This window comes from Kingella denitrificans ATCC 33394 (assembly GCF_000190695.1).
Lineage (GTDB): Bacteria > Pseudomonadota > Gammaproteobacteria > Burkholderiales > Neisseriaceae > Kingella_A > Kingella_A denitrificans.
The window spans coordinates 2,112,184-2,168,091 of the sequence record NZ_GL870929.1; the positions used below are offsets into that span (position 1 = coordinate 2,112,184).

A 55,908-nucleotide genomic window follows, 5' to 3' on the forward strand; every position below is an offset into this window, starting at 1 on the left:
TCTCTATTTGTACGCCTTGCGGCTCGCCGCCTTGTCTCATTTTTATTTTAATCCACTATATAGTGCAGAATCAGGGCAGTGTTTTGCCGTCGAACGGGGTGCTGCGCCGCCAGAAGGCCCAGCGTTGCGGTTTGCGGGTGATGAGCCATTGCCCTTGTTCGCACACGAGCCGCCAGTGGTGCAGGCTGCCTTGGCAGAGGGCTTGCCAGATGGGGGCGAAAAAGCGTTCTTCGTAGGCGTGGATGTGCTGTTGGTAGAGCAGGACGTCGCCGGTTTGGGTGCATTGCACCAGGCCGTCCAGAAACAAATGCGTGTCTTCGGGCGCAATGCCGTGTGCGGCACATTCGTGTTGCCATGCCGGCCAGTTGTACGGTTCGGCGGCGGTGTGCAGGCTGCTTTGCTGTTGCCACGGGCTGTCGGTGCCGATGAGGGCGCACGGTTCGAAATGTTGTCCTGCCGCCGCGCGCCACAGCCAAAAGGCGTTGAACGGGGCATTTTCCTTGCCGTGTAGCCACATTTGCAGTTCGGTGGACAGTTGCAGCCAGTCGGGCGATGCAGCCTGCATCAGCGGATTGAGCCGCCCGCAGGCTTGCCAGATGCTGATGTCGGGCCAGTCCAGCGGCCGCTCGGCAGTGATTTGCCACACATCGGGGCGCAGTATTTGCCAGCGGTATTCGCCGGCGTATTCTTGGTTGAGGCGGTCGGCGTATTGCTGTGCCGTTTCGGGCGGAAGGTCGGTGCAGGCTGCTTTCAAATCGAGCATTTGCACGCTGTTCATGCCCATCTGCTGCACCACGGGGCTGGCGTATGCGCTGCATTCGTCCAATGCCAGGCGGTCGCACAGGAATTGTTGGTACAGTTGCGCGGTCGTGAGGTCGTGCGCTTGGAAGCGGGCGAAGCGGCGCAGTTGGTTCAACGCGGGGGTGTTGAGCGGCGGCAGCGGCATTTCGTCGCCGGTCATCAGGGCGGGGATAATGAGGGTGAACATGGCGGCAGGGCAAAAAAGGGGGTATTGTAGCGCGTTTTTGGGCAATGCCTGAAAAATGGCGCGGCAAAAATTTGCTATAATCGCCTGTTTTCTGGCAAGCCGCTGCGGCGTATTGTATTTAGGATTTGACGTGAAAAAGAGTTATTGGATTGCAGGCTGCTTTTTGGGCGTGCTGGCGTGCGCGGGGATTTACCGTGCCGTTCAAACGCCGAGCGCGCCCACGGCCGCCCGCCCTTTCGAGCAGAAGCTGCCCGCGCCCAAATTGCAGGCGCGCGCCGATGCAGGCAGCTATTGGCATGATGCCGAAGTGCAGTCGGGCGACACACTGCAACTGATTCTGGCGCGGCTGGGCATGGATGCCAAAAGCGTGCAGGCGTTTGAGCAGCAAAGCCCCATCGACCTGAAAGCCCTGCAACTGCGCGCGGGGCAAATCGTCAGCGTGCGGGTGAACGAGAAACAAGAAGTGAGCGACGTGCAGTTTTTCAACGACGACGACGGCGAACGCAACCTGATTGCGCTGGAATACCGCAACGGTAAATGGCAGCTGCACACGGGCGCGGTGGACACGGAAACCCTGCCGTCGCTGCGTTCCGTGGTCATCACGTCGTCCGCATCGGGCGCATTGGCCAAGGCCGGCGTGCCGATTGAAATCCGCACCGCGCTGAAAGAAATGTTCGCCGACAAATTCGACTGGAACAGCCTTCAAGCAGGCGACAGCATCCGCGTGTTATACGAAAGCCTGTATTTCCGCGGCCAAGAAGTCGCCACGGGCAACGTGCTGGCCGCCGAAGTGAGTACGCAGGGCACAACGTATTATGCGTATTACTACGAACACGGCGACGCAGGCGGCAACTTCTATGACGAAACCGGCAACGCGCTGCAAAAAGGCTTTGCCGGCCAACCCATCGAACATTACACCCGCATTTCCTCGCCCTATGGCATCCGCATCCATCCGGTTTTGAAAACCGTGCGCATGCACACCGGTATCGACTATGCCGCGCCGCAAGGCACCAAAGTCCTGGCGCCGAGCGACGGCGTGGTGCGCTTCCGCGGCTGGAAAGGCGGCTACGGCAACGCAGTGATTCTGGCGCATGGCAACGGGCTGGAAACATTGTACGGCCATTTGAGCGCGTTTATCAGCGGCGTGGAAGAAGGCACATCGGTGCAGGCGGGCGACGTGATTGGTTTGGTGGGCAGTACGGGCCGCTCCACCGGGCCGCACCTGCATTACGAAGTGCGCATTGACGGCCAGCACGTCAATCCCGCCACCATCGCACTGCCCACGCCCGTGCTTTCGGCGCAGGATTTGGCCACGCTGCAAGGCAGGCAGCGGCAGATTCAGCAGCTGATGCAGTCGGTGCGTGGATTGCCCGTGCCCGTGTCGCAGAAAAATTGACGCAATTAAATAGGCAAAAGAAGCAGCCTGCACTTTGGAGATATGTTTCCGAAAGTGCAGGCTGATTTTTAACGTTTTCTTTCAATAAGATATAGTCGATTAAAATAAAAATGAGACAAGGCGGCGAGCCGCAAGGCGTACAAATAGTACGTCAAGGCGAGCCAACGCCGTATCATTGCAATTTTAATCGACTATAAATTTCCGAGTCCGAACGGTCTGCATGACGTTGTGCCGCCATACCCACGCTTAAAGTTGCCGCCCGTGGCAAAGGCAGCCTGCACTTCGCAGTCATATTCAAGTGCAGGCCGCCCTCTGACGGCAACAGCAAACTTACCCCCTCTCCCGTGGGAGAGGGCAAACCTGCCGCCATGCAGAAATTAAAATTCGCGCCATCCGAAAAAGCTCTCACCCTAACCCTCTCCCACGGGAGAGGGGACAGATTTGCTGCAAATTTGAAAAAGCAGCCTGCATATTGGATTTGGACATTGCCCGCAAAATGCAGGCTGCCCTTTGGCGGCAACGGAAAACCCACTTCCTCTCCCGCGGGATAGGAGACAAGTTCGCTGCACACCCAAAAAAGCAGCCTGCACCCCGTTGGGGAAAGTGCAGGCTGCTTTTTGAATGGCGGATGGCGTGTCGGGATGGTCTGCATGGCGTTGCGTTGCCGCCATATCCACATTGCACGCCACCCGCCGCCCGTGGCGCAGGCAATCGCAGAAACCGCTAAGCCGATGTTTTGCCCCGCGTTTCATCCGTGCCACAAAACGCAAAAGCAGCCTGCATCTATCTGCAAGCCGAAACCCAAAATCCAAAACCCAAAATCCAAAACAAAGTGCAGGCTGCTTTCAAACCGTCGTTCAAAAGCAGCCTGCACATGATTTCATTTGCCCGATGCGTTTACAGCACCGTATTCGCCGGTTCGTAACGAATCACTTCGCGTATGCGGTTGGTTTCGTCCACCAGCACCACTTTGGGCTCGTGCGCCGAAATTTCCGGCTCGCTCAAAAGCACATACGACATAATAATCACCACGTCGCCCGGCTGCACCAAACGCGCCGCCGCACCGTTCAGGCAAATCACGCCGCTGCCGCGCTTTCCCGCAATCGTGTAGGTTTCCAAACGCGCGCCGTTGTTGTTATTGACGATTTGCACTTTTTCGTTCACCAAAATGCCGGCGGCATCCAGCAAATCTTCATCAACCGTGATGCTGCCCACATAGTTCAAATCCGCTTGGGTTACGGTGGCGCGGTGGATTTTGCCACCCAGTAAAGTCCGAAACATAATCTTGAAAACGCAATCAAAAGAAAAGGGTGGCATGATACGCCGCGCATTTTTCCTTGTCCAGTTCGCCAAGCCGAAAAGCAGCCTGCCACAATCGCCTAAATTGTGCCATAATGCCGCCAGTAGCCGCGCTTGCCGTATTCAAGGGTGCAGGCTGCTTTCAAAAGAAAAATGTTAAACCGCAATAAGGCAATAAGGAGTCCGTCATGAGTCAATCCACCATCATCTATACCCATACCGACGAAGCGCCCGCGCTGGCCACCCAATCGCTGCTGCCCATCGTCCGCGCCTTCGGCAAACACGCCGGCATCGAATTTCAAACGGCCGATATTTCATTGGCCGGCCGCATTTTGGCCGCGTTTCCCGAATATTTGCAGGAAAACCAGCGCATTGCCGACGCATTGGCACAACTGGGCGAACTGGTAACGAAGCCCGAAGCCAACGTCATCAAGCTGCCCAACATCAGCGCGTCCATGCCGCAACTGAACGCCGCCATTGCCGAATTGCAGGCCAAAGGCTTTGCCGTCCCCGCTTATCCCGCTAATCCGCAAAATGACGAAGAACGCGAAATTCAAGCGCGTTACGACCGCATCAAAGGCAGCGCGGTAAACCCCGTGCTGCGCGAAGGCAACTCCGACCGCCGCGCTCCGAAAGCCGTGAAAAATTTTGCCAAAAAATATCCGCACAGCATGGGTGCGTGGACGGCGGACAGCAAATCGCACGTCGCCACTATGCAAAGCGGCGATTTTTTCCATAACGAACAATCCGTTACCGTGCCCGAAGCGACCACCGTCAGAATCGTCCACACCGACAAAGCCGGCAAAACCACCGAATTGCGCAAACCGCTGCCGTTGAAAGCAGGCGAAATCATCGATGCCACCGTGTTGAGCAAAAAAGCCTTGGTGCAATTCCTGCAAGAGCAGGTGAAAGATGCGAAAGAACAAGGCGTGTTGTTCTCGCTGCACATGAAGGCGACCATGATGAAAGTGTCCGACCCGATTATTTTCGGGCACGCCGTGAAAGTGTTTTTCGCCCCCGTGTTCGAGCAATACGGCGAACAACTGGCAGCCGCCGGCGTGAACGTGAACAACGGCTTCGGCAACCTGTTGGCCAATTTGGATAAATTGGATGCCGCCACCCGCGCGGGCGTGGAAAAAGCGATTGCCGAAACGTATGCGCAAAATCCCGATTTGGCAATGGTGGATTCCGACAAAGGCATTACCAACCTGCATGTGCCCAGCGATGTGATTGTGGATGCGTCCATGCCCGCCATGATTCGCAATTCCGGCCGGATGTGGGACAAAAACGGCCAGGCGCGCGATACCAAAGCCGTGATTCCCGACAGCAGCTATGCGGGCATTTACCGCGCCACCATCAATTTCTGCAAAGAACACGGCGCGTTCGACCCCACCACCATGGGCACCGTGCCGAATGTGGGCCTGATGGCGCAAAAAGCGGAAGAATACGGCTCGCACGACAAAACGTTTGAAATCGCGGCCGACGGCAAAGTGGAAGTGATTGACGACAAAGGCCGTGTGCTCACATCGCACACAGTGGAAGCCGGCGACATCTGGCGCGCCTGCCAAGCCAAAGACGCACCGATAAAAGACTGGGTGCAACTGGCGGTGAACCGCGCCCGATTGAGCGGCATGCCCGCCATCTTCTGGCTGGACGAAAAACGCCCGCACGACCGCGAACTGATTAAAAAAGTGAAACAGTATTTGGCAGAAGCGGATACGCAGGGCTTGGATATTCAGATTCTGCCGCCCGAAGAAGCCTGCCTGGCCAGCCTGAAACGCATGAAGGAAGGCAAAGACACGATTTCCGTAACCGGCAATGTGTTGCGCGACTACAATACCGATTTGTTCCCGATTTTGGAATTGGGCACGTCCGCCAAAATGCTGTCCATCGTACCGCTAATGAACGGCGGCGGCCTGTTTGAAACCGGCGCGGGCGGTTCTGCGCCCAAACACGTCCAGCAGTTCAACGAAGAAAACCACCTGCGCTGGGACAGCTTGGGCGAATTCCTTGCGCTGGCCGTGTCGCTGGAACATTTGGCGCAGAAAACGGGTAATGCCAAAGCGCAGGTGCTGGCAGACGCGCTGGATGCCGCCACCGAGCAACTGCTGCTGAACGACAAATCGCCCAAACGCAAAGCAGGCGAGTTGGACAACCGCGGCAGCCATTTCTATATCGCGCTGTATTGGGCGCAGGCTTTGGCGGCGCAGGACAAAGACGCGGAATTGAAAGCCGTGTTCGCGCCCGTTGCCGAGAAACTGGCGGCGCAGGAAGCCGTGATTTTGGCGGAACTTTCCGCCGGAGCGGGTAAACCTGCGGACATCGGCGGTTACTACGCGCCCGATGCCGACAAAACCGCCCAGGCCATGCGTCCGAGCGCGGCATTGAACGCGGTGATTGACGCGCTGTAATGGCATTTAATGCTTAAAAAGCAGCCTGCACCTTGTTTTTAAAGTGCAGGCTGCTTTGGAAATATGATGAACTATCTGAAATAAAAGGATAATTATATGAAACGGAAAATTTGTTCCTGTGTTGCCGCCTTGGCTTTGTTGGCCGCCGCACCTGCTTGGGCAGAGCCTGCCAGCGCCGAATCGGTACAGAAAATGATGCGCGTGATGAAAGTGGAGAGCCAGTATGACAGTGCGCTCGGCAGCATGTTGCAGATGATGCGCGACCAAATGGTCAATTCTATTCCCAAACATGCCAATATCTCCACGGAACAGCGCGTTCAAATCGAAGCCGTGATTCGGAATGCGTGGCAGAAATATCAGGAACGGCTGACGAGCGATCCCGAATTGCGCGCCAGCGTGTTTGCACGGTTCCAACAACTGGCACAGAAGCACTACACGCAGCAAGAGGTGGATGCGCTGATTGGGTTTTACGATTCGCCCTTGGGACAGAGCATTTTGGACAAACAAGGCGTAATGCTTGGAGAATTTATGCAGTCTGTGCCAGCTATCGTAGATGTGAAATTGCAGTCCATGGCGCGGGAAACTGCGCGCGAAATGGAGGCTGAAATCCGCCGTATTGTGAACCAAGGGCGCGGCCGACGCGGCAAATAATCCGCCGAATCAACGGCAAAAAGCAGCCTGCACCCTGTTTGGGAATGTGCAGGCTGCTTTTTGAATAAAGATTGCCGTGTTTCGGCGGTGTTCATGGCGTTGCGCCGCCATACCCGCGCTTTGGGTTGCCGCCCGTGGCAAAGGCAGCCTGCACTTTGGGATGGATTTTTGAACGTGCAGGCTGCTTGCTGGCGACGACTGCCAACCAAACCCCGTGGGAAAGGGTAAACACTTCGCCATTCGGAAATTAAAATTTGTGCCGCCCGAAGAATCCCCCTAACTAATTCCCTCTTTTGGGCAAACCCGAAAAAGCAGCCTGCACTTTTTGGATATGTTTCCGAAAGTGCAGGCTGCTTTTTATAGTGGATTAAAATTGCAATGATACGGCGTTGGCTCGCCTTGACGTACTATTTGTACGCCTTGTTTCATTTTGATTTTAATCCACTATATATTGGGCGGCAGGTGGTTATTTCAGCCATTGCTGCGCCAGGCGCACCACGTCGTCCAAACCGAAGCCGTCGGCATCGGAGGCTTGGCCGTTGGGTGTCATGGTATCGATGATTTGCGGCAGGTATTGCGCCAGCAAGCCGCTGGCCTGCTGCGTGTCGATGCCGATGGCCTGCGCCGCTTGGCCGAGGTGGCCGCCCAGTGCGTTTTCAATCGCGCCCGCGCTGACCGATTCGTTGCTGTTGCTGCCAATCCAGCTTTGCAGCACGTCGCCCAAGCCGCCTTGTTGTAATTGGTGCAGCAAACCGCCGATATTGCCGCCGTTTTGCTGCACCAGGTGCATAACCAATTTCATTGCCTGGTTTTGCTGGCCGTCGCCGCCACCCAGAGATGACATTGCTGTGTCCAAAAGTGAGTCAAGAATGCCCATGTGTGTGTTTCCTTATCGTTAGGGTTGAAAAAACAAAAATGCAGGCTGCTTTTGAAGCCGCCTGCCGAGAAAAAAACAGTGCGGGTTATTCGTTGGCGGCGGCGGTCAAACGGTTGCGCAGCCAGCGCAGCATTTCTGCCAGTTCGCCTGCCAAAAGGCCGATGGGGCCGACTTGCGACTGTTCCAGCAGTTCCGCGGCCGCCCCGTGCAGCCACACGGCGGCAGGCACGGCTTCGGCGGCTTTAATGCCTTGTGCCAGCAGGCTGGTAATCATGCCGGCCAATACGTCGCCGCTGCCTGCGGTAGCCAGACCGGTGTTGCCGGTGGTGTTGGTGTGCAGGAAGCCGCGCGCGGATGAAATCACGGTGTTGTGGCCTTTGAGCACCACCCAGCAGTGGTAGCGGTTGGCCAATTCACGCGCCGCCCAGTCGCGGTGGCTTTGCACTTGTTGCACGGTGGTGTTCAGCAGGTAGGCGGCTTCGCCGGGGTGCGGGGTTAAAACCATGTCGTTGCGCGTGTTTTTCAGGAACAACTGCGGATAATCGACCAAAATATGCAGCGCGTCGGCATCCAATACCAAGCAGGGCTGCCCACTTTGCCAGACGGTGTGCACCAGTTTGGCGGCTTTTTCGTCTTTGCCCAAGCCGCAGCCTGCCAGCCAAACGTCAATATCGGTGCGATGAACGGCGCGCTCGGCCGTGTCGAGCATCAGTTCGGGATAGGGGTGGTGCACGGCGATGGGCAGTTTGTCTTGCGGAAACGCCACCACGACTTTGCCGCATCCGGTGTATAACGCTGCGGTGCCGGCGAGTAATGCGGAACCCATCATGCCTTCCGCGCCGCCCAAAACGCCGATGCTGCCGAACGTGCCTTTGTGGCTGTCGGCCGGTCTGGGTTTCAGCAGGCTGGGGAAGTGTTGTTTGGCATAATGGCGGTATGCGGTCAGGTTGATTCTGGAAAGTATCGGATTCATCATCATTTTTACCCTGTTGTTGATGAACTAAGTTTGCAGATTCTAGCATAATTTAACCTGCGGGGCGAAGGTGTCCGACTTGCCATCTTTGCCCAATCCCTGCATCATTCGCTTTTTTTCATGGTTTCTGGTTTATGGCACATTCCACTCCTTTTTGGCGGCGGCTTTTCCGTTTGGGCGCGCTGGTTTTTTGGCTGTTTCGGGCGGTGTGGCGCATTCGGCAGCTGCCTGCGGGCAACCGCGAGGCGCGGCAGCAGGCGGTGCGGCAGTTGAGTATGCACTGTTTGGATATCCTGAATGTGCGGCTGCACGGTTTAAAGCAGCCTGCACCTTTGCAGGGCACGCTGATTGTTTCCAACCATGTGTCCTGGCTGGATATTTTGGTAATTAACAGTTTGTATCCGTCGGGCTTTATTGCCATGAAGGAGCTGAAAAACTGGTGGGTCATCGGTAAAATGGTGACGAATGCCGGCACGATTTTCATCGACCGCAGCAACCGCAAAGACATCGACCCGATTAACCAGGCGATTGCCGAATCATTGCGGCAGGGCGACAACGTGTGTTTCTTCCCCGAAGCCAAAACCAGTTCGGGCACGGGCATCCTGCCGCTGAAAGCCGCGCTGTTCCAATCGGCGATTATGGCGGGCGCGCCGGTGCAGGCGCTGGCGTTGCGTTATTATGTGGCGCAGCGGCGCAGCGAGAGCGTGTCGTTTGCGGATGTGGGCTTGTTCCGCTCGGTGTGGCAGATTGTGTCGCAGCCGCAAATCGATGTGCAGGTGGATGCGGCGCCGGCCATTGCCCCGGCAACGTATGACGACCGCTTTGTGATGAAGGACGAGGTGGAGCATTATCTGCGCCAAGTGGTGGAGCAGGATGTGCCGCCCGCCCTTGGTTATCAGGCATAAACGTGGCAAAAAGCAGCCTGCACTTCGTTGGTTCGAGTGCAGGCTGCTTTTGTATGGGCGATGCGGTATCGGCACGGTTGCACGGATATAGTGGATTAAAATTGCAATGATACGGCGTTGGCTCGCCTTGACGTACTATTTGTACGCCTTGCGGCTCGCCGCCTTGTCTCATTTTTATTTTAATCCACTATAATATCCCGCATTGAAAAGCAGCCTGCACATTCGGATTTGTTGTCCCATGTGCAGGCTGCTTTTTTTGCAGGTTTAACCGTTCCGTATTATTCGGATTTCGGCGTTTCCAATTCGTGGCTGTGCGCAATGTCCGCCGCTGCGGTGAACAGCACGTCGGTCGATGAGTTCAACGCCGTTTCGCAGGAATCCTGAATCACGCCGATGATATAGCCCACTGCCACCACCTGCATGGCGATGTCGTTCGGGATGTTGAACAGGTTGCACGCCAAAGGAATCAGCAGCAGCGAACCGCCCGCCACGCCCGAAGCGCCGCACGCGCTAATGGTGGCCACCAGGCTCAGCAGCAGCGCCGTGAAAAAGTCCACTTGAATGTGCTGCGTGTGCGCGGCGGCCAATGCCAGCACGGTAATCGTAATCGCCGCGCCCGCCATGTTCACCGTCGCGCCTAAAGGAATGGACACGGAATAGGTTTCTTCGTGCAGGTTCAGGCGTTTGGCCAAAGCCATGTTCACAGGGATGTTGGCGGCGGAAGAGCGTGTGAAAAAGGCGGGGATGCCGCTTTCACGCAGGCACAGGAGCACCAGCGGATAAGGGTTTTTGCCGGTTTTCCAATACACAATCAGCGGGTTCATCACAAAAGCCACCAAGGCCATGCAGCCCACCAGCACCAGCAGCAGCTGACCGTATTCTGTAATCATCTGGCCGAAGCCGGTAGTGGCCGCAGTAACCGATACCAAACCGAAAATACCGATGGGCGCCAGGCGGATAATCCAAGTCACGATGGCGGACACGGCGTGCGACAAATCGTCAAAAAGCTGGTGGGTGGCGGGCGACGCACGGCGCAGGGCGATGCCCAGCAGGATTGCCCACATCAGGATGCCGATGTAGTTCGCGTTAATCAGCGAGGCGAACGGGTTGGCCACCAAATTCATCAGCAGCGTTTTCAGCACTTCGGCAATGCCTTGCGGCGGCTGCACTTCAATGTCGGGATTCACCACCAGCGTGAGCGTGCTGGGGAAGGCCAGGCTGGCAATCACGGCCACCAGCGCGGCGCCGAACGTGCCCAGCAGGTATAAAAACAGAATCGGGCGCATATTGGTTTTGGTTTGGCCGTTTTGCTTGGTGATGGCGGCGGTCACCAAAATGAACACCAAAAACGGTGCGATGCCTTTGAGCGCGCCCACAAACAGGCTGCCAAAAATACCGGTAATCCCGATGACGCTGTTCATGAAGCCCGATTGGGCGGAGTGGGCAATCTGCCCGATGATGCTGCCCAAAATCAATCCGGCGACAATTTGCCAAATCAGGCGGTTGTTGCCTTTCGGCGCGGCGTTGTCTGCTGACATGGTGTGCCTCCTGCACAAAGGTGATTTGTAAAAAACTGCCGGCTATTGTAAACAAAACTACGGGAAATGAACAATAGCCCCGTGTTATTTTGTTTCGTTGCAGGGGTGCAGGCTGCTTTTGCGCTGTGGAAAAGCAGCCTGCACTTGGCGGCGGCGTGGCGTTTTCAGGCATTTTTCATTAAAATGCGGCAGATTGGCCGGAAGATGCGCAACGGCATTTTCCGCCTTCATTTTGAATTTTCACACGATATTTTTATGATAAAAAAATTATTCTTCGGCGGCTTCAGCTCGGAAGACACGCGCAGCTTTATCCGCCTGACGGCCTATATCCGCCCGTATAAATGGCGCATTGCGGCGGCAGTGGTGGCCATTATCGGCGTGGCGGCGACGGAAAGCTATCTGGCGGCATTTATCGCGCCGTTGGTGAATCAGGGCTTCAGCATGCCGCAGGCCGCGCCGCAGTTTACCGATTCGGGGCATTGGTTCGATTGGCTGCTTTATTGGAAAAACCGCCTGAATTACTGGATTTGGGGCTCGGAATACAAAATCTGGGCCGTGCCGCTGTTTTTGGTGTTTTTGATTATTGTGCGCGGCATCGGGCGTTTTGCCGGCAGTTATTTGATGGCGTGGGTCGGCTTGGAGGCCATCAGCCGCCTGCGGCAGGATATGTTCCGCAAAATGCTGCTGCTGCCTTCGTATGTGCAGCAGGAAGAATCGTCCGGCATGATTGCCAACCGGATTGTGAACCAAACCAGCAACGCCATCAGCGGTGCGAGCACCATTTTTGTCACGTTGGTGCGCGATTCGTTGATTGTGGCCGGGCTTATCGGCGTGTTGCTGTATTTGAACTGGCAGCTGAGCCTGGTGGTGTTGTTCGTGTTCCCCTGCCTGACGCTGCTGACGCGCTATTACCGCAAACGCCTGAAAAACGTGCAGGTCAGCGCGCAGAAGAGCACGGGGCAGATGATTAATACGCTCAACGAGCTGCATTCCGGACACCGCATGGTGAAAATGTACGGCGGTTACGACAATGCGCGGCAGCGGTTTGACGAAGTGAACCGCATCATGTTGCAGGCGAACAAAAAAATCACGCAGGCAAATACCGCGCGTTCGCCCATCAGCGAGCTGATTGCATCGATTGCGCTGGCGATTGTGATTTTTATCGCACTGTGGCAAAGCCGTTCGGGCACGACCACCATCGGCGAATTTATGGCGTTTATCGTGGCCATGCTGCAAATGGTCACGCCGCTGAAAAACCTGTCGAACATCAGCATTCCGTTGCAGGCGATTTTGCTGGCATCGGACGATGTGTGCGCCTTTTTGGACATGCCCGACGAGGCGGACAACGGCCACCATCCCATGGAACGCGCCACCGGCGGCATCACGTTCGACCATGTCGGCCTGCGCTATCCGAACAGCAAAACCAATGCGCTGGACGGATTCACGCTGGATATTCGGGCGGGCGAAAAAGTGGCGCTGGTGGGGCGTTCGGGCAGCGGCAAAACCACGGCCGTGAACCTGCTGCCGCGCTTTCTGGAAGCGGATGCAGGCTGCATTTTGCTGGACGGCATCGACATCCACGATATTCCGCTGGCACAGTTGCGCCGCCAGTTCGCGCTGGTGTCGCAAGACGTGTTTTTGTTTGACGACACGCTGTACAACAATGTGGTGTACGGTCGGCCGGGCGCGGCGGATGACGAAGTGGAAAGCGCATTGAAAGCCGCCAACCTGTGGGACATGGTGCAGAACCATCCGCAGGGCTGGCACATGCCGCTGGGCAGCAACGGCAACCAGCTTTCGGGCGGACAGCGCCAGCGCGTTTCCATTGCCCGCGCCATTTTGAAAGACGCGCCGGTTTTGCTGCTGGACGAAGCCACCAGCGCGTTGGACAACGAATCCGAACGCCTGGTACAGGAAGCGTTGGAGCGGCTGATGCACAACCGCACCAGCATCATCATCGCCCACCGCCTGACCACCATCGAAAACGCCGACCGTATCGTGGTGATGGACGGCGGCAAAATCGTGGAGCAGGGCATGCACCAGAGCCTGCTGCGGCAGCAAGGCTTCTACGCTGCGTTGAGCCGCCTGCCGAGCGCAGACAGATGACGATAAATTGTGTAAAATAAGCGCACAAAATTTGTGCAGGCTGCTTTTGAATCGCCAAGCATCGTCCAAAAGCAGCCTGCACACCCTATATCATTGAAAGCTATCAAAATGTCTCAAACCTTACTCATCGAACTGTTTACCGAAGAACTCCCGCCGAAAGCCTTGAACCAGTTGGGCAACCACTTGGCGCAATCCATTGCCGAAGGGCTAGAAAAAGCGCAACTGATTGACGGCGCCACCGAATACACCGCTTATGCTTCGCCGCGCCGTTTGGCCGTGCAGGTGGCGCGCGTCAAATCCGAGCAGGCCGACCAACACATCGTGAAAAAAGGCCCTGCCGTAACAGCCAACGAAAAAGCCATTGAAGGCTTTGCGCGTTCCTGCGGCGTGGAAAAAAGCAGCCTGCACATCGTCCACGACGGCAAACAGGATGTGTATGCCCACGAATTCACGCAAAAAGGCCAAAAACTGGCCGCCTTGTTGGGCGATATTGTGAACGCCGCCGTGAAGAAACTGCCCATTCCCAAAGTGATGCGCTGGGGCAGCAGCACGCACACCTTCGTGCGCCCCGTTCACGGGTTGGTGGCCATGCACGGTGCAGAAGTGCTGCCCATCAACGTGTTGGGTTTGGACAGCCGAAATTGCACACTGGGGCACCGTTTCCTGTCGCACGGAGAAATCACATTCGCCAAAGCCGACGATTATGCCGCGCAACTGGCGGAAGAAGGCAAAGTCATCGCCTCGTTTGCCGAGCGCAAAAACGCCATCCGCACCGCGCTGGACGAGCAGGCCGCGCGCTTGAATGCCACCGTTGCTGCTGATGAAGCGCTGCTGGACGAAGTGACCGCGCTGGTGGAATATCCCGTGGTGTTGCAGGCTGCTTTTGAAGAACATTTCCTGGCCGTGCCGCAGGAATGCCTGATTCTGACCATGCAGCAAAACCAAAAATACTTCCCGCTGCTCAACCAAAACGGCAAGCTGATGAACCGCTTCCTGTTGGTGTCCAACCTGCAAACGAAAGACCCGTCGCACATCATCCAAGGCAACGAACGCGTTTTGCGCGCGCGCCTGTCGGATGCTGAATTTTTCTATAAACAAGACCAAAAAGCCACGCTGGAAAGCCGTCTGCCCAAGCTGGCGAATGTCGTTTACCACAACAAAATCGGTTCGCAGGCAGAACGCGTGGAGCGCCTGCAAACCATCGCCGCCTACATTGCAGGCTGCCTGAACGCCGACAAAGCCGTTGCCGAACGTGCCGCGCGCTTGGCGAAAGCCGACCTGGTCACCGAAATGGTGGGCGAATTCCCCGAACTGCAAGGCACAATGGGCAAATATTACGCGCAACTGGACGGCGAAACACCCGAAATTGCCGCAGCGGTTGAGCAGCATTACCGTCCGCGCTTTGCCGGCGACGCATTGCCCGAAAGCACCATCGGCACCGCCGTGGCACTGGCCGACAAACTGGAAACGCTGGTCGGCATTTGGGGCATCGGCCTGATTCCGACGGGCGACAAAGACCCGTACGCGCTGCGCCGTTCCGCCTTGGGCGTGCTGCGTATGCTGATGAATCACGATTTGTCCATCCGCGAGTTGCTGACATTCGTGTTCGACAGCTTCCCTAAAGGCCTGCTGGCGGAAAAAACCGTTGCCGAAGTGGCAGATTTCATGCAGGCGCGCCTGGCCGTTCTGCTGCAAAACGATTATCCGCAAGACGTGGTGGCCGCCGTATTGGCGCAGCGCCCCGACCGCGTCAATAATCTGACGGCCAAACTTCAGGCAGTCGTGCAATTCAAACAACTGCCCGAATCCGCCGCGCTGGCCGCCGCGAACAAACGCGTACAAAATCTGCTGAAAAAATCCGAAGGCGCATTAGGCAATGTGGATGCGGCGCTGCAGCAGCAGGATGAGGAAAAAGCCTTGTTTGCCGCCGTGCAGGATTTGCAGCCGAAAGTGCAGGCTGCTTTGGACGCGCAAGATTTTGCCGCCGCCCTGTCCGCGCTGGCCGCCGTGAAGCCGCAGGTCGATGCCTTCTTTGACGGCGTGATGGTGATGGCCGCCGATGCCGCCGTTAAACAAAACCGCCTGAATCTGCTGAATGTATTGAGCAACCTGCTGAATGCTGTGGCGGATATTGCGCTGCTGGCCGAATAACGCAACGCGAAAAGCAGCCTGCACTGTCCATTCTGTTTGGGGTGATTTATGGAAAATTATGTTGTTAGTATCCGCACTGCGGCGCAAAGAAGGCAGCATGTGGCGGCGGAATTTAACAAACATCAAATTGCATTTCATTTTTTTGATGCCGTAACGCCTGAAACATTGGCAGAATCCATAGCGGAACATTGCCCTAATCTTGCCGACGCTTTTCTGACGGGCGGTGAAAAAGGCTGCTTCATGAGCCATGTCTGCTTATGGGCCAAATGCGTTGCCGATGATTTGCCTTATATCGGAATTTTTGAAGATGACGTTATATTTGGGCAGAACAGCAGCCGGTTTTTGAATGATACGAAATGGTTGGATGAACGGTTTCAGAACCAAAGCTTTATTATCCGGATGGAGACGTTTTTAAAAGCCAACCCTGTTGCGTTGAGTAAATCCGGTGTTCGCCCTTTTAACGGCAGAAAGATTCTTCGGTTGCAAAGTTTCGGTTTTGGCACGGCCGCCTATCTTATTTCGCAGCAAACCGCCATCACGTTATTGAATTGGATTCGAGAAGTTGCGCCCGAAAAATTAGAACCGATTGATAATATGCTGTTTAATGCTGCTTCGGAAATACCTGAAATTCAAATGTATCAAATCAGCCCCGCGCTTTGTATTCAGGAATTACAGTTGAACCGCGCCGATAGTTCGTTGTCCAGCACATTGGAGGATGGAAGGTTGGCGCGTCATCAGCAACTGGACGGCGGAAAAACCCAGCCTGAACAAACCCAAGAAAATCGTAATATATTTGCATGGGCGAAGAATAAAATCGTTAAAGAATACAAGCGCGTGAAGCGGAGATGGACGGATGATAAAAAAATCGTTCCGTTTAAATAGCACTGGTTTAAATACAGAAATCGATATTTATGGCTAAACACTATATTCATTTTGCCAACGGGTTGGGATTGGGCAACCAACTGTATCTTCTCGCCTATACCGACTACCTCAAATCGTTGGGTGCGGATGCCTCGCTGTTTTTGATGGGCAACGGCCAAGTCGGCGATACGAAGGATAAGGCAAAGAGAAATCTGGTTTTGGAGATTCCACAGCGGCTGGGCATGGCGGTGGTCGATAAAAAGCAAATATCGCGTTCTTTCCGCTATATTTTTTGCAAGGCTTTTTACGGTAAGGAAAAGCTGAATTGGCGCGAGCCGAAAGACCAATGGGCGGTATTTTTTGAAGGCGTGCATGGGAAATACCCCATCAATTTTTATTACGGCTATTTCCAGTCGCACCATTATATTGCCGAGCCGTTCAAGCAGCGGCTGAAAACGGTGCTTCGCGCGCTGAAACCTGTCGATGTTGCCGTGGGCGAAAACGATGTGGCGCTGCATATCCGGCGCGGCGATTTTCTGAACCCTGAAAATGCGGGGCTTATCCGCACCGTGGGGCTGGATTATTACCTGAACGGGCTGGACTACATCCGGCAAAGGCAGACCATTGGCACGGTGTATATTTTTTCGGATGATTTTGCGGCGATTGAAAAGGAAATCGCTGCCATTTCGGCGGATTATCCCGTGCGGCTGATGCAGGGGCAATCGGTTTTGGAAGATATGAATTGGCTGACGTATTTCAAACATTATGTGGTCGGCAATTCCACTTTTGCATGGTGGGGCTGCCTGCTGTCGGATCATCAGGACGGCTTGGTGGTGGTGCCGCAGCGGCCGTGGGTGCAGGAGCAGCCTGCAGCCAGCCAGTATTTGCCGCATTGGGTGCAGCTGCCGAACGAATAATACAAAATTTAGGATCAATCCATGTCTTCTCCTATTGTGCCCGTGATTTTGAGCGGCGGTTCGGGCAGCCGTTTGTGGCCGCTGTCGCGCACGGCATATCCGAAACAGTTTTTGTCGCTGGGCGGCGATTGCAGCCTGTTTCAGCAGTCGGTTGCCCGTATTACTTCTTTGGTGCAGGCTGCTTTGCCGGTTTCGCCGCCGATTGTGGTGACCAATGAAGAACACCGTTTTTTGGTGGCCGACCAATTAAAAGCTTTTTCTTGGCAAACCCAAATCGTGCTGGAGCCGGCCGCACGTAACACGGCGCCCGCGCTGACATTGGCGGCATTGGCGGCGGCAGAGCAGGGCGACGACCCGATATTGGTGGTGACCCCGTCCGACCATTTGGTGGCGGATAACAAGGCGTTTGTGCAGGCCGTCTGCCGGGCCGTGGGCAAGGCGGAAGACGGCAGCATCGTGATTTTGGGCGTAACGCCGGACAAACCCGAAACGGCTTATGGCTATATTCAGGCGCAAGCGCAGGAAGAAGACGGTATTTATACGGTGGCGCAGTTTGTGGAAAAACCCGATGCGGCCACCGCAGAATATTATTTGGGTGCAGGCTGCTTTTATTGGAATGCCGGCCTGTTCATCCTCAAAGCATCGACATGGTTGAAAGCCATCGAGCAGTTCCGCGAAGACATCTTCAAAGCAGCCTGCACCACATGGCGGCAGCGCAGCACAGACCAATTGGACAACATCCGCTTTATCCGCCCCGATGCCGAATCGTTTGCGCAAATCCCGTCCGAATCCATCGACTATGCCGTGATGGAACCCTGCGCCCAGTCCGACATTCCCATCAGCATGGTGGCGTTGGATGCCGGGTGGAGCGATTTGGGTTCGTGGGACGCGGTGTGGCAATCGCTGCCGAAAAACGAAAACGGCAATGCCATCATCGGCGACGGCATGGCCGTTCAGGCGCAGAACAATCTGATTTATGCCGACCGCAAACTGGTCAGCGTGGTCGGCGTGGACAACCTGATTGTGGTGGAAACCGCCGATGCCGTGCTGATTACCGACCACGCCCATTCGCAAAACGTCAAACAGCTGGTGGGCGAATTGGAGCGGCAAATCCGCCCCGAAGTCAAAATTCACCGCAAAGTGTATCGCCCGTGGGGCTGGTACGACAGCGTGGACGAAGACGAGCGTTTCAAAGTCAAACGTATCGGCGTGAATGTGGGCGCCAGTTTGAGCCTGCAAAAACACTATCACCGCGCCGAGCATTGGATTGTCGTGAAAGGCACGGCGGAAGTAACCCGCGGCGACGAAGTGATTTTATTGACCGAAAACCAAAGCGTTTACATTCCGCTGGGCGAAAAACACCGTCTGCACAATGTGGGCAGGATTCCGCTGGAACTGATTGAAGTGCAGACGGGCAGCTATTTGGAAGAAGATGACATTGTCCGTTACCAAGACAACTTCGGGCGGTGCTAAAAGCAGCCTGCACTTTAATTTTATTTTATAAAACAGTGTCTTAATTTTCAGCAATTTCATTGACAGGATAACGTATGACCCAACCCAACACGCGCAAAGTCGCCCTTATCACCGGCGTTACAGGCCAAGACGGTTCGTATTTGGCAGAATTTCTGCTGGAAAAAGGCTATGAAGTCCACGGCATCAAGCGCCGCTCTTCGCAATTCAACACCCAGCGCGTCGACCATATCTACCAAGACCCGCACATCGACAACGTACGCTTCAAACTGCATTACGGCGATTTGACCGACACCTCCAACCTCACGCGCCTGCTGGCGGAAATCCGTCCCGACGAAGTATATAACCTGGGCGCGCAATCCCACGTTGCCGTGAGCTTTGAAGCCCCCGAATACACCGCAGATGTCGATGCCATCGGCACCTTGCGCCTGTTGGAAGCCATCCGCTTTTTGGGCTTGGAAAACAAAACCCGTTTTTACCAAGCCTCCACGTCTGAGCTTTATGGATTGGTGCAGGAAATCCCGCAAAAAGAAACCACGCCGTTTTATCCGCGCTCGCCCTATGCCGTGGCAAAACTCTATGCCTACTGGATTACCGTCAATTACCGCGAAGCCTACGGCATTTACGCCTGCAACGGCATTTTGTTCAACCACGAAAGCCCGCGCCGCGGCGAAACGTTCGTGACCCGCAAGATTACACGCGGCCTGGCCAATATCGCGCAAGGTTTGGAAGACTGCCTGTATTTGGGCAATATGGACGCATTGCGCGACTGGGGGCACGCCAAAGATTATGTGCGGATGCAATGGCTGATGCTGCAACAGGAACAACCCGAAGATTTCGTTATCGCCACCGGCGTACAATTCAGCGTGCGCCAATTCGTGCAATGGTCGGCCGAGCATTTGGGCATTACCCTGCGCTTTGAAGGTTCGGGCGTGGACGAAGTGGGTATCGTGGAAAGCATTTCCGGCGATTCCGCACCGGCATTGAAGGTGGGCGACGTGATTGTCCGCGTGGACAAACGTTATTTCCGCCCTTCCGAAGTGGAAACCTTGTTGGGCGACCCAAGCAAAGCCAAACAAAAATTGGGCTGGACACCTGAAATTACCGTGCAGGAAATGTGTGCCGAAATGGTGGCCGAAGATTTGCAGGCTGCAAAACGCACGGCGTTGCTGAAAGCTAACGGGTATGATACCCACGTATCAGCGGAGTAAATCAATGATAAAGTCATTGCTGATTACTGGATCTACGGGTATGGTGGGCAGAAATATCATTGAATATTTTGAAAAAAATTCAAAATATCAGTTATTTGCACCACGGCACTCCGAATTGGATTTGCTGGATTATTCGTCAGTATCGTCGTATATCGCTCAGATGAAGCCCGATATGATTATTCATTGCGCAGGTGTGGTGGGCGGTATTCAGGCCAATATCGCTAATCCGGTCAAATTTTTGGTCGATAATGCGCAAATGGGACAGAACATTGTTTTGGCTGCACAAGCGAATCATGTCCTGCAATTGTTGAATTTGGGCAGTTCGTGTATGTATCCGCGCAATGCGCCTAATCCTTTAACAGAAGAAATGATATTGACCGGCCAATTGGAGCCAACCAATGAAGGTTACGCATTGGCAAAAATTATGACGGCAAAATTGTGTAGCTATATTTCACAAACCAGCCCGTTAAAATACAAAACACTTATCCCCTGTAATCTGTACGGCAAATACGATAAATTTGACCCTGAAAAATCGCATATGATTCCGTCGGCGATTAGAAAAGTGGCTGCTGCTTGCCGGCAAAATGCCGAGTCCGTGGAAATTTGGGGCGATGGTACGGCGCGGCGCGAGTTTATGTATGCAGAAGATTTGGCGGATGCAATCGCTTTTGTGATTGAGCATTTTGATGAAATTCCCGATTTGCTGAATGTCGGTTTAGGGCATGATTATACGATTAACGAATATTATCATGCGGTTGCCGAAGTAGTTGGATTTAAGGGGGAATTTGAACACGACACAACTAAGCCGGTCGGTATGAAGCAGAAATTAGTGTGTACGCAAAAACTATCTCATCTGGGTTGGCAGCCTAAACATAATTTAATTTCCGGATTAACAAAGACATATCAATATTATATGGAGCATTATTCATGACCGCATATTCATTGGCCAGCAGTACATGGGATGAAAAAGAATATCAGGCGATACAGTCGGTTATTGATTCGGATATGTATTCAATGGGCAAATGTGTTGCCCAATACGAACAAGATTTTGCCCGATTTTTCGGAGCGAAGCACTGTGTTATGACCAGTTCGGGTTCAACAGCCAACCTAATCATGATTGCTGCTCTTTTTTTTCGAAAACATAATCCGTTAAAACGCGGAGATGAAATTATTGTGCCGGCAGTCTCATGGTCCACAACCTATTTCCCGTTGCAGCAATATGGATTGAAAGTCAAATTTGTCGATATTGATTTAAATACGTTAAATATGGACTTGGATCAGCTAGCTCATGCCATTACCGATAAAACCAAAGCAATTTTGACTGTTAATTTATTGGGCAATCCGAATGATTTTAATCAGATTGAAGAATTGATTGATGGTAGAGATATTGTTTTATTGGAAGATAATTGCGAATCCATGGGGGCTGTTTTCGACGGCAGGCAGGCAGGAACTTTTGGTTTAATGGGGACATTCAGTTCGTTTTATTCGCATCATATTGCCACAATGGAAGGCGGTTGCGTTATTACGGATGATGAAGAGCTCTATCATATATTGTTATGTTTAAGGGCGCATGGGTGGACAAGGAATCTTCCTAAATTCAATCATATAACGGGTGAGAAATCCGATAATTTTTTTGATGAGTCGTTTAAATTCGTTTTACCTGGATATAACGTCCGGCCACTGGAAATGAGTGGTGCGATAGGTATCGAACAATTGAAGAAATTACCTGCATTTGTTGAGCAGAGACGAAATAATGCATTGTATTTTCAAGAAAAATTTAATAAAAACCCTTGTTTTATTCTCCAGCAGGAGATGGGGAAGAGTAGTTGGTTTGGGTTTTCATTGATTATTAAGCCTGATTCTGGGATTGAACGTTCTGATGTTGTTCAGAAATTAACAGAGAATAAAATCGAGTGCCGACCGATTGTTACAGGTAATTTTTTGAAAAATGACAGAGTGCTGCAATTCTTTGATTATGAAGTTTTCGGCACGATGGAAAATGCAGATTATTTAGATAAGAACGGTTTATTTGTCGGCAATCATCAAATAGATTTAACTAAGGAAATTGATTTGCTTTACGAAGTATTGTTCAAACGGTAAATATTTTCAAAAGAAAGTTGGTATTATGGGGCTTCGGTCAATATGGAGAAACTGGAAAAAATCCCGCCAATTGAAACGGCAAATCGAAAATGCTATAGGTGAAAACTATTTTCAGTTGATTAACTGGTGGGAAACGGAAGAGGTTCAGCATCATAGATTCCGCTTGTTTATCGAACATTACCATTTAAACCCTCAGAAAAAACCTATTGTTTTTTTTCGGTTTTTGGGAAAAGGGAGTTCACCAAATTTGGGAAAGGGAAAATCAAAATATTTTTTTCAGGAGAGAGCCTGCAGACGAATAGTTTCACATGGTGCCAGCCGTATCGGGATTATTGTCTTGATGAAATGTCGTTGAGCCTTGGATATGATACGTTGCCTTTTGACAACTATTATCGATTTCCCGTATGGGTATTTTATTCTTGGTTTAAACCTAGTGTATCTTATGGAGAAATTAAGGCATGTATCCGTGAAATTAATAATAAAAACTACCGTTTAGCAAACAAACAAGAATTGAAATCCTCTGCCAATTCACAATTTGCCGCATTGCTGGCCCGGCATGACAAATTAACCACCGTTCGCGGAGATTTGGTGAGATTGTTGAATCAAATACAGCCTGTGTGTTGCGCCGGAAAATATCTGCACAACACGGATGAATTGCAGACAAAATATCAAAACGACAAACAGGAATACCTGCGACAATTCCGATTCAATATCTGTCCGGAAAATAGTGATTCCGAAGGTTATACAACTGAAAAAATATTCGATGCCATCCGTGCAGGCTGCATTCCGATTTATTGGGGCAGCGAAGGTTGCCCCGAGTCTGAAATTTTGAATCAGGATGCCATTTTGTTTTATGACCCGGATAATCCGGATGCACTTTTGCAGCAGGTCCGGCGTTTGGAAAGCGACCCAGAATATTATGCCGAGTTTATTTCGCGCCCGCCGTTTAAGGAAGATGCGGCCGATAAAATCTGGCAGATGATTGACGGTCTGCGGGACAAGCTGGAGAAGGTCATTAATCAGCACTGATGGAAATAATGAATAATTTTGTGATTAGCCTGGTTTCGGCGGAGGAAAGGCGGCGGCATATCGAGCGGGAATTTGGGCGGAATGCCATTCCCTTTACTTTTTTCGATGCCGTAACACCGCAAACCAATTTGAACGACTGCATCCGTGCGTATTTGCCAAACCTTGCCCGAGTGCCGAATTTAACCGACGGAGAAAAGGCGTGTTTTATGAGCCAATTTCTGCTGTGGAAAAAGTGTGTTCAGGAAAAAATGCCGTATATTTCTGTTTTTGAAGACGATGTTTATTTGAGCCGACATGCGGGCACGTTTTTGGCATCGGACGAATGGTTGAAGCGTATCGGGTTGTCGGGGAGATTCATCATTAAACTGGAAACGGTCAATACACCCTGCCGGACAGAACCGTTTTGCCGTATTGATGATGGGCACACGCTGAATTTCTTGCGCAGCGACCATTATGGCGGCGGGGCGTATATGTTGTCTTATCAGGCGGCAGAACAACTGGTGCGGATAGTGGAAGGTTTAAGTTGGAAAGAAATCGAACCGGTGGATCATTTTCTGTTTGATGCGGGGGTGTACCGTTTTGCCGATTTTATTTATCAGCTTTCGCCTGCCATCTGTATTCAGGAAATCATCAAATCGCCGGATTCGGATTACATGGTGAGCTTTCTGGAGCCTGCCCGCAAGAAGAAAAACAGTGTCAAAATCAAGCGGACGTTCTGGGAAAAACTGGGGCGCGAATGGGCTCGGTGGCAAAAGAAGCGGCATCAGAAAAAATACCGCCATCTGCCTTGTGAACGTGTTCCTTTTGACGGATAGGGCAGTATATGCAGGATTTTCCTTATTATTGGCTGTTCAGGGCCAACGAGCGGCCTTTCAAGATGTTCTACCGTGCGCTGCTGCCGAGAGGTTGGCGCAATAAAATCAATCTTTATGCTTCCCACCGGCAGCAGGAATACACGGCCAAGGCGTGGGACGTTTTTTTGGCGGATTATTTTGCCGGCAAATATCCGCATTTCCCGATGACGGCCAAGCAGCCGCATTTGGCGGGCGAAAAAATTATCTGGCTGTATTGGGGGCAGGGCTGGGATGAGCGGAATCTGCCGGAGATTGTGAAAATGTGCCGCAAATCCGTCGGGCGTTATGCCGCGGATTATCGGGTTATTGAGTTGGACGATGCCAATCTGACCGAATATTTGGATTTTCCGGATTTCGTGTGGGATAAAAAACAGCACAACAAAGCCTTCAAACCGGCGTTTTTTGCCGATATATTAAGGCTGGCACTGCTGGAATGTTACGGTGGCGTGTGGCTGGATGCGACGGTGTACCTGACTGCGCCGCTGCCGGAAAAATATGCGGCGATGGACTATTTCATGTTCTACCGCAGTCGGAATGCGGAAAACCAATCCGATTGGGAAAAGCTGAATGCAGACTGCTTTTCGTGGCGGCCGAACCATCCGGTCAATGTGCAGAACAATATCATTTTTGCCAAATGCCGCAACCGCGTGATTGGGACTTGCTTGGATGTGATGCTGAATTTTTGGGCAACGCAAAACCGCATTCCGCACTATTTCTTTTTCCAAATCATGTACGACCGATTGATGGCGGATTATTTGGCCGATATGCGCTGCCCCGTGGAGGACGATACGCTGCCCCATCTGCTGCTGTTGAATTTCAACCGTCCGTTCAATCAATCGTTATTTGAATCGATTCTGCAAAAAAGCAGCCTGCACAAATTGGACAGGCGTTTGAAAATCCATGCCGGCACGTTCGGCGAACATTTAAACCGATTATGATTCCAGCCTATATCATCTCCCTTCCCAGCGAAACGCGCCGCCGGCAGCATGTTCAGGCCGAGTGCGCCAAATACGGTATTCCTGCGGAAATGGTCGATGCGGTGGACATGCGGCATATCGAAGAAGCAAAGTTGCGCGAATTGTGCAGCCTGCCTTTGCACAAAAAACCGAAGAAACAGCGTTATCTGACCAAAGGCGAACTCGGTTGCGCATTGAGCCACCATCAGATTTATCAGACAATGCTGGCGCGCCAACAAGAATTCGCCCTGATTTTGGAAGACGATGCCACCTTTATCCAAGACCCGACCCCGGTGGTGCAGGCTGCTTTTTTGCAGCGGATAAAGCAGCAATGCGATTTTGACGTTTTGCTGCTGGGCTATGTGAAAACCGTGGCGCGATATCTGCCGTATTACTACCGCCGTATCCCCATCAAAAAACGGGTAACGATGTCCACGCCGCAACAGGATTTCGTGTTCGGCACGCCGTGGGAGCAATTCGGCTGCGGCGCTGTGGCATACGTCATCACGCAAAAAGGCGCGGAAAAGCTGCTGGACATCACGAAAAAACCGTGCGTGCCCGCCGACGACTGGCTCTATTTCGAGCAGCAGTGCGGCTTGAAGGTGTTGCATTGCCGCCCCACGCTGGTGTTGGAAGATTTGGAGAATTTGGACAGCACCATCCGCACGGAGTGCCCCGATTTTTGGAAACCGAAATTGTCCAGCCTGATTATCCGCAGCGTGAAGGGCTGGCTGAAGAATTTTGCGATGAACGTTTTGGGATTTAAGTAATGTACGACCACATTTCCTTCCACACAGAAGACCAGCCTTCGCTTTCCGATGTGCAGGCTGCTTTACACATGGGTTATTATTACGCATGGGCGGTATCGCAAAACCTCCACAGCGCGGCGGCGGAAGCACTGCCTTTGTTCGGCGCATTGCGGCACGGCGAAATCAGCTGCGCGGAATTTGTGGTGCGGCAACTGAACGGCGGCATCGACGAAACCTGCTTCAACGAACTGGGCAACCGCTTCACCCAATATTATTACGCCGATGATGACGAAGGCTACGGCCATTTTATGGACGACTACTTCATTGCCCTAGGGCTGCAAACCGAAGCCGAATTTTATCGGCAGACATGGCAGCCTGCACATCAAAAACAACTGAATGCCGTGTTCCAAGCCGCATTCGACAAATGGAAAAGCAGTTTGAAATCATGAAACTGATTATTTTGGATCGCGACGGCGTGATTAACCGCGACAGCGATCAGTTCATCAAATCGCCCGAAGAATGGCAACCGATAGACGGCAGCCTGGACGCGATTGCCTTTTTAACCCAAGCAGGCTACACCATTGCCGTGGCCACCAACCAATCAGGCATTGCGCGTGGTTATTTCACCGTGGAAACCCTGAACGAAATGCACAGCAAAATGCACCGTTTGGTGCAGCAGGCAGGTGGCGAAATCAGCGGCGTTTGGTTTTGCCCGCACATGGCGGACAGCCATTGTTCCTGCCGTAAGCCGGAACCGGGCATGATTTTGGACATTTTGGCGCGTTTCAATGCCGAAGCTTCGGAAACTTATTTGGTGGGCGACAGCCTGCGCGATTTGCAGGCGATTGCGCGCGCGGGCGGCCGCCCTGTATTGGTGCTGACGGGCAAGGGCAAAAAAACGCTGGCCAAAGAAAAAGACCGCCTACCCGAAAACACGCTGGTTTTCGACAATTTACTGGCATTTTCGCAATATCTGCGCGAACAGGATAAACCGGCATAACCACCGATTAACACATCATGACATTGGAATTATTTATGTATTTGACGCGAATCGCATTCAACGGCATTGCAGGCATTGCCGTCGCTATTTTGTCCGCCTGTGCCGCACAGCAAAAACCGGTGGAGCTGAAACCCGAACCGGCCACCGCACAGCAGCCAATGACCGGCGTGCAGGCTTTGCAACGCCCGAGTGAAACACCCGATAAAATCGTGAACGATTTCTATCGTTTCGACAGTATGCAGGCTGCCGCCAAAAATGGTGCCGATGCCCAAGTGGCGCAATTCTTGTCCACCGCACAGCCGAGCGCGATGACGGAAAGCATCCGCACGGCGTGGCTGAAAAACTTGGGCACGCGCGGCGACGTGGCGCAATTCCGCCAGCAATACGCCTTGCTGCCGGAAGCTGGGCGCGATACCGAAACCAAATGCTATGCTGCCGCGTTCGGCATCGAGCAAAACAGCCGCTTGGTCAACGATGTGTTGGAAAGCGGCGATAAATTGAGTGCAGGCTGCTTTTTGCTGCTGCAAAAAAATATCGGCAGCGTGAACCAGAGCCGTGCTTGGCGGCGCGTGCGCATTTTATTGGCGGCCGACCAGGTGGCTTATGCCCGCACGTTGGCGGCGGCCTTGGGCAGCCCGTTGGAAAACACGGACGGCGCGGGTGCGCAGGAAAACCAGTTGCGCAGCGTCATCAGCACCGCGGCACAGAAAACGCCGCAGGCATCGGCCGTGCGTTTGCAGCAGATGGCAGGCAGCCTGACCGGCGAACAGGCAGGCTTCGGCTGGGGCGTGTTGGCCACCGCTTATGCGAAAGACCAGCAGTTTGACCAAGCGCTGGCCTTATACGCTCAGGCCGACCGCTCGCAACTGACGCAGGAACATTTCGACTGGTTCGCCCGTTCTGCCTTGCGCGGAAAACATTGGCAGACCTTGGACAGCGTGATTGCCAGCATGCCCGAATCCGGCCAGCGCGATGCGACATGGCTGTATTGGCGCGGCCGTGCCCTGGCGGCACAGGGGCATTCGGCAGAGGCGCAGGCACTTTATCGCCAAGCGGTGCAAACCGGCCGTAATTTCTATGCGGTGCTGGCCACCGAGGAGCTGGGTCAGCGGATTTCCACGCAGAACAATGTTGCCCAAGCCAGCGCGGCACAGGTTGAGCAAATCAGCAAAGACGGCGCGGTGCACCGTGCGTTGAGCCTGTTCCACACCAGCCTGCAAAACCAAGACTGGAAGATGCGCCGCCAAGCGCAAAACGAATGGCGTTATGCCACGCGCGAGATGAACGAGCCGACATTGCTGGCCGCCGCGCAGTTGGCCTATAACCACCAGTTTTATGAAATGGCGATTTATAGCGCCGACAAAACCAACAATCTGCTGAACTACCATCTGCGCTATATCACGCCTTACCGCGATTTAGTGCAGACCTACAGCCGCCAGCACGGCGTGGATGCTGCGTGGGTATACGGATTGATTCGCCAAGAAAGCCGTTTTGTGATGGGCGCGCAATCCAGCGTGGGCGCACAGGGTCTGATGCAGGTAATGCCGGCCACGGCACGTGAAATTGCCCGTAAAATCGGCATGGACAGCCAACAGTTATACACCATGGACGGCAATATCCGCATGGGGACGTGGTATATGGCCGATGCGCGCAGCCGCCTGCAAAACAACGAAGTGCTGGCCACGGCGGGCTACAACGCAGGGCCGGGAAGGGCGCGCAAATGGCAGGGCAGCGCCATGGAAGGCGCGATTTATGCCGAGACGATTCCGTTCTCCGAAACGCGCGATTACGTGAAAAAAGTGATGACCAACGCAGTGTATTACGCCAGCATTATGCAGCAGCCGAACACATCGCTGAAACAGCGCATGGGCACGGTTCCGGGGCGTTAAAAAGCAGCCTGCACCTTTTAATTGAGGAAAATTAAAATGAAATTATATGTTTACGACCATTGCCCGTTCTGCACACGCGCCCGTATGGCGGCGGCGTTGCGCGGCGTGGCCACCGAATTGGTGTACCTGCCCAACGACGATGAGGACACGCCCATCCGTCTGATTGGCGCGAAACAACTGCCCATTTTGCAAAAAGAAGACGGCAGCCACATGGGCGAAAGTTTGGACATCGTACGTTATTTTTACCGCCAAGACAGCAGCGCGCTGGATGAAGCCGTCCGCCCCGAAATTCAGGCGTGGGTAGAGGCATTTGGCGATTGGGGCTACCGCTTGATTATGCCGCGCGATGTGCAGTTGGACTTGCCCGAGTTTGCCGCTGAATCGTCCGTTGCCTATTTCAAAGGCAAAAAAGAAGCGTGGCTGGAGGCTTCGTTTGAGCAATTATTGCAGGAAACGCCGCGCTATCTGGCGCAGGCGCAGGAAGCATTGCGTGCGCTGGACGGCCTGATTGCGCCGAACGCGGACTATGTGAACGGCAAGCATTTGAGCATGGAAGACATCCTCGTCTTCCCGCTGCTGCGTAATTTGAGCATGGTGAAAGGCGCGGCCTATCCCGACAATGTGGCGCATTATGTGCGTACCATGTCGCAGGCGACCCAAATCCCGCTGTTTTTTGACCGCGCGGTTTAAGTCGTCAAATGAAAGTGCAGGCTGCTTTGAACGGATATTCAAAAGCAGCCTGCACTTTTTATGGCCGATGTGTTTTACCGCACGCGGTTTAAGCCCAGCGCATAGGTTTGCCCGTTGCGCCAAGCGAACCACCAATATAGGCGCATGTTCGGATTATCGGGCTTGCTCATGCGGCAGAAGGCAAATGCTTTATTGTGGATGCACGCCATCGGCATGGCTCGGAGTTCGGCAGGCAGCAGGGCTTTCCATTCGCGCACTTTTTGTGCGGGGGAAGTTTGCAGGCGGCATTCGCCCGTGCCTTGGCACACCGGCATCCACTCGCCATCGCCGAATTTTCCGTCCATCACCCATTGCGTGCCGCGCTGGTAATAACGCATCTGCATTTGTGTGGGCTTTTGGTCTTTGTCCAGCTGCACATAGTCGCCGGCATCGGATGCGTCCAAGCCGGCCGCGAACGCGCTGCCGGACAGAGCCAGCCACAAAGCCATGATTTTGGCAATTTTCATAATAATCTCCGAAGATAGGGAAAACCACGGTTCGTGCCTGCCGTTATGTGGGTTTCCGTTGATAAAAGTGCAGGCTGCTTTTGGGCAGGCAGAAGCAGCCTGCGGGGTGTTTTTATCTGTATTGGCGAATCACTCCGCACTATGAACCGGCCTTATATTTCCGCTGGCAGTCGAAGCAATATACCCTGCCGTGGAAACGGACTTTGTTGTTCCAGCAGAAATCGGCAACGTTTTGGCTGACAGTTTTTTTGCAGTCGGCGCAGAACAGACGCATCGGTTTGGTGGGTTCTGCCGTGGCGGCAGGGGGTGCAGGCTGCTTTTTGGGGATGTTTGCGGGCGGGGGCGTTTGTTCGGACGGCATATCGGGAATGCCGAAACGGGCTTTCCAATTCTTCTTCGCCGGCGTATGCAAATCCGCCAGATTTTCGGCGAGAATTTGTAGCGTTTCCGTTGAAATCAATTTATTGACGCTGCTGAAGGTATGCAGAAAGTTTTCTTCTTTTAAATCTTGGTCTCTGCGTTTAAGCAGTTGCTCCACCTTGATAATTCTGTCCATACCGTCCACTTTTTTACTGTTTTTCGGGCGGCGGATGGCGGATGTATTGGCAATCAGAATCAGGCTGTGCAGCGAGGGTTTCATGCGGAAGCCCAAGCGGGTGGGCAGGTTGATTTCGCCGCTGTTGAACAGGCGCTGCAGCAGCAGGATGTGGCGGTTGTTCTGCTCGATGGGCGATTCGATGGCATAAGGTTTGCCTTGGGAATAGCGGTAAAATTCGCCGTGCTCGTTGAAGCCGATACCTTCGGCAAAACGCTTGCTTTCGCACACATAGATTTCCAGAAAACGGTTGATGAGCAGGTGGTCGATTTGCGCGGCGTGGCCTTCAAATTCCAAGCGCAAGTCGTGGATGACCGCCCATTTATGGCTGTTTTCGTAATGGAAGTTGATTTGGAATGCGGCATCGGTTTCGCCTTTGATGCCGGATTGGATGTTGCGGATTTCCTGCCGGATTTGCTGCTTGGTATCGGCATTGACATGCGGCAGGGCAAGCAGGGCGTTGAGTTCGTCAAGGTCGCTTTGGCGGCTGTCGGCTTCTTTAATCAGCATGGTTCGGGCTTTCTTTCGGACAAAAGGACAAATCGGGGGGTTTTCAGACGGCCTCAAAAGCCGCCCGGCATTCGGTCGGGGGTGTCTGTCTATACCCCTTCTTCATTAAATATCTTACGCGGCTGCAATACCGTTTCGCCGGCAAATTGTTGTAAAACCGGAGTCAGCAAAGTGGATTCCCAGTCGGCAAACTGTTCCAAGATAATAACGGCGACAGTTTTCATTGCATTTTCCTTTTCCGGTTTAAAAACGGTTTCAGGCTACCTGAAAAACCTTTTATCGTTTTCAGGTAGCCTTTACGATGACGATTACGCTACCGCGTCGGTTGTTTTTAAAGTGCAGTCAGAAAAGTCAAAGAACCCAATATCACGCCAACCGCATTGGGCACAATCAAAATCCAGTCTTTTTTGGGTTCTTTACTCCAACCATATAAAACCCAAATCAAACAGGATACTGCCGCAAACAGAGGTTGCCATGGTTGCGCCTTTGCTCCATCCAAATTGGCGATAATTTGGGGAATATAGGCGATGAATACAAAAATCCCGATTGCCGCGCCTATGCTTCCGATAAAAGTATTGAATTTTTTCTTGCTTATCATGAATAAGTATCCTTTCTCAAAAACTATTATTATACAGCCAGTTATATAGTGTGTCAATATTGCTGCCGAAATAAAGGCTTACCGAACAATGGCTTGACCGGCTGTGGAGCAAATATTGATACCCGCGCGGTTTCCTGTAGGAAATCGTTGCGCTGTTTACACTTTTCCTAACTATCTAGGACAGCCCTTTTTTTAATCGACAGGCTGCCTGAAATCCGAAAATCTGTTTTCAGGCAGCCTGCACTTTATTTACCCCAACTTCGCTTTAATCAGTTCCTGCACCTGCGCGGGATTCGCCTTGCCTTTGCTGGCCTTCATCACTTGTCCCACAATCGCATTCAGGGCTTTTTCGTTGCCGGATTTAAATTGCTCCACGGCTTTGGCATTGTTGGCCAGCACTTCGTCCACCATCGCTTCAATCGCGCCGGTATCGGTCATTTGCTGCAAGCCGTGTTTTTCGATGATTTCAGCAATAGTGGCTTCGGGTTCCGCCCACATGGCTTCAAAGGCTTTTTTCGCCAACTTGCTGCTTAATGTGCCGTCGGCGATTTTGCCTACCAACGCGGCGAGGCGTGGGGCGGTAATCGGGCTGTCGGCAAGTTCCATGCCTTCTTTGTTCAGCGTGGCGGCGAGTTCGCCGTTCATCCAGTTGGCAGTCAGCTTGCCTTGTCCGCTGGTTTTGGCGGCTTCTTCAAAATAGGCAGCCTGCACGCGGCCGGCAGTGAGCAGGCGCGCGTCGTATTCGGACACGCCGTAATCCGCCACGAAACGCGCCGCCATTTCTTTCGGCAGCTCGGGCATTTCTTCTTTGGCTTTTTGCAACTGGCCGTCTGAAATGATGACGGGCAGCAAATCGGGGTCGGGGAAGTAACGGTAGTCATGCGCGTCTTCTTTCAAACGCATCACGCGGGTTTCGCCTTTTTCCGGGTCGAACAGCATGGTTGCCTGCTGCACTTTGCCGCCGTCTTCCAAAATCTCGATTTGCGCTTCCACCTCGTAATTAATCGCCTGCTCCAAGAAACGGAAGGAATTGAGGTTTTTAATCTCGCGGCGCGTGCCGAATTCCGCTTGACCTTTCGGACGCACGGATACGTTGGCATCAACGCGGAACGAGCCTTCCGCCATATTGCCGTCGCAGATGTCCAGCCAGGTCACCAGGCTGTGTAAGGCTTTGGCGTAGGCAACGGCTTCGGCGGCGGAGCGCATTTCGGGTTCCGATACGACTTCCAACAGCGGCGTGCCGGCGCGGTTCAGGTCGATACCGGTTGCACCGTTCAAGCCTTCATGCACGGATTTGCCCGCATCTTCTTCCATGTGCGCGCGGGTTACATTGATGGTTTTCACATCGTCGCCGACTACGATTTCCAATTTGCCGTGTTCTACAATTGGTAAATCCAACTGGCTGATTTGATAGCCTTTTGGCAAGTCGGGATAGAAGTAGTTTTTACGGTCGAACACGTTTTTCTGATTGATTTTCGCATCCAAAGCCAAGCCTAATTTGATGGCTTTTTCAACGACTTCGCGGTTCATTACCGGCAGTACGCCCGGCAGTGCGCATTCCACCACGCTGGCGTGCGCATTGGGTTCCGCACCGAACGCAGTCGATGCGCCGCTGAAGATTTTGGATTGGGTGTTGAGCTGGACGTGGATTTCCAGTCCGATTACGGTTTCCCAGGTCATAAGGGGTCTTTCTTTATCAAGTGTTGTTCGGGGTTGCAGGCTGCCTGAACATATCGGCACGAAGCCATTGTCTGTGCATTCTTGAAAACGGCAGTTGTCATGATTTCATCGTTTTTTCGCTTGGCGGCCGGTAAAGTCCGTGCAGGCTGCTTTTTGCCGTTTTCAAAAGCAGCCTGCACGTTGATGTGTGCCGCGTGGCCAACCATGCGGATTTTAACATTGATGGGCGCGATTAGGAATGATTGTTCAAGTCCAGCCGGGCTTCCAATAGCTGCGGGTCTTCGGGGTGTTTGCTCAATGTGAAGCCGAGTTTGAGGGCGAGCCGCTGCATGGGGTGGTTTTCGGCAAGGATTTCGGCGCGCATTTGCTGCAAGCCTTGTTTTTGCGCGTGTTGTAGCAGTTGCTGCATCAGGAATCCGCCCACGCCTTGTCCTTGCAGCGACGGGGTGATGCCGATGCCGAATTCGCCGCTTTGCCCGTTGGCATCGGTGCTGTAATGGGCGTGTGCGAGCGGGCGGTGTTGGTCGTCGTGCAGCAGCAGGGCGAATTCGCGCTGGTAGTCGGGGTGGCTTAATCGGGCGATGAGGCTGGGCGGCAGTTCGGGCGATGCAATCATGAAGCGCAGGTAGCGGCTGTGGTCATCCATGCCCTGATACAGGGTTTGCAGCAGGGAGGCGTCTTCGGGGCGCACGGGGCGCAGGCGGACGATTTGGCCGTTGGCGAGCGTGAATTGTTCGGTTGGCAGGGCAGGGGGCGGGGCGAAGACGTTCGGTGCGGGCGGATAGGGCGTGTCTTGCAGGTGGAGCTTGGCTTCCGTGCAGGCAATGCCTTTTCCGGAAACGGTAAGCGCCAGCGTCAGGCTGTGTACTTCAGGCAGCCTACACACGGTTTCGGCGGTATCGAGCAGGCAGTCGAGCCAAATGCCGGCGTCCAATCCGAGCGCTTGCAGGGCGCGCTGCGCTTCGGTGGGCAACAGCGGCGGCAGCAGGGTTTGGCGGCCGGATTCGTTATACAGATGAATAAGTTGTCCGAACACGGGGTCGCGTTCCGATTGCAGGTGCAGCAGTGCAGGCTGCTTTTGGGCTTCGGCAGTGAGATTGTGCAGCCGCAGCGTGTTCAAAAGATGGGTGATGTGGCTTTTGCCCGCGCTCAGCACGGCCACGGGAATCATCGGGCGCAGTGATTTTTGCAGCTCTTCGGCGGCGGCCACGGCGTAACGGTAATCGTGGAACGGTTGCAGCGCGTAACGGTTCTGCTGGCGGTTGCGGTAAATATCCAGCTGCGCCAATGCCTGAACCGCATGTTCCGGCTGTTTGAAATGCAGGTTTTTCTGGCAGTTGAACTGGTCGCGGACGCTGTCGGTGTCGGCGCTGCCCAGCCAGGTTAGCAGCAGCGGTTTGTTCGATTTGGCTTGGAGTTGTGAAATCAGTTGCGCGGTTTGCAGGCAGTCGTTGCTGTGCTGCCCGGCGTAAATCACCAGCACCGCATCGGATTCTTCATCGTGCAGGCTGCTTTCGACGAGCGATTGGAAGACGGACGGCGATGTGTCAATCGGCACGTCCAAAGGATTGTGGCGTTCGGGTTTATACGGCAGCAGCTTGCCCAACTGGCGCAGGCAGCCTGCACTTCTGCCGCCCAAAACCAGCGGCGTGTTGTCCAGCACGCGGCAGCTTAATGCGCTGATTTGCGGAGAATTGCTGATGATGTGCAGGCGGTTGCCGCGACTGGTAATGCCCGTATGCACCAGTTTCGCTGCCGTGGAAAACTGCGTGAGCGTGTGCACGGACAAAACATGCACGCGCTCTAATGCCTGCGTGAACAGCGCCTCTTGCGCCGCATTGGGCAGCGTGGTCAGCACAATCACCGGTTTATACCGCGCCGCATAAGCCAACGCGCTCACCAATTCGCGCACGTTGTCCAGCACGCTCACGTGCACCAACAGCGAAGTGGTGGTGTCTTCGGCGGCCACGAAATCAATGATTTGCCCGGTGCTGACCGGATAATCCTGCGGATGCAGCGTGATAAAGCGGCTGAATTCGATGCCGCGTTCCTGCGCATAATGTGTCATGCAGTCGGCAATGTCGGACGACTGGCCGATATAGGTGCAGGCTGCTTTTTTCGGCATGGCAAACACACCGTGCAAACCGCCCGCCGGCATGGCCAGCAGCTGAATATCCGCCTTGCGCGCCAATGCCGCCGCACGTTCCAGTTTCTGCCGCGCCGAATGGTTCGGCGCATCGATTTCGCTGACGAAAATCACCTGGCGGATGGCGGTTTTGCCTGCCTCGCGGACAATGCCGGCCAATTTGTCGGGCGACAAAATCACCACCGCAGTATCCAAACGGTGCTCCTGCTGCGCCTCGGTCAGCGATTCATACGCTTTTTGCCCGCCCACCATTTTGTGGCTCGGATTCACCGGCACGATGGTCGGCGCGGCATGGTCGGCCCATAATTGCGAAAACACCTTGCGCCCGAAGCTGCCGTGCCGGTCGGATGCGCCCACCACGGCAATGCCTTTGGGATGGAACAGGGAAGTGAGCCGGTGCTGCATAACCAATCCTTACTTATACGCGGAATCGGTTAGTTTAGGTATATTTCGCATAAGAGTCAAACCGCGTGGCCTGCTTCCTTTGTTATGATATAACACATTGAATTGTAAAAGTTTTATCAAATAAATCAAGTGAGAATATAATCATTCTCACACAATGTGGCGATTGTGTTGCGCGGTGGATTGGCCAAGCGTCCGCCCGTTTTGCCAAAACGCAACCCAAAGGGAGAAACATCATGAAAGCAATGGTTTACTACGGCGAAGGCGACATCCGTTTTGAAGAACACGACAAACCGCGCATTATCGATCCGACCGATGCAGTGGTGCAGATTACCAAAACCACTATTTGCGGCACGGACTTGGGCATTTGGAAGGGCAAAAATCCCGAAATTTCCGCAGGCCGGATATTGGGGCACGAAGGCATCGGGATTGTGGAAGAAGTCGGCTCGGCGGTGAAAAACGTCAAAAAAGGCGACAAAGTCATCATTTCCTGTGTATCGAAATGCTGCACTTGCGACAACTGCAAACAGCAGCTCTATTCCCACTGCCGCAACGGCGGTTGGATTTTGGGCTATATGATTGACGGCACGCAGGCTGAATTCGTGCGCACGCCGTATGCGGACAACAGCCTGATTTTGCTGCCAGACAGTGTGAATGAAGAAGTGGCGCTGCTGCTGTCGGACGCGCTGCCGACCGCGCATGAAATCGGCGTGCAGTATGGCGATGTCCGCCCAGGCGACACGGTGTTTATTGCCGGTGCGGGTCCGGTGGGCATGTCGGCATTGCTCACGGCGCAGTTGTACAGCCCGAGCGTGCTGATTGTGTGCGATATGGATGAAAACCGCTTGAAACTGGCGAAGGAATTGGGCGCAACGCATACCGTGAATCCGGCTGCGGGTGATGTGCGCCAACAGGTATTGGCGATTGTGGGTCAGGATGGCGTGGATGTGGCGATTGAAGCGGTCGGCCTGCCGGTAACTTGGGATATGTGCCAAGAAGTGGTGAAAGCGGGCGGTAATGTGGCCGTGGTGGGTGTGCACGGTAAATCTGTTGATTTCAAACTGGAAAAATTGTGGATTAAAAACCTGAAAATCACCACCGGCCTGGTAAACGCCAATACCACCGAAATGCTGATGAAGGCGATTTCCACCAGCAGCGTGGACTACACCAAAATGCTGACGCACCATTTCAAATTCAGCGAATTGGTAGAGGCATATGATGTGTTCAAACATGCGGCGGAACACAATGCGATGAAAGTGGTCCTGACCATGGATTAACCGTCTGCAAGATGAAAGCAGCCTGCACTTTTGGGAAATTCCAATGTGCAGGCTGCTTTTTATAGTGGATTAAAATAAAGATGAGATAAGGCGGCAACACCCGCCGTGTACGGGAGTATATAAGGGCGTTGGCAACGCCGTATCATTGGAATTTTAATCCACTATAATGGCCGTATCCGCGGCAGGTTTCCGGTTGCCGAAAACCTAAAAGCAGCCTGCACACTGAAAAATGAAGTGCAGGCTGCTTTTTGAGTGCGTTTAATGCGTTTGGGTCAAATCCACGTCTTTGGTTTCGTGCGTGCTGAACAGCGCAATCAGCGTCAGCGCGCAGTTGACGGCCAAATACACGCCCACGCCGAAGATGCCGTAGTGGTCGTTCAGCCAAATGGCCACCATGGTGGCAACGGACGCGCCCACAATCGCCGAAAGGTTATACGCCAGCGATGCACCGGAATAGCGCACTTCGGTGGGGAAGAGTTCGGGCAGCAGGGCCGCCATCGGGCCGAAGGTCATGCCCATCAGCGCCATACCGATGAGCAGGAATGCCAACACGGAAGAAGGCGAGCCGTGCGTCAGGAACAGCGGCATGCACAGGCCGAACAGCAAAATGGCGGAGCTGACCAAAATCAGGAAGCGGCGGCGGCCCATTTTGTCGGCATAAACGCCGGATAAGCTGATGAAAATACCGAACACGACGGCGCCAATCAGCAAAAAGCCCGTGAAAGTGTTGGCCGGAATGCCCAAGCCTTTGGGATGGCCGAATTCGGACAGGCCGACCGGATGTTTGGAATAAATTTGCACGAAGGCAGTCATGATGTAGAACAGCACATAGGTGGCCGCCATGATGAACGTGCCTTGCAAAATCGGCTTCATGTGTTTCGCCATCACGTCTTTCACTGGCGCTTGGCTGGTTTTGCCTTTGGCTTCGGCTTCGCGGTACACATGGCTTTCGTGCAGCGTCATCCGCATCCACAAGCCCACCAGCACCAATACCAACGAAGCGATGAACGGAATGCGCCAGCCCCATTTCACCAGCTCTTCATGGCCGATGGACGAGCTGATCAGGAAGAACACGCCGTTGGCCATGAACAGGCCGATGGGCGCACCCAACTGGGGGAAGGTGCCGAACCAAGCGCGTTTGCCTTCCGGCGCGTTTTCCGTGGCGACCAATGCCGCGCCGCCCCATTCGCCGCCCAAGCCCAAACCTTGGCCGAAGCGGAACAGGCACAGCAGCAGCGGCGCGAGAATGCCGATTTGCTCGTAATTGGGCAGCAGGCCGATGGCGACGGTGGACAAACCCATGGTCAGCAATGAGGCCACCAAAGTTTTTTTGCGGCCGATTTTATCGCCGAAGTGGCCGAACAGCGCAGAGCCGATGGGGCGCGCCAAAAACGCCAGCGCCAGCGTGGACAGCGACAGGATGATGCCGGCGGTTTCGTCCGTTTTCGGGAAAAACTGGGTGTTGAAGACCAGCACGGCCGCCGCCGCATAAATGTAGTAATCGTAAAACTCAATGGCAGTACCCACCATGGACGCAATCGCCACTTTGTAGGGATTGTTGCGTAATTGTGTGTGAGACATAAAAATCCTTGTTGTTGTGAAGGCCAAAAAAACGAAAAGGCAAAATATACGCAAATTTACACAAAACGTCCAGAATTTATCATTCGTGACCGATGGAGCAGGGCGGCGGCGAGAAAAGCAGCCTGCACTCCGGAAACTTAAATGCAGGCTGCTTTCTCAATTCCACAAACTTTGCAGTCAGCCACATCTGCCGTTCAAAGGCTGCCTGAAACCTGACAAAGCAGCCTGCAACCCGTTCCCTTTCCCGTGAACGCGCACAAACCCGAACGGAAACCGCAAATTTAAAGGCAGGGCATGGCGTATCGCCGCCATACCCACTCTTTGGCGTTGCAGCCCGCCCCGAGATTGGCGCACATCCGAGAAGCCCCGCCGCTGGCTGCATAGCCCAAAAAGCAGCCTGCACTTCGTAAATTAAAGTGCAGGCTGCTTTTTGCGGCAGGTGGATTATTTCACCAGCGCGGAAACCTTAATTTCCACACGCCATTCCGGTTTGGCGAGCTTGGCTTCCACACAGGCGCGCGCGGGCGTGTTCTGCGTATCGACCCATGCGTCCCACGCGGCGTTCATGCCGGCATAGTCGTCCATATCGGCCAGAAAAATCGTGGCTTCCAGAATGTGTGCTTTGTCCGAACCGGCCTGTGCCAGCCATGTGTCGATTTGGCACAACACGTCTGCCGTCTGCACGGTAACGTTGTCCGAAGCCACTTCCGGCACCATGCCCGATAAGAATACGAAACCGTTAGCCACCACGGCTTCCGAAAGCCGTTCGCCGCTGCCCAAGCGTTGGATATTGCCCATAAAACCTCCTGTTTAAAATTAAATACAAAAAAGCAGCCTGCACATGGACAAAAGGCAAAGTGCAGGCTGCTTTTGCGGTTAAACGACCGCTTCTTCTTTTTCTTCCTTCTGCTTGAACGCATTGTCGCGGGTCAGACCGAACATCAGCAGCAGCGGGCTGGCCACCAGCACGGAAGAGTAAATGCCGAACACGATGCCGATGGTCAGCGCGGTGGCAAAGCCGTGCAGTGCCGCGCCGCCGAATACCAGCATGGAAATCACCATCGCTTCGGTCGAACCGTGCGTGATGATGGTACGCCCCATGGTGGCGGTAATCGCGTTGTCAATCACTTCGGGAACGGTTTTGCTGCGCATCGAACCTTTGCGCAGGTTTTCGCGGATACGGTCGAACACCACCACCGATTCGTTCACCGAATAACCCAGCACCGCCAGCACGCCCGCCAATACGGTAAGCGAGAACTCCCAGCGGAAGAAGGCGAAGCAGCCCAGAATAATCACGATATCGTGCAGGTTGGCAATGATGGCGGACACGGCAAAGCGCCATTCGAAGCGCATGGACAGATAGGCGATAATGCCCACGATGACCATGCCCAAAGCCTTCAAACCGTGGCTGACCAATTCATCGCCCACTGCCGGGCCGATAAATTCCACTTGGCGCAGGCTCACGTCCGGGCTTTGTTTTTTCAGTGTTTCCATCACTTGGTTGGACAGTTGTGCGGACGATACGTCGGGTTTGTTCGGCAGGCGGATCATGATGTGCTTGTTCGTGCCCAATGCCTGCACCTGCACTTCGCCCATTTTCAGAGTGTCCAGCTGGTGGCGCACCTGGTTCAGGTCCGCGCCTTGCTGTGAAGCATACTCCACTTCCATCAGCGTGCCGCCGGTAAATTCCACCGAAAGGTTCAAACCGCGCGTTAGCAGGAAGAACACCGCCAGAATAAACGTGGCCAGAGAAATGAAAGTGGTGAGCTTGCCATAGCTCATAAACGGAATATCGCGTTTGAATTTGAATAATTCCATAATGTTTACTCCTGCGTTGCTTTGCCGTCATCGGCATCGACCACGGCCATGTTTTGGCGCACGCCGATGGAAATGTGTTTGAGTTTGCGGCGCGAACCATACCACAGGTTCACCAGCGCGCGGGAAACGACCACCGACGAATAAATCGACGTCATAATGCCCAAGCAGTGCACAATCGCAAAGCCGCGCACCGGGCCGGAACCGAAAATCAGCAGGGCGATACCGGCAATCAGCGAAGTCAGGTTCGAGTCCAAAATCGTGTCCCACGCATGGTCGTAACCTTCCTTGATGGCAGCCTGCGGTTTTTTGCCTGCATGCAGTTCTTCGCGGATACGTTCGTTAATCAACACGTTGGAGTCGATGGCCATACCCAGCGTCAATGCCATGGCCGCAATGCCGGGCAGCGTGAGCGTGGCTTGCAGCGCCGACAAAATCGCAAAAAGGAACAGCAGGTTGGCAGAAAGCGCAATCGAAGAGAACACGCCGAACAGGCGGTAATACACCATCATGAACAGGGCAACGGCCGCGAAGCCCCACACGGTGGAGTGAATCCCTTTGCTGATGTTTTCCGCACCCAAAGACGGGCCGATGGTGCGTTCTTCCACAATTTCCATCGGTGCGGCCAGCGAACCGGCGCGCAGCAGCAAGGCCACGTCGTTGGCGGCGGCAACGCTTTCCATGCCGGTAATCTGCACGCGTCCGCCCAAAATTGGCTCGTTGATGCGCGGTGCGGTAATCACTTCGGATTTGCCTTGGTCAATCAATACCATGGCCATGATTTTGCCTTTGTTGGCAGAAGTCAGGTCACCGAAAATGCGGCTGCCTGCGTTGTCAAGCGTTAAATCAACGGCCGGCCGGTTGTCATTATGCGAAAAACCAGCCTGCGCCGAATTGATGTTGTCGCCCGTCAGTTCCACTTGTTTGCTGACCAGATAGCCGTTGCCTTCCGCATCGGTGAGTAATTCGTAGTCGGCGGGGATGTTGCCTTGTTTGGCCTGTTCCATCAATGCCGGATCGGTGCTGACCATGCGCACTTCCAAAGTGGCGGTGCGGCCGATGATGTCTTTGGCTTTTGCCGTGTCGGTCATGCCGGGCAGCTGCACCACAATGCGGTCTGCGCCTGCCTGTTGGATGACAGGTTCCGCCGTGCCCAATTCATTGACGCGGTTGTGCAGCGTGTTGATGTTCTGTTTCACGGCATCGCTGCGGATTTGCGCCAGCAGCGTTTCGGGCAGCGTGATGGTCAGCTGCGTGCCTTCGCTGGTCAGCTGTGCGCCTTCCATCATATTGTTCAGTTCGGGCAGGACTTTTTGAATGTCGGCCGCATCTTGGAAGGGGATAATCAAGCTGTTGCCGCTTTTGCGGATGGTGCCGGTGCGGATGCGTTGCTGGCGCAGGGTGCGGCGGGCATCGCCGGCATAGCGGTCAAGCGTTTTTTCCAGCGCGGCCTTCATGTCCACCTGCATGGTGAAGTGTACGCCACCGCGCAAGTCTAAGCCCAGAAACATGGGGCGTGCGCCGATTTTTTCCAGCCATTCCGGGCTGTTGGCGATTTGGTTTTGCGCCACGATGTAGCCTTCGCCCAATGCGTTGTCGATGGCGTCGCGGGCGGAGATTTTGTTGGCATCCGACACGCGCACTTTCAGGCTGCCGCCTGCGATAAACATGCCGTCGTGGGCAATGTTGGCTTTTTGCAGCGCATCGGCAACAGTTTTTTCGGTGGACTCGTCAATGTGGATGGATTGGCGGTTGGTGGAAATCTGGATGGCGGGGGTCACGCCGTATAAATTCGGCAGCGTGTAAATGACGGCAATCGCCACCGTCAGCAGGATAAGCAAATATTTCCAAAGGGGATAACGGTTCATGGTCAACCTTTTCGGCGGTATCTTTGAAAGCAGCCTGCACTTTGGTCGGGCGGCTGCATTGTGATGGCGGCAATACTGCCGATGCCCGAATCGCCCGTTAAGGCGAAACGGCTCGGCAGCATGATGGCGCGTTTATTCGCCGGCAGTGTTTTCGGCCGGAGTATCCGCTTTGGCGGCAATCGCGTTGCGTTCCACTTCCACGGTGAAGCCTTTGGCCAATTCCACGGTGAACACGGTTTCGCCGGTTTTCACCACGCGGCCGTACATGCCGGACATCAACAAAACGCGGTCGCCTTTTTTCAGCTCGCTAATCATGGCTTGGCGCTCTTTTTCGCGTTTTTGCTGCGGGCGGATCATGATGAAATACATCACGGCGAAAATGGCAATCCACGGCAGAAACGCCACGAAGCCGGAAGGTTGCTGGGGAGCGGCTCCGGCGGCGGCATTGGCAAGTTCAATCATACAAAATCCTTATGTGTTAAATGGAAAAGCAAGGGGCGATTTTAACAGAGTTGCGATTAAAAAGCAGCCTGCACTTTTCCCCGAACCGGTGTTCGCGGTAAAAGTGCAGGCTGCTTTCGATAGGGTGTCAGGAAGCGGCGGTTTATTTTTTCAGCGAATCGCGGATTTCGCGCAGCAGCAATACTTCTTCGCTGGGCTCGGCAGGCGCTTCCGCTTCGGGTGCAGGCTGCTTTTTCAGGCTGTTGATTAACTTCACCACCATGAAAATGGCGCTGGCGATAATCAGGAAGCTCACGATCGTGTTGATGAACGAGCCGATGTTCAGCGTGATGGCGCCGGCGGTTTTGGCGGCTTCCAGCGTGGCATAGCCGTCTGCCGGAGGCGTTGCGCCGTCTTTCAGCGTAATGAACAGGTTGGAGAAATCGATACCGCCCAAAATCAGGCCGATGGGCGGCATAATCACATCGTCCACCAGCGATTTCACAATGCCCGAAAACGCCGTGCCGATGACCATACCGACCGCCAAATCAATCACGTTGCCGCGCATGATAAATTCTTTAAATTCTTGTTTAATAGACATTTTAATTCCTTGTGTGTGTTGAAAAACAAAAGGGTTCGGTCGGACAAAGCCCGATGCCCTGTGCCCAAAGGGGCGGGATAATACCGAAAAACACCGTGTTTTACCAACAAGAAAAATAAATTTTACCGAAGGCGGCTTGGTGAAGGGCGGCAAGAACCTTATAATTACTATGCTTTTATGTTTAATGTAAATCTTTGAAAGGAATTGATAATGTCTGTACAAATTTTGCAACACGCCGCCGAAACCCGCCGTTCTGTGTACGCATTGAACAAAAACCTGCCCATTTCGCAAAAAGAAGTGGTGCAGATTGTGGAACATGCGCTGCTGCACACGCCGTCTTCGTTTCACTCGCAATCAACGCGCTTGGTGGTGCTGTTTGGTGCGGAACACGAAAAATTGTGGGACATCGCGTTGGACGAATTGCGTAAAATCGTGCCGGCGGAACGCTTCCAACCCACGGAAGACAAACTGAACATGTTCAAAGCGGCGGCGGCCAGCGTGCTGTTTTTCGAAGACCAGTCGGTGGTGAAAGGCTTGCAGGAGCAGTTTGCGGCTTATGCGGACAATTTCCCCGTGTGGGCCGAACATGCGGATGCGATGGTGCAGTATGCGGTTTGGACGACTTTGGCGGCGGCCGGCGTGGGGGCGAATCTGCAACACTACAACCCCGTGATTGATGCGCAAGTGGCGCAAACATGGAATATCCCTGCCGATTGGAAGCTGCGTGCGCAGATGGTGTTGGGCGGTATTGCAGCGCCTGCGGGCGAGAAAACGTTTGCCGACGTGCCTTCGCGTTTACGGGTTTATGGTGCATAAATCATTGTTTTTAAAATGATGATGAAAGTGCAGGCTGCTTTTGATTCCGTTCCAAAGCAGCCTGCACTTTTATTTTTGCTTGCGCTTATTCCACGCGGATAAACCGCCATTCGCCTGCCTGCAAATCCTGCGTGTCCCAAGGGCCGAATTGCAGGCGGTGCAGGTGTTCCACGCGGTTGCCTGCGGCGGCTACCATGCGTTTGACTTGGTGGTATTTGCCTTCGCGGATGGTTAGAATCAGCGTGTGCGCATCGTGCAGTTCGGCGGCTTGGGCGGACACGGTTTCGTTGTCGTCGTGCAGCAGCACGCCTGCTTGCAGTTGGGCGCAGAGTGATGGGTCGGCGGCGTGTTTCAGCGTGGCGCGGTAAATTTTGTCCACTTTGTGCTTGGGCGATGTCATGCGGTGGTTGAATTGTCCATCGTTGGTGATGAGCAGTACGCCCGTGGTGTCCGCGTCCAAACGTCCGACGGCTTGAATGTCGGCAGCGCGGACTTGGTCGGGCAGTAGCGAAAACACGCTGGGATAGTCGCGCGGTTTGTGCGAGGTTTCGTAACCAGCGGGTTTGTTCAGCAGGATGTAGAAATAGGGCAGCGGAATCACCACTGCGTCTTCGCCGTCAATCGTGAGGGTTTGCACGCTGTCGGGGGCGATGTCGGCTTTTTCGTCCGGCACGGTTGCGCCGTTGATTTGCACTAGGCCGTGTTTGACCAGCCATTGGCAGCCTTTGCGCGTGTCGATGCCTTGGGCTTGGAGATATTTGATGATGTTCATAGTGTTTATAATTCAATGTGTTAAAAGAGTGCAGGCTGCTTTTTGCCGGTTCGGAAAGCAGCCTGCACTTTTATGGCGGGAAAGATTCGGGCATCACAGCCAGCCGAACACGAAGAAAATCAGCGTGTGCAGGAGGAACAGCGGAATCAGGATGCCGAACGACCATGCCATATAGCCGAAAAAGCTGGGCATCGGCACTTTGCGCTGTTCGGCAATCGCTTTCACCATGAAGTTCGGCGCGTTGCCAATATAGCTCAATGCGCCCATGAACACGGAACCCATCGACACGGCCAAAAGCGTGTGGAACAAATCGCCGCGCATGAGTTCGTGCGGGTCGCCGCCGGCCATGTTGAAGAACACCAGATAAGTCGGCGCGTTGTCCAAAAAGGCGGAAAGCATGCCGCTCATCCAGAAATACATGGTGTTGATGGGCTGGCCGGCGCTATCGTGCACCAGCGAGATAATGCCGGCAAAAGCGCCTTTTTCGCCGGCTTGCAGCATGGCCAGCACGGGCGAAATGGTGATGAAGATGCCGGCGAACAGCTTGGCGACTTCGGCAATCGGGTCGAAGTTGAATTCATTGCCAGCGCGGACGGGTTTGGGCGTGATAACGAGGGAAACTACGGTTAAAACCAGCAGGATAGCGTCGCGCACCAGATTGGGCAGCGGATAATTCGTTCCCAAAATATTGAAGCCGGGGTGCTGCGGCTTCCACATGCCGGACAGCAGCACCGCGCCAATCACGCAGAGCAGTAAGACGAAATTCCATTTGCCGAACAGTTTGATGCCTTCTTCGCTGTCGGGCGACGGGTCGCGCGGCAGAAGTTCGCTTTCTTTAGCGAAATAGCGGCTGTCGATGATATAGAAAATGGTGAGCAGGACGACGGTGGAAATCAGCACGGGGGCGAGCATGTGCTGTACCGTCCACATGAAGTCCACGCCTTTCAGGAAACCCAAAAACAGCGGCGGGTCGCCCAGCGGTGTGAGGCCGCCGCCGATGTTGGCCACCAAAAAGATAAAGAAAATCACGACGTGTACGTTGTGTTTGCGGTTGTCGTTCGCTTTCAGCAGTGGGCGAATCATCAGCATGGCCGCGCCGGTGGTGCCCATGATGGGGGCGAGCAGGGTGCCGATGGCCAAAAGTGCGGTGTTGAGTTTGGGCGAGCCGTGCAGGTTGCCCCACACCAGAATGCCGCCGGAAATGGTGTACAAGGCCAGCAGCAGCAAAATAAACGGTATGTATTCGCCCACCATGGCATGCGCGATGAGGTGGACGCTTTCGCCAAAGCCGAAAACGAGCGTGAACGGAATCAGGAACAGCAGCGTCCAGCCAGCGGTGATTTTGCCGAAATGGTGGTGCCATGTGTGGGCAAAGAGCAGCGGGCCCGTGGCGATGGACAACAGAATCAGGGCGAAAGGAAGACCCCAAACCAGGCTTAATTCGGCAGCGTTAAAGCCGGATGCGTTGGCGGTGAGCGGTAGTGCGAGGAGCGGGAACAGGGCAAGTTTGATTTTGTGGTGCATTCATTGTCCTTTGGTGAAACAGTGAAGCGGCAGGGGCAAAAAGCAGCCTGCACGCAATAAAGAATTCTGCCGCGCGGCAGAAGTGTAAAGAAATTTTAAGGTTTTTTCGGGGTTTATGCAAATTTATCTGGGCGGCGCACCGTGTGCAGGCTGCTTTTTCGCGCGTCTTGCCGCGCACCACGCTTGGGTGGCCGCCCGTGGCGGAAGCCGTAGTGGGAATCGGAAGGGGGCGGTTGATGAAATGCGTCGGGCAAATCAAGCCGCGTCGGAATCATGCGCGGAAACCGATGCCGAGAATATGCCGCAAAAAGCAGCCTGCACGTTTATAGTGAATTAAAATCGCAATGATACGGCGTTGGTTCGCCTTGACGTACTATTTGTACGCCTTGCGGCTCGCCGCCTTGTCTCATTTTTATTTTAATCCACTATATTTTCAGCGTGCAGGCTGCTTTTTTCGTTCGGTTATGCGTTGCGGAAGTGCTTCCAAACTGGTTCGCAGGTGGGTGGCAGTTCGGGGCAGATGCCCACCATCGCGCCGCTGTATCCGCCTTCTTGGTGGAAATCGCTGCCGAGGCTGGCGAGCAAGCCGTAACGTTGCGCCAGTAATGCGTAATTCAGGCGGTCGCCCAAGCTGCAGTTGCTGCTGTGCACTTCGATGCCGTGCCCGCCCAGTTGCTTAAATTCTTCAAACAGTTGCCGCCGTGCGGTGGCGGACATGTCGTAGCGCATGGGATGGGCAATCACGGCCAGCCCTCCTGCCGCGCGGACGGCGGCCACCGCATCGGCCAGTTCCGCCCATTGGTGGCGCACGGCGGCGCATTTGCCTTCGCCCAGAAATTGGGTAAACGCAGCCTGCTTGTTGCGCACCAAGCCTTGTTGCACCAGCCATTGCGCCATGTGGGTGCGCGACACCATTTCGGGATTCGCCGCCAGCGATAATGCACCGGCCGCCGCGCCTTCAATGCCGCGTTTGGCCAGCTTCGCGCCAATTTTTTCCATACGTTCGATGCGCCCCTGCCGCAACTGCGCCAGCAAAGACTGCAGGCTGCTTTCGTGTTCGTCGAAATCCAAACCGACCATGTGGATGGTGCGCCCGCGCCAGGTAACGGAGATTTCCACGCCGTTAATAAAGCGGATATTGTGCTGTTGTGCTGCCGAGCGTGCGGCGGCCAAACCGCCCGTGTGGTCGTGGTCGGTGAGCGCGAGCATGGTACAACCGTTTTTCGCGGCCAGCGCCACCACTTCTTCGGGCGGCAGCGCACCGTCTGAGATATGGGAATGGCAATGCAGGTCAATCATGGTGCGTCCTTTTGCGCTTCGTCGGCCAACAGCCGCGCCAAATATTCCGCGCGCCGCCAGTCTTCTTCGGTGTCGATGTCCTGCACGCGGTGCTGCGGCAGGGGAATGCCGATGCTGCGGCTGTTGAAAATGGGTTTTTGCTGCAACCAGGCATCCGCACTGCCCCAGTAAAACTGCCCGGCATCGTGCCACGCTTCCTCCAAATCCTGCGAGCGCACGGCAAAATTTTCCGGCGCAAACATGGAAACGCCGCGTTCGGCATTCATGCGCAGGGCGCGCTGTATCGGGAACGGGAAACGGGTCACGGAAAAAGCAAAATCTGCGTTTTGTTCCGATAATTGCCGCAAGCCTTCCTGCAAATCTTCCGCACGGACGAACGGCGCGGTGGCATACAGGCAGCAGGCGTTTTCCCCGTGCCAGCCGTGTTGCCGCATATGGCCGACGGCATGGGCAATCACGGCACCGGTGGTGGCAAAGTCGTCCGCCAGCTCGGCAGGGCGCACAAACGGCACATCTGCGCCGTATTGCCGGGCGATTTGTGCGATTTCGTCATCATCGGTGGACACGATAATCTGTTCAAAGCAGCCTGCACTTCGGGCGGCCAGAATGCTGTGGGCAATCATGGGTTTGCCGTTGAACGGATGGATGTTTTTACGCGGAATGCGTTTGCTGCCGCCGCGTGCGGGGATGATACACAGGGTCATAAAGGCTTCGGTGGTGGGCAAAAAAAGAGACGGTGATTGTAGCATACAGAAAGCAGCCTGCACCTTTGGGAAGTGCAGGCTGCTTTTTGGAGCAAGGTTGCGAAAAGGGGATTATTGGCAGTTAATCCCTTGCATTTGTGGCGGATTGCCGCTGGTGGGGATTTTGCAGCTTGTACCGTTGCTGCCGGTGACCACCACCACCAATTTGCCGCCGTTGCGGCTGGCGCTGATGGACAAAGGTTCTTTCGCACCCATGCCGACGGAAGCGCCGGCGATGTTGCTGATAAATTCGCTGTCGGAAATGCCGGAAGTGTTGCTGGCAATTTTGGGTTCGCGTTCGCCCGCGTGTGCAACAGACAAGCTCAAGGCCATGCTCATGACAACCAGCGTATGCATTATTTTCATTGTGTACTCCTTATCGAGGTTTGCATGAGCGGCTACTGTAACCCGATTCCAACCGCTTGTGGGAAACTTTACACGGATTTAACCAATAATTGCCGTAATGCGGAACTTCTGGCAATCCAGTGGGTTTGCTGTGCGGCGGGTAGGTCGCAGGCCATCAGCAGTACATGTGCGGGGCGTTTGTTGTGCAGGCTGGGGCGGATTTTGGCCGCAGTGAACGGCAGGCGGTTTCGTTCCGCAAATGCTTGGGCGCGGCTGTTGGCCAGTTGCAGCATGGGGGCCAGCGAAGTGTGCAAATGCACAAAACGGACGTTCAGCAACAGGATGCGTGCGGCAAACCAATCGGCTTCATCGGCAAAAACATCCGGTGTCGGCGTGTTCCAGTCGTGGCGGGAAGCGGCAATCAGCATGGCGGTGCTGCGGATTTCGGGCAACAAGGCTTCGCTGACCACATCGGCATGACCGGAAGACATATCGGCCGTACGCAGTAAATCGGGGCGGTGGGCGTTGCCGTCGGTAATCAGGCAAAGTTGGCGCAGCTCGGTTTGTTCGGCGGGGGAAATATTAGCGTGGATTATTTGTGCGAACATGGTGCTCTCCTTTATTTTAATGGAGTGGCGGCATGGACTCACAATCAAAAAAACCGCCACGGAAGCGGGCGGTCTGAAATTCGATATAGTGTGATTACGCTGCACACGACAAATCAGTACCGCACCGAGGTGGGCACCAATAACACACTTGAGCGAGTCGTGTAGCGTTCATAATAACGTTTCCAGTTAAGAATGTTCGGCATTGTGCAGGAAAGTAAAGTTTGTGTCAAGCAGGCAGCCTGCATTTTTACATATTTGTGTGTGAAGTAAATTTATTCTTGCAAATGTTTGAATGGACATTTTTTGTGTTGCGTGATTGTGTTTGTATTTTCCCTTTGTTTTGATTGATGGTGGGTGCATTGGAAATCGTGCCGTCAGAGACGGGATTGTTCAATAAAAGTGCAGGCTGCTTTTCATCGTTTGGTTGAGATGAAAAAGCAGCCTGCACGTTCGTTACCGTGGTTACGCTTCTTTGTTTTCCGCCGCTTTTTGGCGCAGGCGCAAGCTCAATTCGCGCAGCTGTTTGTCATCCACCGCATTCGGCGCGTTGGTCAGCAGGCATTGCGCGCGTTGTGTTTTCGGGAAGGCAATCACGTCGCGGATGGATTCGGCGCCGGTCATCAGCGTAACCAGCCGGTCGAGGCCGAATGCCAAACCTCCGTGCGGCGGTGCGCCGAATTTCAGGTTGTCCAGCAGGAAGCCGAATTTTTCCTGTTGCTCTTCAGGCGTGATTTTCAGCGCGGCGAACACTTTTTCTTGGATGTCGGCGCGGTGGATACGGATGGAGCCGCCGCCGATTTCCCAGCCGTTGAGCACCATGTCGTAGGCGCGGGCTAGGCAGTTTTCTGGGTCGGATTCCATCAGGTCTTCGTGGCCGGGTTTGGGCGAGGTGAACGGGTGGTGCATAGCGGCCCAGCGGTCGTTTTCCTCGTCGTATTCGAACATGGGGAAATCCACCACCCACAGCGGTTTCCACTCGTCCACGAAATAGCCGTTGTCTGCGCCGTGTTCTTTGCCGATTTTAATCCGCAATGCGCCGATGGCTTCGTTCACCACTTTGGCTTTGTCTGCGCCGAAGAAGATGATGTCGCCGTTTTGCGCGCCGGTGCGCTTGATGATTTCGTGCAGGCTGCTTTCGGACAAGAATTTAACGATGGGCGACTGCAAACCGCTGTTTTCGCCGTTGCTTAAATTGGTTACATCGTTCACTTTGATGTAGGCCAAGCCTTTCGCGCCGTAGATGCCGACAAATTGGGTGTATTCGTCGATTTCCTTGCGGCTGAGTTTCGCGCCGTTCGGCACGCGCAGAGCCACCACGCGGCCGCCCTTCATGTCGGCGGCGCCACGGAACACTTTGAATTCTTCCGTTTTCATCAAATCGGTCAGCTCGGTGAATTTCAGGCTGATGCGCATATCAGGTTTATCTGAGCCGTAGTAGAACATGGCTTCGGAATAGGGCATGCGCGGGAAGTCGCCCAGTTCCACGCCCAGCGCGTCTTTGAACACTTGTTTCGCCATGCCTTCGGTGATGTCCATGATTTCATCCTCGTTCAGGAACGAGGTTTCCAAGTCGATTTGGGTGAATTCAGGCTGCCTATCGGCGCGCAGGTCTTCGTCGCGGAAGCATTTGGTAATTTGGTAGTAGCGGTCGAAACCGGCCACCATCAGCAGTTGTTTGAACAACTGCGGCGATTGCGGCAGCGCGAAAAATTCGCCCGGATGCACGCGGCTGGGCACGAGGTAGTCGCGCGCGCCTTCGGGGGTGGAGCGGGTCAGCATCGGGGTTTCGATGTCGATGAAGCCTTGTGCGTCCAAATAGCGGCGCACGCCCATGGCTACCTGATAACGCAGGCGCAGGTTGCGCTGCATCACGGGGCGGCGCAGGTCGATGACGCGGTTTTGCAGGCGCACGGTTTCGCTGATGTTTTCATCGTCAATCATGAACGGCGGCGTGGCGGCGGGGTTCAGGATTTCGATTTCTTTGGCCAAAATCTCGATTTTGCCGGACACCATTTTGTCGTTGGTGGTGCCTTCGGGGCGGTTGCGCACACGGCCGGTGATGCTCAAAACATATTCGTTGCGGGCGGAATCGGCCAGAGCAAACGCTTCGGGCGTGTCAGGGTCAATCACGACTTGGACGATGCCTTCGCGGTCGCGCAGGTCGATAAAAATCACGCCGCCGTGGTCGCGCCGGCGGTGCACCCAGCCTTTGACGGTTACGGTTTGATCTAAGTATTGCTCGCTGATTAGGCCGCAGTAGTTGGTACGCATGTTGTTTCTTTCTTTTTTAAAGTTAAAGGGTTATGTATAAAATCTGGTGCAGGCTGCCTGAGGCACCATTGGGTATGGCCGAAGCAGCTTATCGGATGGTGAAGGTGGTGATGCTCGGGCGGTGTTCTCCCCAGCCCGTCCAAAATTCTTTGAGTTTCACGGTTCTGCCGTTGATGCTGACCACTTGGTAAACAAAATTCCGCGGCGGCATTTTTTCATCGCTGCGTTCGGTTTCGGTCAGTAGGAGATTGTCGTTGTCCAGCCATTGCACGCGCCAGCGGCTTTTGTAATCGCCTGCCGTGCCGGCGCAATCTCCTTCGTTGCGCCAGTCGGCAAATCTGCCTGATGGGTCGAATGTCCAGCCTGCGCAGGCTGCATTTTCCAAAATTAAGCGCTTGCCTTTTAATTGCGGTGTGAAATTTTCAGCCGAAGCGTGAGTGCAACACAATGCTAGCGCGAGTGATAGGAATAGTTTTTTCATGGTGTTTCGTCCTTTTCAAAGTCTGGTGCAGGCTGCCTGAAAATCCAAGCGGCGAATGCGGTTATTGCGACCACGCTTTGCGCCATTCTGACTTCAGAAAATTTAATTCTGCTTCCGTGGGCTTACCGTAAATGTAGGTTTGATCCGGATTGTCTGCAGAAAAGGAGTCATCATTTTTATAAACAACATGATAAGCAACGATGCGCTGCCTGTCGGTCAGGATATACATTCGGTTGCCCGGGCAGTTATGCTGCTGGCACATATTGGTGTAGTAATAGGTCTTGCCGCCGATGTTCACGCGCTCCAGCGGCGGCATGGGGCCGGCCATTTGGCGCACCCAGTTGTGCATGGGGGCTTGGGGTGCATGTTTGCCGATTTGTTCGCGCCAAAGTTTTCTGAATGCAGGCTGCTGCTTGTGCCAGTCGAACAGGAACACTTCTTCGCCTTTCGCGTTGGTGACGGGCGCAGCGAAGGCGGTGGCGGAGGCGGATAGGGCGAGTGCGAGAAGTAGGGCGGGGAGGGTTTTCATGGTGTTCTGTTTTATGGCTGTTGGATTTTGTTTCGGACTACCTGAGTTTAATGATTTTCCCAATACCATAAGGCAATCACGATAATGACTAATGCCAACATGACCATCCAAGAGTTGATACCGCAAGGGCTGGGGTCGCGGGAAAATGTTGTTTGGGTGCAAATGCTTTCCAACATGGGGAAACCTTTAGGGCTGCCTGCGGATAGGGATGGAAACGAAAGCAGCCTGCACATCAACTTTGTTTGCGCCGCTCGGTAACGCTTTTGCCGCCGATGCCCCAGTTGTCCATGTCCACTTCGTCAATCACGACCACGGTGGTTTCGGGATTTTTGTTCAGTACGCGCGCCAGCAAATCGGTTACGCCGGCGATAAGTTCGGCTTTTTGTTCCGCGCTTGGGGCTTCGCGGCCGCCAGTCACTTTAATGTTTACATAAGGCATAGGGTTTCCTGTTCGTGGTTAGGGTGCAGGCTGCTTTTACACCTGCGCGTCGTCGGGCATGACCATGCCGAGCGAAATCACGTATTTCAATGCTTCGTCCACGCTCATGTCCAGCACGCGGATATCGCTTTGGCGCACCATGATGTAATAGCCGCCGGTGGGGTTGGGCGTGGTCGGCACATAGACGGCGATATATTCGCCGCCGTCCGGCAGGGCTTCGCGCAGGGCTTGCGGCACGTCGCCCGATACAAAGGCGACCGTCCAAATATCGGACTGCGGGAAGGGCACGAGCACGGGGGTTTTGAAGGAGCGCCCGTTGTCGGAAAACAGGCTTTCGGAAATTTTTTTCGCGCCGGAATAGATGGATTTGACCACGGGGATGCGCCCGAGCAGGCTGTCCCATCCTTCCAGGAATTTTCTGCCCAATACGTTGGCCGTCAGCACGCCGGTGATGAACAGAATCACGATGGCGATGACGAAACCCTGCCCCGGAATTTGCAGCCCCAGTTGGTTTTCCAGCCGCCATTGTTCGGGAATCAGGTTGATGAGTTTGTCGGTCGCGCCGATGATATAGGTAATGACCCAGATGGTGACGACGATGGGTAACCAAACCAGCAAGCCTGTAATCAGATATTTTTTTAATAAATTACCCATAATGGTGTTGTGTGATGAGCGGTTTGTTTGCGTGGCGCGACATTATACGCGGTTTGCGTTAAAAGTGCAGGCTGCTTTCGGCATATCTTTTCCTGCAATGCGGGGAACTCGGGATTGTGTCGCAAAACGGCAAAAAAAACTGGGGCTGGCAGGGTGCAGGCTGCTTTTACAAGCCGTCCCAGCCGTTGAACATGATGCCCACGCCGATACCCGTTTGCTTGCGGTTGTAGTCGATCAGGCTTTCGCCGTAGCCGTGGAAGCCTTGGACATAGGCTTTCAGGCGGCCGCGTATCGGGAAGGTGTAGCCGACTTTGACGGCGCCGCGTCCGGTGAACGGGTTATAGCGGAGGGTGGAGGTGAGCGTGTGTTTTTCGTTGAACTGATACGCCAGGCGCACATCGCCGTAGCCCATATAGTCGGAAATGTCCGGGTTGTCGTTGTCTTTGCCTTTCGGGTCGACGCGCAGCCACAGGCGCGGCATCACTGAAAGTTTGCCCCATTCCATACCGGCCATCAGGTAAAGGCGGTTCCACGAGCGCGACAGCGGCCGCGATTGGCCGTTGGACTGGTGGATATAGCCCGCGCCCAGCATCCGCAGTTTGCCGTCGCCCGGCAGCCATGCCTTCACGGGCTGCGTCAGGAAAATTTCGGGGGCGTAGTCAGTATTGCGGAAGGGGGCGGAATTCGAGCCTTGGTTATACACCTGCCAGTTGGATTGTTGCGTATAGCCCACCCACAAATCGGCGCGCGTGCGGAACAAGTCCTCCATCACTTTGGTTTTTAAGGAAATTTGTAGTTTGGCTTCGGTGCGCAGCTGGTTTTGCTGGATGTCGTTTATCGCATAGCCGCGCGACGGGGTATATGGCGTGTAGTTCGGGCTGCTGCGGTACCAAACGGGCAGGATGTACATTTCTTCGTGCTCGCGCAGGCTCAAAATGCCGCTTTCGTGGTTTTTCTCCAAATCAAACAGCTGTGCCAGCGGCGTGTAGGCATCGGTCGGCGCGGACAATGCTTCCGGCTGCGGCTCGTGGGCGAACACCACTGCAGGCTGCTTTTCGGCAACGGTGGCTTCATAACTCTTCACCAAATCCACGCTTTTGGGCGGTTCGGCCGGAGTTTCGATGGCGCGTTGCGGCGGCAGCTGGGCGGCGTAAACGCGGTCGAAGCAGGCGAGCCGTGCGGCATTGTCGGTCAGCGTGGTGCAGGTCAGGCCGGCATCGTTGGCTTGGCTGGCAGCGGGGAGTGCCAGCGTTGTGGCGGCGAACAGAGTGGTCAGTAATGATGCGGACGGTGTCTTCATGGCGGAAAAATCAGGGCACGGCGGCCGAATAAAATGGGCTGATTTTAATCTATTTCGGCATGGGTTGAATAGGGGTTCGGTGTGCGGCGAATGTAAAATCGCCATGTGGCTGGCATATTCCAAAAATGATTAAAATTTCAGTTGATTGAATGTGTGCAGGCTGCTTTTGCCGCAATAAAAAGCAGCCTGCACCCGACTGATGATAAAATGGCGGCTTTATTTTCAAGCAAAACGGAGCGGAAAATGCAGAAAGTGATTGCGATTGACGGCCCGTCCGCATCGGGCAAAGGCACGGTGGCGGCGCGGGTGGCGGCGGAACTGGGCTGGGCGTATCTGGATTCGGGCGCGCTGTACCGGCTGACAGCATTGTTTGCACAAAGGCAACATATTGATTGGAATGACGAAACTGCGGTGGCGCAATGTGCAGGCTGCCTGCCCGTGGTGTTTGACGGCGGGCGCGTTTTGCTGGACGGTGAAGATGTGGCGCAGGCCATCCGCACCGAAGCCGTGGGCATGGGCGCGTCTGCCATTGCCGCGCTGCCCAAGGTGCGCGCCGCCCTGCTGCAACGCCAACGCGATTTCCTCACGGAACAAGGCCTGGTGGCAGACGGCCGCGATATGGGTTCGGTCGTGTTTCCGCAGGCAGCCTGCAAAATCTTTTTGACTGCCAGCGCGCAAATCCGTGCCGAGCGCCGCGCCAAGCAAATCGGTATCGCCTGCGAAGGCGTGGCGTTCGAGCGCATCCTGTCCGACATCATGGCGCGCGACGAAGCCGACCGCCGCCGCAGCGTCGCCCCGTTGCAGCAGCTGCCCGACGCACATTTGCTGGACACGTCCCACCGCACGATTGACGAAGCCGTTCGGCAGGTTTTGGACTGGTATCGGGAAGATTGCGCCGTTTTGTGCAAATAAAACTGTGCAAATTTTTGAAACTGCATTATAATCCGCCACTTTGTGTCCAGTGCCGCATAGCAAAAAGCAGCCTGCACACGAAAGATTTTTTTGTAACACCACGCGCCGATATGCCAGGGATAGCGGCGCATCAACCAACCCTTACCCCGCATCCCTTGGCGGTGCAATGAAAGC

At 54.2% G+C, this 55,908-nt stretch carries 57 protein-coding genes; 24 read left to right on the plus strand and 33 right to left on the minus strand.

Going from position 1 to position 55,908, the window contains the following annotated elements; translation table 11 throughout:
* Window positions 1-70: 70 nt before the first annotated feature.
* Entirely contained in the window at window positions 71-988 is a 918-nt protein-coding gene (locus tag HMPREF9098_RS10525; protein WP_003784665.1) for a hypothetical protein, read from the minus strand.
* 130 nt (window positions 989-1,118) lie between these two features.
* On the opposite strand from HMPREF9098_RS10525, the gene HMPREF9098_RS10530 reads away from it, so the two are divergent.
* Window positions 1,119-2,384, plus strand: a complete 1,266-nt coding sequence (locus HMPREF9098_RS10530; protein WP_040564976.1) for a M23 family metallopeptidase — start codon at window positions 1,119-1,121, stop codon at window positions 2,382-2,384.
* Window positions 2,385-2,556: 172 nt separating this feature from the next.
* Here the strand turns inward: HMPREF9098_RS10530 and HMPREF9098_RS10535 are convergent, their stop codons facing one another.
* Complete coding sequence (locus HMPREF9098_RS10535) at window positions 2,557-3,036, minus strand: hypothetical protein (protein ID WP_040564477.1); 480 nt, start codon at window positions 3,034-3,036, stop codon at window positions 2,557-2,559.
* An 84-nt stretch (window positions 3,037-3,120) separates the two neighbouring features.
* Here HMPREF9098_RS10535 and HMPREF9098_RS10540 point away from each other — a divergent pair, with 84 nt between their 5' ends.
* The gene (locus tag HMPREF9098_RS10540) at window positions 3,121-3,309 is read left to right on the plus strand and encodes a hypothetical protein (RefSeq protein ID WP_040564479.1); all 189 of its coding nucleotides are present in this window, start codon (window positions 3,121-3,123) and stop codon (window positions 3,307-3,309) included.
* On the opposite strand, the gene panD is transcribed toward HMPREF9098_RS10540, so the two are convergent.
* Window positions 3,282-3,665 carry an aspartate 1-decarboxylase gene (gene panD, locus HMPREF9098_RS10545; RefSeq protein ID WP_040564978.1) on the minus strand — a complete coding sequence of 128 codons (384 nt, stop codon included), beginning with the start codon at window positions 3,663-3,665 and terminating at the stop codon, window positions 3,282-3,284. The genes HMPREF9098_RS10540 and panD overlap by 28 nt on opposite strands.
* A 206-nt stretch (window positions 3,666-3,871) precedes the next feature.
* On the opposite strand from panD, the gene HMPREF9098_RS10550 reads away from it, so the two are divergent.
* Both HMPREF9098_RS10550 and HMPREF9098_RS10555 read left to right on the plus strand, forming a co-directional pair.
* Complete coding sequence (locus tag HMPREF9098_RS10550; RefSeq protein WP_003784675.1) at window positions 3,872-6,094, plus strand: NADP-dependent isocitrate dehydrogenase; 2,223 nt, start codon at window positions 3,872-3,874, stop codon at window positions 6,092-6,094.
* Window positions 6,095-6,190: 96 nt separating this feature from the next.
* On the plus strand, window positions 6,191-6,745 hold the full coding sequence (locus HMPREF9098_RS10555; RefSeq protein ID WP_003784676.1) for a DUF2059 domain-containing protein: 555 nt from the start codon (window positions 6,191-6,193) through the stop codon (window positions 6,743-6,745).
* Window positions 6,746-6,836: 91 nt separating this feature from the next.
* On the opposite strand, the gene HMPREF9098_RS11880 is transcribed toward HMPREF9098_RS10555, so the two are convergent.
* From HMPREF9098_RS11880 to HMPREF9098_RS10565, 3 genes are all read right to left on the minus strand, one after another.
* Window positions 6,837-6,977: a hypothetical protein gene (locus tag HMPREF9098_RS11880; RefSeq protein ID WP_155803293.1), complete on the minus strand. Its 141-nt coding sequence runs from the start codon at window positions 6,975-6,977 to the stop codon at window positions 6,837-6,839.
* Between the two features lie 234 nt (window positions 6,978-7,211).
* Window positions 7,212-7,622 (minus strand): YidB family protein, encoded by a 411-nt coding sequence (locus HMPREF9098_RS10560; RefSeq protein ID WP_003784677.1) that lies wholly within the window; start codon window positions 7,620-7,622, stop codon window positions 7,212-7,214.
* A gap of 85 nt (window positions 7,623-7,707) precedes the next feature.
* Window positions 7,708-8,598 carry an NAD(P)H-hydrate dehydratase gene (locus HMPREF9098_RS10565; RefSeq protein ID WP_050781275.1) on the minus strand — a complete coding sequence of 297 codons (891 nt, stop codon included), beginning with the start codon at window positions 8,596-8,598 and terminating at the stop codon, window positions 7,708-7,710.
* A 131-nt stretch (window positions 8,599-8,729) separates the two neighbouring features.
* Here HMPREF9098_RS10565 and HMPREF9098_RS10570 point away from each other — a divergent pair, with 131 nt between their 5' ends.
* Entirely contained in the window at window positions 8,730-9,500 is a 771-nt protein-coding gene (locus tag HMPREF9098_RS10570) for a 1-acylglycerol-3-phosphate O-acyltransferase (RefSeq protein WP_003784679.1), read from the plus strand.
* A 278-nt stretch (window positions 9,501-9,778) separates the two neighbouring features.
* Here HMPREF9098_RS10570 and sstT read toward each other — a convergent pair whose 3' ends face one another.
* On the minus strand, window positions 9,779-11,038 hold the full coding sequence (gene sstT / locus HMPREF9098_RS10575) for a serine/threonine transporter SstT (protein ID WP_003784680.1): 1,260 nt from the start codon (window positions 11,036-11,038) through the stop codon (window positions 9,779-9,781).
* A 255-nt stretch (window positions 11,039-11,293) separates the two neighbouring features.
* Between sstT and msbA the strand changes: the two genes are divergently transcribed.
* The 16 genes from msbA (at window position 11,294) to grxB (ending at window position 29,021) form a co-directional block, all read left to right on the plus strand.
* Entirely contained in the window at window positions 11,294-13,144 is a 1,851-nt protein-coding gene (msbA, locus tag HMPREF9098_RS10580) for a lipid A export permease/ATP-binding protein MsbA (RefSeq protein ID WP_040564980.1), read from the plus strand.
* Between the two features lie 108 nt (window positions 13,145-13,252).
* Entirely contained in the window at window positions 13,253-15,295 is a 2,043-nt protein-coding gene (glyS, locus tag HMPREF9098_RS10585) for a glycine--tRNA ligase subunit beta (protein WP_040564482.1), read from the plus strand.
* 48 nt (window positions 15,296-15,343) lie between these two features.
* Window positions 15,344-16,177 (plus strand): glycosyltransferase family 25 protein, encoded by an 834-nt coding sequence (locus HMPREF9098_RS10590; RefSeq protein ID WP_003784683.1) that lies wholly within the window; start codon window positions 15,344-15,346, stop codon window positions 16,175-16,177.
* Between the two features lie 29 nt (window positions 16,178-16,206).
* The gene (locus HMPREF9098_RS10595) at window positions 16,207-17,073 is read left to right on the plus strand and encodes an alpha-1,2-fucosyltransferase (RefSeq protein WP_003784684.1); all 867 of its coding nucleotides are present in this window, start codon (window positions 16,207-16,209) and stop codon (window positions 17,071-17,073) included.
* Between the two features lie 21 nt (window positions 17,074-17,094).
* A complete protein-coding gene (locus tag HMPREF9098_RS10600; RefSeq protein WP_003784685.1) occupies window positions 17,095-18,546 on the plus strand; it encodes a mannose-1-phosphate guanylyltransferase/mannose-6-phosphate isomerase in 1,452 nt (483 codons plus the stop codon).
* Between the two features lie 74 nt (window positions 18,547-18,620).
* A complete protein-coding gene (gmd, locus tag HMPREF9098_RS10605; protein WP_003784686.1) occupies window positions 18,621-19,754 on the plus strand; it encodes a GDP-mannose 4,6-dehydratase in 1,134 nt (377 codons plus the stop codon).
* Window positions 19,755-19,758: 4 nt separating this feature from the next.
* Window positions 19,759-20,685, plus strand: coding sequence for a GDP-L-fucose synthase family protein (locus HMPREF9098_RS10610; protein ID WP_003784687.1), 927 nt, complete (start codon window positions 19,759-19,761; stop codon window positions 20,683-20,685).
* On the plus strand, window positions 20,682-21,854 hold the full coding sequence (locus HMPREF9098_RS10615; protein ID WP_003784688.1) for a DegT/DnrJ/EryC1/StrS family aminotransferase: 1,173 nt from the start codon (window positions 20,682-20,684) through the stop codon (window positions 21,852-21,854). The genes HMPREF9098_RS10610 and HMPREF9098_RS10615 overlap by 4 nt, the downstream gene beginning before the upstream one ends.
* A gap of 156 nt (window positions 21,855-22,010) precedes the next feature.
* On the plus strand, window positions 22,011-22,883 hold the full coding sequence (locus HMPREF9098_RS12140) for a glycosyltransferase family 10 domain-containing protein (RefSeq protein WP_257004648.1): 873 nt from the start codon (window positions 22,011-22,013) through the stop codon (window positions 22,881-22,883).
* Window positions 22,884-22,891: 8 nt separating this feature from the next.
* Entirely contained in the window at window positions 22,892-23,698 is an 807-nt protein-coding gene (locus HMPREF9098_RS10625) for a glycosyltransferase family 25 protein (protein WP_172460023.1), read from the plus strand.
* 8 nt (window positions 23,699-23,706) lie between these two features.
* On the plus strand, window positions 23,707-24,675 hold the full coding sequence (locus tag HMPREF9098_RS10630) for a capsular polysaccharide synthesis protein (RefSeq protein WP_003784693.1): 969 nt from the start codon (window positions 23,707-23,709) through the stop codon (window positions 24,673-24,675).
* Window positions 24,672-25,463 carry a glycosyltransferase family 25 protein gene (locus HMPREF9098_RS10635; RefSeq protein ID WP_003784696.1) on the plus strand — a complete coding sequence of 264 codons (792 nt, stop codon included), beginning with the start codon at window positions 24,672-24,674 and terminating at the stop codon, window positions 25,461-25,463. Before HMPREF9098_RS10630 ends, HMPREF9098_RS10635 begins: the two co-directional genes overlap by 4 nt.
* Window positions 25,463-25,891 carry a DUF7832 domain-containing protein gene (locus HMPREF9098_RS10640; RefSeq protein WP_003784698.1) on the plus strand — a complete coding sequence of 143 codons (429 nt, stop codon included), beginning with the start codon at window positions 25,463-25,465 and terminating at the stop codon, window positions 25,889-25,891. Before HMPREF9098_RS10635 ends, HMPREF9098_RS10640 begins: the two co-directional genes overlap by 1 nt.
* On the plus strand, window positions 25,888-26,442 hold the full coding sequence (gene gmhB / locus HMPREF9098_RS10645; RefSeq protein ID WP_040564484.1) for a D-glycero-beta-D-manno-heptose 1,7-bisphosphate 7-phosphatase: 555 nt from the start codon (window positions 25,888-25,890) through the stop codon (window positions 26,440-26,442). The genes HMPREF9098_RS10640 and gmhB overlap by 4 nt, the downstream gene beginning before the upstream one ends.
* A gap of 35 nt (window positions 26,443-26,477) precedes the next feature.
* Complete coding sequence (locus HMPREF9098_RS10650; RefSeq protein WP_040564485.1) at window positions 26,478-28,331, plus strand: lytic transglycosylase domain-containing protein; 1,854 nt, start codon at window positions 26,478-26,480, stop codon at window positions 28,329-28,331.
* Between the two features lie 36 nt (window positions 28,332-28,367).
* Window positions 28,368-29,021: a glutaredoxin 2 gene (grxB, locus tag HMPREF9098_RS10655; RefSeq protein ID WP_003784701.1), complete on the plus strand. Its 654-nt coding sequence runs from the start codon at window positions 28,368-28,370 to the stop codon at window positions 29,019-29,021.
* 74 nt (window positions 29,022-29,095) lie between these two features.
* Here the strand turns inward: grxB and HMPREF9098_RS10660 are convergent, their stop codons facing one another.
* The 6 genes from HMPREF9098_RS10660 to HMPREF9098_RS10685 all read right to left on the minus strand — a co-directional run bounded on the left by HMPREF9098_RS10660 (window position 29,096) and on the right by HMPREF9098_RS10685 (window position 35,461).
* Entirely contained in the window at window positions 29,096-29,527 is a 432-nt protein-coding gene (locus tag HMPREF9098_RS10660) for a hypothetical protein (RefSeq protein ID WP_003784702.1), read from the minus strand.
* 139 nt (window positions 29,528-29,666) lie between these two features.
* Complete coding sequence (locus HMPREF9098_RS10665; RefSeq protein WP_003784704.1) at window positions 29,667-30,632, minus strand: nuclease-related domain-containing protein; 966 nt, start codon at window positions 30,630-30,632, stop codon at window positions 29,667-29,669.
* 89 nt (window positions 30,633-30,721) lie between these two features.
* On the minus strand, window positions 30,722-30,856 hold the full coding sequence (locus HMPREF9098_RS11885; protein ID WP_003784706.1) for a hypothetical protein: 135 nt from the start codon (window positions 30,854-30,856) through the stop codon (window positions 30,722-30,724).
* Between the two features lie 107 nt (window positions 30,857-30,963).
* Entirely contained in the window at window positions 30,964-31,230 is a 267-nt protein-coding gene (locus HMPREF9098_RS10670; RefSeq protein WP_003784708.1) for a SemiSWEET family transporter, read from the minus strand.
* Window positions 31,231-31,479: 249 nt separating this feature from the next.
* Window positions 31,480-32,910: an Asp-tRNA(Asn)/Glu-tRNA(Gln) amidotransferase subunit GatB gene (gene gatB, locus HMPREF9098_RS10675; RefSeq protein WP_003784710.1), complete on the minus strand. Its 1,431-nt coding sequence runs from the start codon at window positions 32,908-32,910 to the stop codon at window positions 31,480-31,482.
* A 232-nt stretch (window positions 32,911-33,142) separates the two neighbouring features.
* Entirely contained in the window at window positions 33,143-35,461 is a 2,319-nt protein-coding gene (locus HMPREF9098_RS10685; RefSeq protein WP_003784714.1) for a bifunctional acetate--CoA ligase family protein/GNAT family N-acetyltransferase, read from the minus strand.
* A gap of 233 nt (window positions 35,462-35,694) precedes the next feature.
* Between HMPREF9098_RS10685 and HMPREF9098_RS10690 the strand changes: the two genes are divergently transcribed.
* Window positions 35,695-36,735: a zinc-dependent alcohol dehydrogenase family protein gene (locus tag HMPREF9098_RS10690; protein WP_003784715.1), complete on the plus strand. Its 1,041-nt coding sequence runs from the start codon at window positions 35,695-35,697 to the stop codon at window positions 36,733-36,735.
* Window positions 36,736-36,993: 258 nt separating this feature from the next.
* Here the strand turns inward: HMPREF9098_RS10690 and HMPREF9098_RS10695 are convergent, their stop codons facing one another.
* The 6 genes from HMPREF9098_RS10695 to mscL form a co-directional block, all read right to left on the minus strand.
* Window positions 36,994-38,316 (minus strand): MFS transporter, encoded by a 1,323-nt coding sequence (locus tag HMPREF9098_RS10695; RefSeq protein WP_003784716.1) that lies wholly within the window; start codon window positions 38,314-38,316, stop codon window positions 36,994-36,996.
* Between the two features lie 444 nt (window positions 38,317-38,760).
* Window positions 38,761-39,114, minus strand: coding sequence for a RidA family protein (locus HMPREF9098_RS10700; protein ID WP_003784722.1), 354 nt, complete (start codon window positions 39,112-39,114; stop codon window positions 38,761-38,763).
* Window positions 39,115-39,192: 78 nt separating this feature from the next.
* Entirely contained in the window at window positions 39,193-40,134 is a 942-nt protein-coding gene (secF, locus tag HMPREF9098_RS10705) for a protein translocase subunit SecF (protein ID WP_003784725.1), read from the minus strand.
* Between the two features lie 5 nt (window positions 40,135-40,139).
* On the minus strand, window positions 40,140-41,999 hold the full coding sequence (secD, locus tag HMPREF9098_RS10710) for a protein translocase subunit SecD (protein ID WP_003784727.1): 1,860 nt from the start codon (window positions 41,997-41,999) through the stop codon (window positions 40,140-40,142).
* 132 nt (window positions 42,000-42,131) lie between these two features.
* Window positions 42,132-42,461, minus strand: coding sequence for a preprotein translocase subunit YajC (yajC, locus tag HMPREF9098_RS10715; protein WP_003784731.1), 330 nt, complete (start codon window positions 42,459-42,461; stop codon window positions 42,132-42,134).
* A gap of 142 nt (window positions 42,462-42,603) precedes the next feature.
* Window positions 42,604-43,041 (minus strand): large conductance mechanosensitive channel protein MscL, encoded by a 438-nt coding sequence (gene mscL, locus HMPREF9098_RS10720; protein WP_003784733.1) that lies wholly within the window; start codon window positions 43,039-43,041, stop codon window positions 42,604-42,606.
* A 210-nt stretch (window positions 43,042-43,251) separates the two neighbouring features.
* Here mscL and HMPREF9098_RS10725 point away from each other — a divergent pair, with 210 nt between their 5' ends.
* Window positions 43,252-43,857, plus strand: coding sequence for a nitroreductase family protein (locus tag HMPREF9098_RS10725; protein ID WP_003784735.1), 606 nt, complete (start codon window positions 43,252-43,254; stop codon window positions 43,855-43,857).
* 85 nt (window positions 43,858-43,942) lie between these two features.
* Here HMPREF9098_RS10725 and HMPREF9098_RS10730 read toward each other — a convergent pair whose 3' ends face one another.
* The 14 genes from HMPREF9098_RS10730 to HMPREF9098_RS10785 form a co-directional block, all read right to left on the minus strand.
* Window positions 43,943-44,629, minus strand: a complete 687-nt coding sequence (locus tag HMPREF9098_RS10730; RefSeq protein WP_003784738.1) for a 16S rRNA pseudouridine(516) synthase — start codon at window positions 44,627-44,629, stop codon at window positions 43,943-43,945.
* A gap of 93 nt (window positions 44,630-44,722) precedes the next feature.
* The gene (locus tag HMPREF9098_RS10735; protein WP_003784740.1) at window positions 44,723-46,153 is read right to left on the minus strand and encodes a sodium:proton antiporter; all 1,431 of its coding nucleotides are present in this window, start codon (window positions 46,151-46,153) and stop codon (window positions 44,723-44,725) included.
* 462 nt (window positions 46,154-46,615) lie between these two features.
* Window positions 46,616-47,452 (minus strand): PHP domain-containing protein, encoded by an 837-nt coding sequence (locus HMPREF9098_RS10740; protein WP_003784744.1) that lies wholly within the window; start codon window positions 47,450-47,452, stop codon window positions 46,616-46,618.
* A complete protein-coding gene (gene pseF, locus HMPREF9098_RS10745) occupies window positions 47,449-48,156 on the minus strand; it encodes a pseudaminic acid cytidylyltransferase (RefSeq protein ID WP_040564487.1) in 708 nt (235 codons plus the stop codon). Before pseF ends, HMPREF9098_RS10740 begins: the two co-directional genes overlap by 4 nt.
* Before the next feature lie 111 nt (window positions 48,157-48,267).
* The gene (locus HMPREF9098_RS10750) at window positions 48,268-48,561 is read right to left on the minus strand and encodes a hypothetical protein (protein ID WP_040564489.1); all 294 of its coding nucleotides are present in this window, start codon (window positions 48,559-48,561) and stop codon (window positions 48,268-48,270) included.
* Window positions 48,562-48,629: 68 nt separating this feature from the next.
* Window positions 48,630-49,148: a hypothetical protein gene (locus tag HMPREF9098_RS10755; RefSeq protein ID WP_003784749.1), complete on the minus strand. Its 519-nt coding sequence runs from the start codon at window positions 49,146-49,148 to the stop codon at window positions 48,630-48,632.
* Between the two features lie 247 nt (window positions 49,149-49,395).
* Window positions 49,396-49,596: a hypothetical protein gene (locus tag HMPREF9098_RS11890; RefSeq protein ID WP_003784752.1), complete on the minus strand. Its 201-nt coding sequence runs from the start codon at window positions 49,594-49,596 to the stop codon at window positions 49,396-49,398.
* A 14-nt stretch (window positions 49,597-49,610) separates the two neighbouring features.
* A complete protein-coding gene (gene aspS / locus HMPREF9098_RS10760; RefSeq protein ID WP_003784754.1) occupies window positions 49,611-51,419 on the minus strand; it encodes an aspartate--tRNA ligase in 1,809 nt (602 codons plus the stop codon).
* A gap of 88 nt (window positions 51,420-51,507) precedes the next feature.
* Window positions 51,508-51,900 carry a hypothetical protein gene (locus HMPREF9098_RS11250; protein ID WP_003784758.1) on the minus strand — a complete coding sequence of 131 codons (393 nt, stop codon included), beginning with the start codon at window positions 51,898-51,900 and terminating at the stop codon, window positions 51,508-51,510.
* A gap of 61 nt (window positions 51,901-51,961) precedes the next feature.
* The gene (locus HMPREF9098_RS10770) at window positions 51,962-52,429 is read right to left on the minus strand and encodes an Ivy family c-type lysozyme inhibitor (protein ID WP_003784759.1); all 468 of its coding nucleotides are present in this window, start codon (window positions 52,427-52,429) and stop codon (window positions 51,962-51,964) included.
* Between the two features lie 47 nt (window positions 52,430-52,476).
* Window positions 52,477-52,605, minus strand: coding sequence for a hypothetical protein (locus HMPREF9098_RS12370; RefSeq protein WP_257004636.1), 129 nt, complete (start codon window positions 52,603-52,605; stop codon window positions 52,477-52,479).
* Window positions 52,606-52,661: 56 nt separating this feature from the next.
* The gene (locus tag HMPREF9098_RS10775; RefSeq protein WP_003784761.1) at window positions 52,662-52,868 is read right to left on the minus strand and encodes a tautomerase family protein; all 207 of its coding nucleotides are present in this window, start codon (window positions 52,866-52,868) and stop codon (window positions 52,662-52,664) included.
* Window positions 52,869-52,904: 36 nt separating this feature from the next.
* Window positions 52,905-53,522 carry a DUF502 domain-containing protein gene (locus tag HMPREF9098_RS10780; protein ID WP_003784762.1) on the minus strand — a complete coding sequence of 206 codons (618 nt, stop codon included), beginning with the start codon at window positions 53,520-53,522 and terminating at the stop codon, window positions 52,905-52,907.
* 166 nt (window positions 53,523-53,688) lie between these two features.
* Window positions 53,689-54,822: a phospholipase A gene (locus HMPREF9098_RS10785; RefSeq protein WP_040564491.1), complete on the minus strand. Its 1,134-nt coding sequence runs from the start codon at window positions 54,820-54,822 to the stop codon at window positions 53,689-53,691.
* A gap of 243 nt (window positions 54,823-55,065) precedes the next feature.
* Here HMPREF9098_RS10785 and cmk point away from each other — a divergent pair, with 243 nt between their 5' ends.
* The gene (gene cmk / locus HMPREF9098_RS10790) at window positions 55,066-55,734 is read left to right on the plus strand and encodes a (d)CMP kinase (RefSeq protein WP_040564493.1); all 669 of its coding nucleotides are present in this window, start codon (window positions 55,066-55,068) and stop codon (window positions 55,732-55,734) included.
* Window positions 55,735-55,908: the final 174 nt, after the last annotated feature.

Excerpts from the sequence above, each read along its gene's own strand:
- HMPREF9098_RS10525 (WP_003784665.1), bottom strand. The coding sequence starts at position 988 with ATGTTCACCCTCATTATCCCCGCCCTGATGACCGGCGACGAAATGCCG.
- HMPREF9098_RS10535 (WP_040564477.1), bottom strand. The coding sequence starts at position 3,036 with ATGCAGACCATCCCGACACGCCATCCGCCATTCAAAAAGCAGCCTGCA.
- panD (WP_040564978.1), bottom strand. The coding sequence starts at position 3,665 with ATGTTTCGGACTTTACTGGGTGGCAAAATCCACCGCGCCACCGTAACC.
- HMPREF9098_RS10550 (WP_003784675.1), top strand. The coding sequence starts at position 3,872 with ATGAGTCAATCCACCATCATCTATACCCATACCGACGAAGCGCCCGCG.
- HMPREF9098_RS10555 (WP_003784676.1), top strand. The coding sequence starts at position 6,191 with ATGAAACGGAAAATTTGTTCCTGTGTTGCCGCCTTGGCTTTGTTGGCC.
- HMPREF9098_RS10560 (WP_003784677.1), bottom strand. The coding sequence starts at position 7,622 with ATGGGCATTCTTGACTCACTTTTGGACACAGCAATGTCATCTCTGGGT.
- HMPREF9098_RS10565 (WP_050781275.1), bottom strand. The coding sequence starts at position 8,598 with ATGATGAATCCGATACTTTCCAGAATCAACCTGACCGCATACCGCCAT.
- HMPREF9098_RS10570 (WP_003784679.1), top strand. The coding sequence starts at position 8,730 with ATGGCACATTCCACTCCTTTTTGGCGGCGGCTTTTCCGTTTGGGCGCG.
- sstT (WP_003784680.1), bottom strand. The coding sequence starts at position 11,038 with ATGTCAGCAGACAACGCCGCGCCGAAAGGCAACAACCGCCTGATTTGG.
- msbA (WP_040564980.1), top strand. The coding sequence starts at position 11,294 with ATGATAAAAAAATTATTCTTCGGCGGCTTCAGCTCGGAAGACACGCGC.
- glyS (WP_040564482.1), top strand. The coding sequence starts at position 13,253 with ATGTCTCAAACCTTACTCATCGAACTGTTTACCGAAGAACTCCCGCCG.
- HMPREF9098_RS10590 (WP_003784683.1), top strand. The coding sequence starts at position 15,344 with ATGGAAAATTATGTTGTTAGTATCCGCACTGCGGCGCAAAGAAGGCAG.
- HMPREF9098_RS10595 (WP_003784684.1), top strand. The coding sequence starts at position 16,207 with ATGGCTAAACACTATATTCATTTTGCCAACGGGTTGGGATTGGGCAAC.
- HMPREF9098_RS10600 (WP_003784685.1), top strand. The coding sequence starts at position 17,095 with ATGTCTTCTCCTATTGTGCCCGTGATTTTGAGCGGCGGTTCGGGCAGC.
- gmd (WP_003784686.1), top strand. The coding sequence starts at position 18,621 with ATGACCCAACCCAACACGCGCAAAGTCGCCCTTATCACCGGCGTTACA.
- HMPREF9098_RS10610 (WP_003784687.1), top strand. The coding sequence starts at position 19,759 with ATGATAAAGTCATTGCTGATTACTGGATCTACGGGTATGGTGGGCAGA.
- HMPREF9098_RS10615 (WP_003784688.1), top strand. The coding sequence starts at position 20,682 with ATGACCGCATATTCATTGGCCAGCAGTACATGGGATGAAAAAGAATAT.
- HMPREF9098_RS10625 (WP_172460023.1), top strand. The coding sequence starts at position 22,892 with ATGAATAATTTTGTGATTAGCCTGGTTTCGGCGGAGGAAAGGCGGCGG.
- HMPREF9098_RS10630 (WP_003784693.1), top strand. The coding sequence starts at position 23,707 with ATGCAGGATTTTCCTTATTATTGGCTGTTCAGGGCCAACGAGCGGCCT.
- HMPREF9098_RS10635 (WP_003784696.1), top strand. The coding sequence starts at position 24,672 with ATGATTCCAGCCTATATCATCTCCCTTCCCAGCGAAACGCGCCGCCGG.
- HMPREF9098_RS10640 (WP_003784698.1), top strand. The coding sequence starts at position 25,463 with ATGTACGACCACATTTCCTTCCACACAGAAGACCAGCCTTCGCTTTCC.
- gmhB (WP_040564484.1), top strand. The coding sequence starts at position 25,888 with ATGAAACTGATTATTTTGGATCGCGACGGCGTGATTAACCGCGACAGC.
- HMPREF9098_RS10650 (WP_040564485.1), top strand. The coding sequence starts at position 26,478 with ATGTATTTGACGCGAATCGCATTCAACGGCATTGCAGGCATTGCCGTC.
- grxB (WP_003784701.1), top strand. The coding sequence starts at position 28,368 with ATGAAATTATATGTTTACGACCATTGCCCGTTCTGCACACGCGCCCGT.
- HMPREF9098_RS10660 (WP_003784702.1), bottom strand. The coding sequence starts at position 29,527 with ATGAAAATTGCCAAAATCATGGCTTTGTGGCTGGCTCTGTCCGGCAGC.
- HMPREF9098_RS10665 (WP_003784704.1), bottom strand. The coding sequence starts at position 30,632 with ATGCTGATTAAAGAAGCCGACAGCCGCCAAAGCGACCTTGACGAACTC.
- HMPREF9098_RS11885 (WP_003784706.1), bottom strand. The coding sequence starts at position 30,856 with ATGAAAACTGTCGCCGTTATTATCTTGGAACAGTTTGCCGACTGGGAA.
- HMPREF9098_RS10670 (WP_003784708.1), bottom strand. The coding sequence starts at position 31,230 with ATGATAAGCAAGAAAAAATTCAATACTTTTATCGGAAGCATAGGCGCG.
- gatB (WP_003784710.1), bottom strand. The coding sequence starts at position 32,910 with ATGACCTGGGAAACCGTAATCGGACTGGAAATCCACGTCCAGCTCAAC.
- HMPREF9098_RS10685 (WP_003784714.1), bottom strand. The coding sequence starts at position 35,461 with ATGCAGCACCGGCTCACTTCCCTGTTCCATCCCAAAGGCATTGCCGTG.
- HMPREF9098_RS10690 (WP_003784715.1), top strand. The coding sequence starts at position 35,695 with ATGAAAGCAATGGTTTACTACGGCGAAGGCGACATCCGTTTTGAAGAA.
- HMPREF9098_RS10695 (WP_003784716.1), bottom strand. The coding sequence starts at position 38,316 with ATGTCTCACACACAATTACGCAACAATCCCTACAAAGTGGCGATTGCG.
- HMPREF9098_RS10700 (WP_003784722.1), bottom strand. The coding sequence starts at position 39,114 with ATGGGCAATATCCAACGCTTGGGCAGCGGCGAACGGCTTTCGGAAGCC.
- secF (WP_003784725.1), bottom strand. The coding sequence starts at position 40,134 with ATGGAATTATTCAAATTCAAACGCGATATTCCGTTTATGAGCTATGGC.
- secD (WP_003784727.1), bottom strand. The coding sequence starts at position 41,999 with ATGAACCGTTATCCCCTTTGGAAATATTTGCTTATCCTGCTGACGGTG.
- yajC (WP_003784731.1), bottom strand. The coding sequence starts at position 42,461 with ATGATTGAACTTGCCAATGCCGCCGCCGGAGCCGCTCCCCAGCAACCT.
- mscL (WP_003784733.1), bottom strand. The coding sequence starts at position 43,041 with ATGTCTATTAAACAAGAATTTAAAGAATTTATCATGCGCGGCAACGTG.
- HMPREF9098_RS10725 (WP_003784735.1), top strand. The coding sequence starts at position 43,252 with ATGTCTGTACAAATTTTGCAACACGCCGCCGAAACCCGCCGTTCTGTG.
- HMPREF9098_RS10730 (WP_003784738.1), bottom strand. The coding sequence starts at position 44,629 with ATGAACATCATCAAATATCTCCAAGCCCAAGGCATCGACACGCGCAAA.
- HMPREF9098_RS10735 (WP_003784740.1), bottom strand. The coding sequence starts at position 46,153 with ATGCACCACAAAATCAAACTTGCCCTGTTCCCGCTCCTCGCACTACCG.
- HMPREF9098_RS10740 (WP_003784744.1), bottom strand. The coding sequence starts at position 47,452 with ATGATTGACCTGCATTGCCATTCCCATATCTCAGACGGTGCGCTGCCG.
- pseF (WP_040564487.1), bottom strand. The coding sequence starts at position 48,156 with ATGACCCTGTGTATCATCCCCGCACGCGGCGGCAGCAAACGCATTCCG.
- HMPREF9098_RS10750 (WP_040564489.1), bottom strand. The coding sequence starts at position 48,561 with ATGAAAATAATGCATACGCTGGTTGTCATGAGCATGGCCTTGAGCTTG.
- HMPREF9098_RS10755 (WP_003784749.1), bottom strand. The coding sequence starts at position 49,148 with ATGTTCGCACAAATAATCCACGCTAATATTTCCCCCGCCGAACAAACC.
- aspS (WP_003784754.1), bottom strand. The coding sequence starts at position 51,419 with ATGCGTACCAACTACTGCGGCCTAATCAGCGAGCAATACTTAGATCAA.
- HMPREF9098_RS11250 (WP_003784758.1), bottom strand. The coding sequence starts at position 51,900 with ATGAAAAAACTATTCCTATCACTCGCGCTAGCATTGTGTTGCACTCAC.
- HMPREF9098_RS10770 (WP_003784759.1), bottom strand. The coding sequence starts at position 52,429 with ATGAAAACCCTCCCCGCCCTACTTCTCGCACTCGCCCTATCCGCCTCC.
- HMPREF9098_RS12370 (WP_257004636.1), bottom strand. The coding sequence starts at position 52,605 with ATGTTGGAAAGCATTTGCACCCAAACAACATTTTCCCGCGACCCCAGC.
- HMPREF9098_RS10775 (WP_003784761.1), bottom strand. The coding sequence starts at position 52,868 with ATGCCTTATGTAAACATTAAAGTGACTGGCGGCCGCGAAGCCCCAAGC.
- HMPREF9098_RS10780 (WP_003784762.1), bottom strand. The coding sequence starts at position 53,522 with ATGGGTAATTTATTAAAAAAATATCTGATTACAGGCTTGCTGGTTTGG.
- HMPREF9098_RS10785 (WP_040564491.1), bottom strand. The coding sequence starts at position 54,822 with ATGAAGACACCGTCCGCATCATTACTGACCACTCTGTTCGCCGCCACA.
- cmk (WP_040564493.1), top strand. The coding sequence starts at position 55,066 with ATGCAGAAAGTGATTGCGATTGACGGCCCGTCCGCATCGGGCAAAGGC.